At 74.5% G+C, this 55,426-nt stretch carries 53 protein-coding genes (2 of these 53 only partly in view); 26 read left to right on the top strand and 27 right to left on the bottom strand.

Annotated features, from left to right (window positions below):
- The 4 genes in view from ACIRD3_RS21175 to ACIRD3_RS21160 are tightly spaced (at most 51 nt apart) and all read right to left on the bottom strand, a layout consistent with a single transcriptional unit that may run on beyond the window.
- On the bottom strand, positions 1-855 hold the 5' portion of the coding sequence (locus tag ACIRD3_RS21175) for a hypothetical protein (protein WP_402218730.1). The gene continues 96 nt to the left of window position 1, outside the view; only the first 855 of its 951 coding nucleotides appear in the window; it begins with the start codon at positions 853-855; the stop codon falls past the left edge of the window.
- Positions 856-906: 51 nt separating this feature from the next.
- A complete protein-coding gene (locus tag ACIRD3_RS21170; RefSeq protein WP_402218867.1) occupies positions 907-1,932 on the bottom strand; it encodes a TolB family protein in 1,026 nt (341 codons plus the stop codon).
- A 2-nt stretch (positions 1,933-1,934) separates the two neighbouring features.
- Positions 1,935-3,281 (bottom strand): MFS transporter, encoded by a 1,347-nt coding sequence (locus tag ACIRD3_RS21165; RefSeq protein WP_402218728.1) that lies wholly within the window; start codon positions 3,279-3,281, stop codon positions 1,935-1,937.
- Positions 3,282-3,286: 5 nt separating this feature from the next.
- Complete coding sequence (locus tag ACIRD3_RS21160) at positions 3,287-4,117, bottom strand: alkaline phosphatase family protein (protein WP_402218865.1); 831 nt, start codon at positions 4,115-4,117, stop codon at positions 3,287-3,289.
- Positions 4,118-4,509: 392 nt separating this feature from the next.
- Here ACIRD3_RS21160 and ACIRD3_RS21155 point away from each other — a divergent pair, with 392 nt between their 5' ends.
- Positions 4,510-5,883 carry a cobalamin biosynthesis protein gene (locus ACIRD3_RS21155; protein ID WP_402218726.1) on the top strand — a complete coding sequence of 458 codons (1,374 nt, stop codon included), beginning with the start codon at positions 4,510-4,512 and terminating at the stop codon, positions 5,881-5,883.
- Positions 5,880-6,926 (top strand): Rv2231c family pyridoxal phosphate-dependent protein CobC, encoded by a 1,047-nt coding sequence (gene cobC / locus ACIRD3_RS21150; protein ID WP_402218723.1) that lies wholly within the window; start codon positions 5,880-5,882, stop codon positions 6,924-6,926. Before ACIRD3_RS21155 ends, cobC begins: the two co-directional genes overlap by 4 nt.
- Here cobC and ACIRD3_RS21145 read toward each other — a convergent pair.
- The 7 genes from ACIRD3_RS21145 to ACIRD3_RS21115 form a co-directional block, all read right to left on the bottom strand.
- A complete protein-coding gene (locus ACIRD3_RS21145) occupies positions 6,918-7,766 on the bottom strand; it encodes an MOSC domain-containing protein (RefSeq protein WP_402218720.1) in 849 nt (282 codons plus the stop codon). The genes cobC and ACIRD3_RS21145 overlap by 9 nt on opposite strands.
- Positions 7,763-8,299, bottom strand: coding sequence for a hypothetical protein (locus tag ACIRD3_RS21140; protein ID WP_402218718.1), 537 nt, complete (start codon positions 8,297-8,299; stop codon positions 7,763-7,765). The genes ACIRD3_RS21145 and ACIRD3_RS21140 overlap by 4 nt, the downstream gene beginning before the upstream one ends.
- The gene (locus ACIRD3_RS21135; RefSeq protein WP_402218716.1) at positions 8,296-8,874 is read right to left on the bottom strand and encodes a hypothetical protein; all 579 of its coding nucleotides are present in this window, start codon (positions 8,872-8,874) and stop codon (positions 8,296-8,298) included. Before ACIRD3_RS21135 ends, ACIRD3_RS21140 begins: the two co-directional genes overlap by 4 nt.
- A 148-nt stretch (positions 8,875-9,022) precedes the next feature.
- Positions 9,023-10,045, bottom strand: coding sequence for a glutamine synthetase (glnII, locus tag ACIRD3_RS21130; protein ID WP_270143183.1), 1,023 nt, complete (start codon positions 10,043-10,045; stop codon positions 9,023-9,025).
- Positions 10,046-10,280: 235 nt separating this feature from the next.
- The gene (locus ACIRD3_RS21125; protein ID WP_402218714.1) at positions 10,281-11,273 is read right to left on the bottom strand and encodes an SCO1860 family LAETG-anchored protein; all 993 of its coding nucleotides are present in this window, start codon (positions 11,271-11,273) and stop codon (positions 10,281-10,283) included.
- Positions 11,274-11,436: 163 nt separating this feature from the next.
- The gene (locus ACIRD3_RS21120; RefSeq protein ID WP_402218711.1) at positions 11,437-12,114 is read right to left on the bottom strand and encodes a uracil-DNA glycosylase; all 678 of its coding nucleotides are present in this window, start codon (positions 12,112-12,114) and stop codon (positions 11,437-11,439) included.
- A gap of 171 nt (positions 12,115-12,285) precedes the next feature.
- Positions 12,286-13,377 carry an amidohydrolase family protein gene (locus tag ACIRD3_RS21115; protein WP_402218709.1) on the bottom strand — a complete coding sequence of 364 codons (1,092 nt, stop codon included), beginning with the start codon at positions 13,375-13,377 and terminating at the stop codon, positions 12,286-12,288.
- Between the two features lie 43 nt (positions 13,378-13,420).
- Between ACIRD3_RS21115 and ACIRD3_RS21110 the strand changes: the two genes are divergently transcribed.
- A complete protein-coding gene (locus tag ACIRD3_RS21110) occupies positions 13,421-14,563 on the top strand; it encodes a pyridoxal-phosphate-dependent aminotransferase family protein (protein ID WP_402218706.1) in 1,143 nt (380 codons plus the stop codon).
- Positions 14,564-14,619: 56 nt separating this feature from the next.
- Here the strand turns inward: ACIRD3_RS21110 and ACIRD3_RS21105 are convergent, their stop codons facing one another.
- Entirely contained in the window at positions 14,620-16,263 is a 1,644-nt protein-coding gene (locus ACIRD3_RS21105; RefSeq protein WP_402218703.1) for an APC family permease, read from the bottom strand.
- A gap of 209 nt (positions 16,264-16,472) precedes the next feature.
- Positions 16,473-17,063 (bottom strand): hypothetical protein, encoded by a 591-nt coding sequence (locus ACIRD3_RS21100; RefSeq protein ID WP_402218700.1) that lies wholly within the window; start codon positions 17,061-17,063, stop codon positions 16,473-16,475.
- Positions 17,064-17,245: 182 nt separating this feature from the next.
- Here ACIRD3_RS21100 and ACIRD3_RS21095 point away from each other — a divergent pair, with 182 nt between their 5' ends.
- The gene (locus tag ACIRD3_RS21095; protein WP_402218698.1) at positions 17,246-18,835 is read left to right on the top strand and encodes a phosphonate degradation HD-domain oxygenase; all 1,590 of its coding nucleotides are present in this window, start codon (positions 17,246-17,248) and stop codon (positions 18,833-18,835) included.
- Between the two features lie 37 nt (positions 18,836-18,872).
- On the opposite strand, the gene ACIRD3_RS21090 is transcribed toward ACIRD3_RS21095, so the two are convergent.
- Positions 18,873-19,607, bottom strand: a complete 735-nt coding sequence (locus ACIRD3_RS21090; protein ID WP_402218862.1) for a GntR family transcriptional regulator — start codon at positions 19,605-19,607, stop codon at positions 18,873-18,875.
- A gap of 419 nt (positions 19,608-20,026) precedes the next feature.
- On the opposite strand from ACIRD3_RS21090, the gene ACIRD3_RS21085 reads away from it, so the two are divergent.
- From ACIRD3_RS21085 to ACIRD3_RS21035, 11 genes are all read left to right on the top strand, one after another.
- Positions 20,027-21,190: an ABC transporter substrate-binding protein gene (locus ACIRD3_RS21085; RefSeq protein ID WP_402218696.1), complete on the top strand. Its 1,164-nt coding sequence runs from the start codon at positions 20,027-20,029 to the stop codon at positions 21,188-21,190.
- A gap of 6 nt (positions 21,191-21,196) precedes the next feature.
- On the top strand, positions 21,197-22,174 hold the full coding sequence (locus ACIRD3_RS21080; protein ID WP_402218693.1) for an ABC transporter permease: 978 nt from the start codon (positions 21,197-21,199) through the stop codon (positions 22,172-22,174).
- The gene (locus tag ACIRD3_RS21075) at positions 22,174-22,983 is read left to right on the top strand and encodes an ABC transporter permease (RefSeq protein WP_402218860.1); all 810 of its coding nucleotides are present in this window, start codon (positions 22,174-22,176) and stop codon (positions 22,981-22,983) included. The genes ACIRD3_RS21080 and ACIRD3_RS21075 overlap by 1 nt, the downstream gene beginning before the upstream one ends.
- Positions 22,984-23,017: 34 nt before the next feature.
- A complete protein-coding gene (locus ACIRD3_RS21070; RefSeq protein ID WP_402218691.1) occupies positions 23,018-24,106 on the top strand; it encodes an ABC transporter ATP-binding protein in 1,089 nt (362 codons plus the stop codon).
- Positions 24,107-24,155: 49 nt separating this feature from the next.
- The gene (locus ACIRD3_RS21065; protein WP_402218688.1) at positions 24,156-24,896 is read left to right on the top strand and encodes an HAD family hydrolase; all 741 of its coding nucleotides are present in this window, start codon (positions 24,156-24,158) and stop codon (positions 24,894-24,896) included.
- A gap of 7 nt (positions 24,897-24,903) precedes the next feature.
- Entirely contained in the window at positions 24,904-25,224 is a 321-nt protein-coding gene (locus ACIRD3_RS21060) for a DMT family transporter (RefSeq protein ID WP_402218686.1), read from the top strand.
- Between the two features lie 113 nt (positions 25,225-25,337).
- Positions 25,338-25,829, top strand: coding sequence for a hypothetical protein (locus tag ACIRD3_RS21055; protein ID WP_402218683.1), 492 nt, complete (start codon positions 25,338-25,340; stop codon positions 25,827-25,829).
- Between the two features lie 286 nt (positions 25,830-26,115).
- A complete protein-coding gene (locus ACIRD3_RS21050) occupies positions 26,116-26,415 on the top strand; it encodes a hypothetical protein (protein WP_402218681.1) in 300 nt (99 codons plus the stop codon).
- Positions 26,412-27,734 (top strand): putative T7SS-secreted protein, encoded by a 1,323-nt coding sequence (locus ACIRD3_RS21045; RefSeq protein ID WP_402218679.1) that lies wholly within the window; start codon positions 26,412-26,414, stop codon positions 27,732-27,734. The genes ACIRD3_RS21050 and ACIRD3_RS21045 overlap by 4 nt, the downstream gene beginning before the upstream one ends.
- Positions 27,724-28,434: a hypothetical protein gene (locus tag ACIRD3_RS21040; RefSeq protein WP_402218676.1), complete on the top strand. Its 711-nt coding sequence runs from the start codon at positions 27,724-27,726 to the stop codon at positions 28,432-28,434. Before ACIRD3_RS21045 ends, ACIRD3_RS21040 begins: the two co-directional genes overlap by 11 nt.
- Positions 28,431-29,030, top strand: a complete 600-nt coding sequence (locus tag ACIRD3_RS21035; RefSeq protein ID WP_402218674.1) for a hypothetical protein — start codon at positions 28,431-28,433, stop codon at positions 29,028-29,030. Before ACIRD3_RS21040 ends, ACIRD3_RS21035 begins: the two co-directional genes overlap by 4 nt.
- A gap of 240 nt (positions 29,031-29,270) precedes the next feature.
- Here ACIRD3_RS21035 and ACIRD3_RS21030 read toward each other — a convergent pair whose 3' ends face one another.
- The gene (locus tag ACIRD3_RS21030) at positions 29,271-29,786 is read right to left on the bottom strand and encodes a pyridoxamine 5'-phosphate oxidase family protein (RefSeq protein WP_402218671.1); all 516 of its coding nucleotides are present in this window, start codon (positions 29,784-29,786) and stop codon (positions 29,271-29,273) included.
- A gap of 191 nt (positions 29,787-29,977) precedes the next feature.
- Entirely contained in the window at positions 29,978-30,646 is a 669-nt protein-coding gene (locus ACIRD3_RS21025) for a phosphatase PAP2 family protein (RefSeq protein ID WP_402218668.1), read from the bottom strand.
- 319 nt (positions 30,647-30,965) lie between these two features.
- Between ACIRD3_RS21025 and ACIRD3_RS21020 the strand changes: the two genes are divergently transcribed.
- The 3 genes from ACIRD3_RS21020 to ACIRD3_RS21010 all read left to right on the top strand — a co-directional run bounded on the left by ACIRD3_RS21020 (position 30,966) and on the right by ACIRD3_RS21010 (position 34,227).
- Positions 30,966-31,412: a BlaI/MecI/CopY family transcriptional regulator gene (locus tag ACIRD3_RS21020; RefSeq protein WP_402218665.1), complete on the top strand. Its 447-nt coding sequence runs from the start codon at positions 30,966-30,968 to the stop codon at positions 31,410-31,412.
- Positions 31,409-32,620 (top strand): M56 family metallopeptidase, encoded by a 1,212-nt coding sequence (locus ACIRD3_RS21015; RefSeq protein ID WP_402218662.1) that lies wholly within the window; start codon positions 31,409-31,411, stop codon positions 32,618-32,620. Before ACIRD3_RS21020 ends, ACIRD3_RS21015 begins: the two co-directional genes overlap by 4 nt.
- 170 nt (positions 32,621-32,790) lie before the next feature.
- Positions 32,791-34,227, top strand: coding sequence for a GAF domain-containing protein (locus ACIRD3_RS21010; RefSeq protein WP_402218659.1), 1,437 nt, complete (start codon positions 32,791-32,793; stop codon positions 34,225-34,227).
- A gap of 72 nt (positions 34,228-34,299) precedes the next feature.
- On the opposite strand, the gene ACIRD3_RS21005 is transcribed toward ACIRD3_RS21010, so the two are convergent.
- Entirely contained in the window at positions 34,300-34,797 is a 498-nt protein-coding gene (locus ACIRD3_RS21005) for an SsgA family sporulation/cell division regulator (protein WP_402218656.1), read from the bottom strand.
- 329 nt (positions 34,798-35,126) lie between these two features.
- Here ACIRD3_RS21005 and ACIRD3_RS21000 point away from each other — a divergent pair, with 329 nt between their 5' ends.
- The 4 genes from ACIRD3_RS21000 to ACIRD3_RS20985 all read left to right on the top strand — a co-directional run bounded on the left by ACIRD3_RS21000 (position 35,127) and on the right by ACIRD3_RS20985 (position 39,631).
- Positions 35,127-36,374, top strand: a complete 1,248-nt coding sequence (locus ACIRD3_RS21000) for a hypothetical protein (protein WP_402218654.1) — start codon at positions 35,127-35,129, stop codon at positions 36,372-36,374.
- 283 nt (positions 36,375-36,657) lie between these two features.
- On the top strand, positions 36,658-37,986 hold the full coding sequence (locus ACIRD3_RS20995; RefSeq protein WP_402218857.1) for a TerD family protein: 1,329 nt from the start codon (positions 36,658-36,660) through the stop codon (positions 37,984-37,986).
- Positions 37,987-38,128: 142 nt separating this feature from the next.
- On the top strand, positions 38,129-39,094 hold the full coding sequence (locus ACIRD3_RS20990; protein WP_402218651.1) for an SGNH/GDSL hydrolase family protein: 966 nt from the start codon (positions 38,129-38,131) through the stop codon (positions 39,092-39,094).
- Positions 39,095-39,142: 48 nt separating this feature from the next.
- Positions 39,143-39,631, top strand: a complete 489-nt coding sequence (locus tag ACIRD3_RS20985) for a GNAT family N-acetyltransferase (protein ID WP_402218649.1) — start codon at positions 39,143-39,145, stop codon at positions 39,629-39,631.
- A gap of 12 nt (positions 39,632-39,643) precedes the next feature.
- On the opposite strand, the gene ACIRD3_RS20980 is transcribed toward ACIRD3_RS20985, so the two are convergent.
- Entirely contained in the window at positions 39,644-40,336 is a 693-nt protein-coding gene (locus tag ACIRD3_RS20980) for an RraA family protein (RefSeq protein WP_402218647.1), read from the bottom strand.
- Between the two features lie 147 nt (positions 40,337-40,483).
- Between ACIRD3_RS20980 and ACIRD3_RS20975 the strand changes: the two genes are divergently transcribed.
- Positions 40,484-41,077 carry a Uma2 family endonuclease gene (locus ACIRD3_RS20975; RefSeq protein ID WP_402218644.1) on the top strand — a complete coding sequence of 198 codons (594 nt, stop codon included), beginning with the start codon at positions 40,484-40,486 and terminating at the stop codon, positions 41,075-41,077.
- A gap of 66 nt (positions 41,078-41,143) precedes the next feature.
- Here the strand turns inward: ACIRD3_RS20975 and ACIRD3_RS20970 are convergent, their stop codons facing one another.
- The 4 genes from ACIRD3_RS20970 to ACIRD3_RS20955 all read right to left on the bottom strand — a co-directional run bounded on the left by ACIRD3_RS20970 (position 41,144) and on the right by ACIRD3_RS20955 (position 45,962).
- Complete coding sequence (locus ACIRD3_RS20970; protein WP_402218641.1) at positions 41,144-42,073, bottom strand: proline dehydrogenase family protein; 930 nt, start codon at positions 42,071-42,073, stop codon at positions 41,144-41,146.
- A gap of 160 nt (positions 42,074-42,233) precedes the next feature.
- On the bottom strand, positions 42,234-43,862 hold the full coding sequence (gene pruA / locus ACIRD3_RS20965) for an L-glutamate gamma-semialdehyde dehydrogenase (RefSeq protein ID WP_402218639.1): 1,629 nt from the start codon (positions 43,860-43,862) through the stop codon (positions 42,234-42,236).
- A 232-nt stretch (positions 43,863-44,094) separates the two neighbouring features.
- Entirely contained in the window at positions 44,095-45,369 is a 1,275-nt protein-coding gene (locus ACIRD3_RS20960; RefSeq protein WP_402218637.1) for an FAD-dependent oxidoreductase, read from the bottom strand.
- The gene (locus tag ACIRD3_RS20955) at positions 45,366-45,962 is read right to left on the bottom strand and encodes a PadR family transcriptional regulator (RefSeq protein WP_402218634.1); all 597 of its coding nucleotides are present in this window, start codon (positions 45,960-45,962) and stop codon (positions 45,366-45,368) included. Before ACIRD3_RS20955 ends, ACIRD3_RS20960 begins: the two co-directional genes overlap by 4 nt.
- A gap of 154 nt (positions 45,963-46,116) precedes the next feature.
- Here ACIRD3_RS20955 and ACIRD3_RS20950 point away from each other — a divergent pair, with 154 nt between their 5' ends.
- Positions 46,117-47,769: a PucR family transcriptional regulator gene (locus ACIRD3_RS20950; RefSeq protein ID WP_402218632.1), complete on the top strand. Its 1,653-nt coding sequence runs from the start codon at positions 46,117-46,119 to the stop codon at positions 47,767-47,769.
- 20 nt (positions 47,770-47,789) lie between these two features.
- On the opposite strand, the gene ACIRD3_RS20945 is transcribed toward ACIRD3_RS20950, so the two are convergent.
- Entirely contained in the window at positions 47,790-49,280 is a 1,491-nt protein-coding gene (locus ACIRD3_RS20945; protein WP_402218629.1) for an alkaline phosphatase PhoX, read from the bottom strand.
- A gap of 230 nt (positions 49,281-49,510) precedes the next feature.
- Positions 49,511-50,794 (bottom strand): hypothetical protein, encoded by a 1,284-nt coding sequence (locus ACIRD3_RS20940; RefSeq protein ID WP_402218627.1) that lies wholly within the window; start codon positions 50,792-50,794, stop codon positions 49,511-49,513.
- A gap of 136 nt (positions 50,795-50,930) precedes the next feature.
- Between ACIRD3_RS20940 and ACIRD3_RS20935 the strand changes: the two genes are divergently transcribed.
- Entirely contained in the window at positions 50,931-51,410 is a 480-nt protein-coding gene (locus ACIRD3_RS20935; protein WP_402218624.1) for a VOC family protein, read from the top strand.
- A gap of 83 nt (positions 51,411-51,493) precedes the next feature.
- Here the strand turns inward: ACIRD3_RS20935 and ACIRD3_RS20930 are convergent, their stop codons facing one another.
- The gene (locus ACIRD3_RS20930; protein ID WP_402218621.1) at positions 51,494-53,107 is read right to left on the bottom strand and encodes a hypothetical protein; all 1,614 of its coding nucleotides are present in this window, start codon (positions 53,105-53,107) and stop codon (positions 51,494-51,496) included.
- 327 nt (positions 53,108-53,434) lie between these two features.
- Between ACIRD3_RS20930 and ACIRD3_RS20925 the strand changes: the two genes are divergently transcribed.
- On the top strand, positions 53,435-54,766 hold the full coding sequence (locus ACIRD3_RS20925; RefSeq protein ID WP_402218618.1) for an MFS transporter: 1,332 nt from the start codon (positions 53,435-53,437) through the stop codon (positions 54,764-54,766).
- A gap of 246 nt (positions 54,767-55,012) precedes the next feature.
- Here ACIRD3_RS20925 and ACIRD3_RS20920 read toward each other — a convergent pair whose 3' ends face one another.
- Both ACIRD3_RS20920 and ACIRD3_RS20915 read right to left on the bottom strand, forming a co-directional pair.
- Positions 55,013-55,177, bottom strand: a complete 165-nt coding sequence (locus ACIRD3_RS20920; RefSeq protein WP_402218616.1) for a hypothetical protein — start codon at positions 55,175-55,177, stop codon at positions 55,013-55,015.
- On the bottom strand, positions 55,174-55,426 hold the 3' portion of the coding sequence (locus ACIRD3_RS20915) for a hypothetical protein (RefSeq protein WP_402218614.1). The gene runs 44 nt beyond the window's last position; 253 of the gene's 297 nt are visible here — the last part of the coding sequence; its start codon lies off the right edge, out of view; it ends in the stop codon at positions 55,174-55,176. Before ACIRD3_RS20915 ends, ACIRD3_RS20920 begins: the two co-directional genes overlap by 4 nt.

Raw genomic sequence — 55,426 nt, 5'->3', positions numbered from 1 at the left:
CACAGGCGTCGCGGTCGGGGTCAGGGTGGGGGCGGGAGTGGGAACGGGCGGTTCCTCGACGACCGCCGGGGCGGGGACCACGCCGGGGCCGGGGCCGGGGCCGGGGCCGAGCGCGGGGGCGGCGTCCTCGTCCGCGTCCGCATCGGCGTCGGGGTCCGCTGCGGGGGCGGGGGCGCGGCCTTCCTCGGTGGGTGAGGCGCAGGCCCTGGGTGAGGCCGAGGCCGTGGGCGAGGCCGTCGCAGCGGCGGAGGGCAGCGGCGCCGGGGTGGTGGGCACCGAGCCGGTGGGCATGGCGGTGGTGGGCACGGCGGTGGTGGGCACGGCGGTGGTGGGCACGGCGGACGGCGCGCCGAACGGCCCCTCCCGGAGCTCCGGGGCCTCGGCGGGCTCGTCGCCGCCGAGGGCGGCCACGAGGTCCGCCGGGAGGGGGGCGGCGGGACCGGGGTCGGGGAGGTCGTAGGCGCTGAGGAAGTCGCCGACGCCCGGGGCCTTGCCGCCGCCGAGGCGGTAGTGCAGGTACGCGACGGGGGCGCCGTCGGAGGTGTGGGTGTAGACGGCGCCGACCGGGACGTAGTAGCGGCCGACGCCGGGGTGCTGGGAGGGGTGCAGGCCGGCCAGGCGTTCGGCGCGGTCGCGGTCGGTCTCGTGGCCGGGCCCGCCGATGGTGAGCGCGTTGACGCCGCGCACCACCAGGGCGGCGGCCACGGACACGAAGAGCACCAGACCGACGGCGACGGTGCGCCGCAGCACCGGGCGGCCGTGCAGGGCGGGCCAGGAGTCGGTCACCACGCGCTCGGGTGGGATGCCGTCCACGGTTGCTCGCTCCCCCTCGATCAGGACGTTCGATCCGGACATTCGATCAGGACGTCACAGTGTGCTCGACGTGGGACCGTAGCCGAGAGTTCCTCAGCCCGGGTAGGCGGGGGCCACGGCGGCCCTGGTGACCGCCTGCGGGCTGCCGGAGCCGTCCGCCGGGACGGTCCACAGGTCGGCGCCGTAGTCACCGGGCAGGGCGTAGACCAGGGTGCCGTCGCCGGACCAGAGGGCCTGGTCGTCGATGTTGCGCTGTTCGGCCGTGGCGGTCTCGGTCATGGTGGCCAGGTCGAGGACGTACAGCCGCCAGGGGGCGTCCTCGGGGAGGCCGGGGACGCGCTTCTTGTAGGCGACCCGGGTGCCGTCCGGCGAGAGCGAGGGGCATTCGACGTTGTCGTGCAGCCCGGTGAGGGTGCGGGCGGCGAGGTCGCCGCGGACGAGGTGGGTCTGCCCGGCACTGGCGACGGTGGCGTAGAAGGTGTTGTCGTCGGCGAAGGTGACGCCCCAGACGTTGGTGTCGTGCGCCTGGTACGGGTGGCCGTCCAGGATGATCGCGAAGTCCTCCAGGTTCTCCCGCAGGTTCCAGTCCCGGACGTCCACGATCGAGGTGCGGGTGGAGAAGTCGCTGCCCGCGTACGAGTCGCCGCTGACGAAGACGGTCCAGGCGGCGAGGTGCCCGGACGGCGAGACCCGGGAGCGGGTGGGGATGCCGGCGGCCGGGAAGGAGCGCCGTTCGCGCAGGTGGTCGTCGAGGACGACGGCCCGGTAGGTGTCCTCCAGTGCCCCGTGCTGGGCCTGCAGGCAGATCCCGGTGCCGGCGGCGGCGTGGAAGCGCAGGCACTGGACGCCGGAGGCGGTGCGCGGCCCGTCGGGGCGGTCGGCCGGGACGGCGGTGATCTCGTCCCGGTGCGGCCCCCAGGCCATGTTGCGGAACAGCAGCTGCCGTCCGCCCCCCGGGGCTCCGAGCGACACCGGGCCGGAGACGACGGACGGTCCGCCGGGCTGGACCCGGTCCCGGCGGGCGGTGCGGTCGGCCGCGTACAGGACGGCTCCGGTGCCGACCGCGCCGAGCAGGACGACGGCGACCAGCAGCACGATCACTCTGGTCCGGTTCTGCAGGTTCACGAACGCTCCTCAGCGGCGGTGGTACCGGGTCCGGCGGTCGGCCCCTCGGGTCCTGCGGCCGGCCCGGACGGGCGCAGCACCGCCGCCGCGCCGACCACGCACAGCGCCAGCGCCCCCGTCGACCAGCCCAGCGCCGACGGGCCGCCGATCGCGCCCCACAGCGCGCCGAACAGCAGCGAGCAGGTGAACCGGGCCAGCGCCTGCCCGGTTCCGACCAGGGCGAGTCCGGCGCCGCGCTGCTCGGCGGGGACGGCGTCCGCCGCCGCGGCGGCGAGCACGCCGTCGGTGGCCGCGTAGAACGCGCCGTGCAGCACCAGTACGCAGATCGCCGCCGGCAGCCCGCGCAGCGGCGACAGCAGCACCCCGTACGCGAGCAGCAGCACCCCGTGCCCGGCGAGGAAGAGCCGGTGGCGGCCGATCCGGTCGGCGAGCGCGCCGAGCGGGACGGCGAGCAGCAGGAAGGCGGCCGCGGTGCCCAGCGGCAGCAGCGGGAAGAGGCTGACGGACAGGCCGAGCCGGCGCTGGACGAGCAGGTAGAGGAAGGAGTCGCTGACGGTGGTGAGCCCGAGCAGGACGGCGCAGAGCGTCAGTCGGCGCAGACCGGGCAGGCGCAGCAGGGTGAGACCGTCCCGCAGTGTGGGGGCGGAGGTTGACGGGTCGTCACCCTCCTGCCGGCTGGGCACGAACAGCAGCAGGATCAGCACGCCCAGCGCGGCGACGCACGCGCTGACCGTGAACACCGCGTCGTAGCCGTGCCGTTCGCCGCCGTCGGCGAGCAGCGGGCCGCCGGCCAGGCGCAGCACCAGGAAGGCGGTGAGCGGGCCGAGCAGGGCGCCGGCCGTGTCCATCGCCCGGTGCACGCCGAACGCCCGTCCGCGGTGGGCGGGTTCGGTGGCGAGCGAGATCATCGCGTCGCGGGGCGCGGTGCGCAGGCCCTTGCCGGTGCGGTCGACGGCGATCACCGCACCGATCAGCGGCACGGTGTGGACGAGCAGCAGCAGGGGCCGGCAGAGCGCGGACAGTCCGTACCCGACGGTGGCGACGGCCTTGTGCCGGGTGGCGCCGTCGCGGCCGCGCCGGTCGGCGAGGTGGCCTCCGGCCAGGCGGACGAGGGCGCTGAAGCCGTTCTGGACGCCGTCCAGCAGGCCGAAGCCGAGCGGGGACAGGCCGAGCCCGGTGAGCAGGTAGAGGGGCAGGACGGCGGTGACCATCTCGGAGGAGATGTCGGTGACCATGCTGACGGCGCCGAGGGCGAGCACCGTCCCGGGGACGGCGCCCCGTCGCACCGGGCCGGTGGCCGGTGCGACGGGCGCCGTGGAGCTGCGGGAGTCCGCGACGTACACGGGCGTCAGTTCCAGATGCCGGTGATGTCGGTGGCGTTCGCCGAGTTGCCCGCGTGGGCCTGGACCCCGGCCAGGTCCTCCAGGGTGTGCAGCACGTCGTAGTGGTTGTACCGGGTGGCGGTGCTGCTGCCCGGGGCGACGTGGGCGCCGTAGACCAGGGTCGGGATGCGGTTGCCGGACAGTCTGTTGTCCTCGTCGAAGGTGACGACGAGCAGGCTGTTGTGGCTCTTCGCCCACTGCGCGTACCCGTCGAGGTGGTCCCGCAGCCAGGAGTCGCCGGTGCCGACGGAGCAGTCGTGCATGTCGTCGCAGAGGTCCGGGACGACGAAGGAGACCTTGGGCAGGGTGCTGTAGTCGCTCGGGAACGCGTCCATGCCGTAGGCGGTGTCGGTGGGCACGTTGCCGAAGCCGAACCACGGGTTGTGCTTCTGCGCGTAGTCGTCGACGCGGCAGTCGGTGGCACCCGGGCCGGGCAGGCCCTCGTTGTAGCTGGCCCAGGTCTGGCCGGAGGCGAGCAGTTCGGAGGCCAGGTTGGGCTCCTGCAGCGCGCCGACGTCCACGCAGTTGTCGTCGACGATGCCCTGCGAGCTGCCGGAGAACAGCATGTAGTAGTTGGGCTGGCTCGGGTGGGTGAGCCCGTAGGACTGGGTCAGCCGGGCACCGCCGGCCGCCAGGGTGCCGTTGACGTACGGGGCCTTGGAGCTGCCGACGACCTGCGAGTAGGCGTGGTTCTCCAGGACGACGACGACCACGTGGTCCGGCGAGGGCAGGCCCGCGGCGGTGTCGGCGGACGCGCTGCCGCCCGCGGCCCACAGGCCGAGCGAACCGGCCACCATGCCGAGGCCGGCGGCGAGGGCGGTCAGCGGGCGGCGCCCGCGGCGACGGGCGGGGGCGGGGGCGGGGGTGGCGGGGTCGGGGGTGGCGGGGTCGCCGGGGGTGCGCGATCGGGTGGTGGCCATGGGGTCCTCCGGAGGTCGGGGCTGCCGGGGCGGGAGCGCCGAAAACAGTAGGATCGCCGCGGTGTCGTGTACCGCACAAGACAAGTGAAGAACAGACGAACAGCTGCCGCGCGCCGACCGTCCGGTTCGTGGACGGACGCCACCGCGGTCCGCGCACTCCCCGCGGCGGACGTCACACGCGGCGCGATTGACCCCCTCCGGCCGCCCGTGGTGGGATCGCGGGGGCCCGCTCCCGGAGGGCGGGCCGGGGACGGCAAGGAGTGCGGTACGTGATCGGACTGGTCGCCGTCGACGGGCCGGGCCGTCCGCTCGCCGACGAGTTGCACGCCCGCTGGCCGGAGGGCAGCCACGTCCACCGAGCCTCGCGCGGCACCTGCTCCCAGCCGCCCGACGTCCTGCACGTCGCCCTCCGCCGCTACCGGCACGTGGTGGCGATCGCCCCGCTGCCGGCCGTCGTCTCCCTGCTGACCGGCGGCCTCGTCGACCTGCCGCGCGACACCGCCCTGGTCTGCGTGGACCCGGGGCGGCGCTGGGTGGTCCCGATGGCCGGGGGCGACGCCGCCGAGGAGCTGTCCGTCGAGGTGGCGGCCGCCCTCGGCGTCACGCCCGTCCCCACCGGCCACCGGCCGGACCGGGCACCGGGCAAGGCAGCGGGCCACGTCCCGACCGTGCCGACCGGCCCGCCCGGGGAGGCGCCGGTCCTGCGGATCACCGACCGGGAGGCCCCGGGCGAGGGCGACCTGCTGGTCCTCCCGCGCACCCTCGTCGTCGGGATCGGCGCCGGCAGCGCTGCCGGGGAGACCGAGGCGATGCGGCTGCTGACGGCCGCGCTCGACCAGGCCGGCCTGCCCCGCGCCGCGGTGGCCCGGCTGGCCACGGTGACCGGCAAGGCGGACCACCCGGCGGTGCGCTGGGCCGCGTTCTGCCTCGGCGGGGTGCCGGTGGACGAGCACCCCGCGGAGTCCCTGGCGGGCGTCCCGGTGCCGAACCCGTCCACACGGGTCGGGACGGCCGTCGGCACGGCGAGCGTCGCCGAGGCGGCGGCGCTGGCGAGCGCGCCGGGCGGTCGGCTCGTCGTCGCCAAGCGGACGTCGGCGAGGGCGACGGTGGCGATCGCGCGGGCGGCGCTGCCGGGGCGGCTCACGCTGGTCGACCTCGGCTCCGCCGGGCCCGGCCGGCTCGTGCGGCGCGCGCCGGCCGAACCGCCGACCGGACCGACCGGACCGACGGAACCGGCCGAACCGGCCGCGCTACGAGCCGTCCTGCGCGCGGCCTCGGCCGTCGTGGGCACGCCCGAGGCGGTCGAGGCCGCCGAGGCCCTGGCCGGACCGCTCCGGCCCACCACCCGCCGGATCGCGGTGGACGTCCCGACCGTCCCGGCGCCGGACCGCCCCGACGCCGCGACGCCCGCCCCCGGCACCGCGACGGACGGCACCGGAGCACCGCTCGACCCCGCCGGAGCCGCCGCACACCTGGCCGCCCACGGGCACGACGTCGCACTGGTCACCGTCGGCGACAACGACCGCGACACCAATGCCGGCGACAGCGCCGGCGCCGGGCCCGCCGTACCGCCCGGCCCGTCCCGGCTCCACCGCACCACGCCTCCCACCGCCCCCACCCACCACCGAGGAGACCCCGCGTGACCGCCCCCGAACCCGACCTGCGCCACCACGGCGACGCCGAGGTCCGCGCCGACGGGCTCGGCCTGGTCGACCTCGCCGTCAACGTCCGCACCGGCACGCCCCCGACCTGGCTGCGCGAGCGCCTCGCCGCCACCCTCGGCGACCTCGCCGCCTACCCCGACCAGCGCACCGCCCGCGCCGCGGTCGCCGCCCGGCACGCCCGCCCGGTCGAGGAGGTGCTGCTCACCTCGGGTGCCGCGGAGGCTTTCGTCCTGCTGGCGCGCGTGGTGACGGCTCGTCACATCACGGTGGTGCACCCTCAGTTCACCGAGCCGGAGGCGGCGCTCCGGGACGCCGGGCACCGGGTGCACCGGGTGCTGCTCTCCCCCGGGGACGGGTTCCGACTGGGCACCGTCCCCGAGGAGGCGGACCTGGTCGTCCTCGGCAACCCGACCAATCCGACCTCCGTCCTGCACCCCGCCGAGGCCGTGGCCGCACTGGCCCGCCCGGGGCGCACCCTGGTGGTGGACGAGGCGTTCATGGACACCGTGCCGGGCGAGCGGGAGTCGCTCGCCTCCGTACGGGACCTGCCCGGCCGGGTGGTCGTCCTGCGCAGCCTCACCAAGACCTGGGGGCTGGCCGGCCTGCGGATCGGCTACGTCCTGGGCCCCGCGCCGCTGATCTCCGAGCTCGGCGCCGCCCAGCCGCTCTGGCCGGTCTCCACTCCGGCGCTGGCCGCCGCCGAGGCCTGCAGCGGCCCCGCGGCGCTCGCCGAGGCGGACCGCGCGGCCGCCGAACTCGCGCTCTGGCGCGAACACTTGGTGAAGGGCCTGGCCGCCTTCCCGACGGTACGGCTGTACGGCGAGCCGGCCGCCTCCTTCGTGCTGGTCCGGCTGCCGGGCGCGGCGGCCGTCCGCGAGCGGCTGCGCGAGCGCGGCTTCGCCGTCCGGCGCGGGGACACCTTCCCGGGGCTGGGCGAGGAGTGGCTGCGGATCGCCGTCCGGGACGAGGAGACCACCGACCGCTTCCTCAACGCCCTGGAGGCGGTGCTCGGTTCAGTCTGAGATCGTCACCGCGTCACCCGTCCGGATCCGCCCCGGCACCACCACCCGCGCGTACACCCCCGCGCAGGGCAGCGCCGGCAGGCCGGCCAGCGGGACCACCCGGTTCCGCTCGGCCGGGATGCGCAGGGCCTCCGTGCGCCGGGGCAGCGGGCCGTGCCGCAGGGTGGGGACGGCGCAGCGCGGGGTGGGCACCAGGACGTGCAGGCGCAGCGTCGGCCCGATGGCCAACTCCCGCCCCGCCCAGGCGTTCTCGATGAATCCCTCGCCCTCGGTGCGGATCACCAGGTTCGGCCGGTAGCGCTCGGCCTCCGAGCCGGTGGCGTCCAGGGTCGCGGTGGTGATCAGGTGCAGCGGCGCGTAGTCGAAGAATCCCCCGTGCGGCGCTTCGCGACCCAACTCACTGGTCGTGAGGCCGACTTCGGCCGCTATGCCGTGGGCCAGCACTTCCTCCGGCACGGCCCGCTCGATCGTCGCGCCGGGCGGGCGCTCGGCTATCAGCGCGACCTCGCGGCCGAGCGCCTCGGACAGCTCCGCCTCGTCCACGTCGCGCCCGTCCGGTCCGGTGACCGCCACCCCGCCGTCCGCCGTGACGGCCGCCGCGTAGCCGAGCAGGCCGGACCAGAGCCGGGGGTTCTTGGCACTGGCCACCCGGCCGCCGGCCAGGTCGAGCAGGGCCCGCTCCCGGTCCCCGGCCAGGCCGCGCCCGGTCACCTCGGCCCCGTCCAGCTCCTCCCCCAGCAGGGACTTCACCGGATAGCGCCGCAGCCGCTCGACGGTGCCGACGGGGGCGCCGGGGACGCCGGGAGCGCCGGCGGCGGTGCCGTCGGGGGAGGCGGTCACCGCTCCTCCTCCGCCCACTCCCGGAGGGCGTCGAAGTGCAGGTCCCGCAGCCCGTACCGGGGGTCGACCCAGAGCGCCACGGCGGGCCCCGGATGGTTCGCCTCGATCCACGCGGCGTCCTGCGGGCCGAGCTCGTCGTCCACCCAGACGAACGGCCGCCCGTCCGCCCAGGCGACCACGTCCCGGGTCTTCCAGTGCAGCCCGTCCGGATCCGTCCCGAACACCTCCGTCCAGCGGATGTAGGGGAGTTCGGGCAGTCCGATGTTCGGTGCGATGAAGGTGTTCGCCTCCTCCATCCAGGTGGTCGCCCACACCAACTCGTATGGCAGCGAGAGCAGTTCCGGACCGTGCGCGGGGTTCAGCCACACCCGCAGCGGCTTCACCCGGTGGCGCGGCGTGGGCGCGTGGCGGGCCACCCACCCCTCGGGGAGCATCCGGTGGGTCCGGTAGCCCTCCGGACGGCGGGTGCCGGGCGCGGCGAAGGGGTTGAGCGGTCCGTCCACGTCGAGCAGGAGCAGGGGCTTTCCGGTCATGCGGCGGCCGCCCATTCCCGCAGGGTCGCGAAGTCGTCGGCCAGCAGGCCTGTGCGGGGGTTGACGTGCAGGGTGAGCGCCGGCCCGGGGTGGTTCGCCCCGATCCACTCGGCGTCCTGCGGGCCGAGCTCGTCGTCCACCCAGACGAACGGCCGCCCGTCCGCCCAGGCGACCACGTCCCGGGTCTTCCAGTGCAGCCCGTCCGGATCCTCCCCGAACATCTCCGTCCACCGGATGTACGGGAGTTCGGGGAGTCCGATGTTCGGGCCGATGTGGGTGTTCGCCTCGCCCATCCACCCGGTGGCCCAGACGAGTTCGTACGGGAGGGCCAGCAACTCCGGCCCGTGCGCCGGGTTCAGCCGCACCCGCAGCGGCTTGACCCGGCCGACCGGGCGCTTGGCGTGCCTGGCCCGGGTGGCCGACCTGGCCTGCGCCGCCGCCAGCCGCTCCTGCTTCGCGACCCACCAGGTGGGCGACAGGCGGTAGGTGCCGTAGCCGTCCGGGCGCCGCTTCGGCGCGGCATAGGGGTTGAGCGGTCCGTCCACGTCGAGGAGGAGCAGGGGCTGCTGGGTCATGCCCTGAATTCTCGGGCCGGCGGGGGACGTTGACCAGCGAATTGCGGACCGCGCCACCGGCCGGGGCTCCGACGCCGCAACGCCCGTGGGCCCCTCCCCGGCGGGGGGAGGGGCCCACGGGCGTTGCACGCACCGGGAGGGAGGTGGATCAGACCTGGCCGGCCTTCTCCAGGGCCTCGCAGCAGGTGTTGATCAGCAGGCGGGTGACGACGTAGGGGTCGACGTTCGCGTTCGGGCGGCGGTCCTCGATGTAGCCCTTCTGCTCCACCTCGACCTGCCACGGGATGCGCACGGACGCGCCGCGGTTGGAGACGCCGTAGCTGTAGACGTTCCACGGGGCGGTCTCGTGCTTGCCGGTCAGGCGGGACTGGATGTCGTCACCGTACTGGTTGACGTGCTCCAGGACCTTCTCCTGGGAGGCGCCGAGCGACTCGCAGGCGGTGATGATGGCGTCGTAGCCCTCACGCATCGCCTTGGTGGAGAAGTTGGTGTGGGCACCCGCGCCGTTCCAGTCGCCCCGGGCCGGCTTGGCGTCCAGGGTGGCGTCGATGCCGAACTCCTCGGCGGTGCGGTAGAGCAGGTAGCGGGCGATCCACAGGTCGTCCGAGACGGTCAGCGCGTCGACCGGGCCGATCTGGAACTCCCACTGGCCGGGCATGACCTCGGCGTTGATGCCGCAGATGGCCAGGCCGGCGTCGAGGCAGCGGTCCAGGTGCAGCTCGACGATCTCGCGGCCGAAGACCTCCTCGGCGCCGACGCCGCAGTAGTAGCCGCCCTGCGGGGCCGGGTAGCCGCCCTCCGGGAAGCCGAGCGGGCGGGAGCCCTTGAAGAAGGTGTACTCCTGCTCGATGCCGAAGATCGACTCCTGCGCGGCGTACTTCTCGTCGACCTCACGCAGCAGGGCGCGGGTGTTGGACTCGTGCGGGGTGCCGTCCGTCTCCAGGACCTCGCAGAGGACCAGGATGTGGTCGCCGCCGCGGATCGGGTCCTTGACGACCTTCACCGGCTCCAGCACGCGGTCCGAGGCGTGGCCCTCGGCCTGGTTGGTCGAGGAACCGTCGAAGCCCCAGGTCGGGATCTTGTCGGCGTTCGGCAGGACGCGAGTCTTGGAACGGAGCTTCGCGGTCGGCTTGGTGCCGTCGATCCAGATGTACTCGGCCTTGATTGCCACGGCGTGTCCCTCGCATTGCTGGGTGGTGGGTGCCCGCGTAGCGTCGCAAGCCGCCGTTTCCCGGTTGTTCCTCTCATGTAACGCGCATGTGAACCAACCGTCCGCGTCGGCACGGTCACGGTGCGGGAGTGCCGGGAGTGGCACTCCCGCAGCGTCGCGTGCCACGGCCGGGCCGCGGGATCGGTGCCGACGGCCGACGCCGCCGACGGTCGGCACCGACGGCCGGCGTCGGCGGTCAGTGCCGACGGGCGTGCGCGGCCCGGCGGCGCCGGGTGGCCCACAGCGCGACGGCCCCGCCCGCGACCAGGGCGGCGGCGCCGGCGGCCAGCGGGCCGGTGGCACCGCTGCCGCCGGTGGTGGCCAGCCGCTCCGGCTGCGCGCTCCGCTCCGTCCCCGCCCGCGGCGCGGCGGCGCGCGAGGTGGTGGTGTCTGCCACCGGCTGGGCGGCGGGCGGCGCGGTGGTGGGCGCCGTGGCCGGGACGGACGGGGTGGCCGACGGCCCGGCGGGCTTCTCGCAGCCCACCGAGGCGACGGTGACCTTGCCGCTGACCTTGGCGACGTTCAGGTTCAGCGGGTTCACCTCCACCTGCACCTCCAGGGCCGAGGCGGCGGCGGTGGTCGTGGTCGTGGTCTTCTTGGAGAACTCCACCGACACGCTGCCGATCAGCGGCACGTCGACCTTGGTCGGCCCGTACAGGCCGACGGTGACCGGCTTGCCGAGCACGGTCAGCTTGGCGGGCGCCACCACGTTGGCGGTCGGCGGGCCGTCCACCGGGCAGGTCACCTCGGCGCTCATCGCCTCCAGGCCGAGCAGCGCGGTCGCGGGCAGGCCGGGGGCGTGCACATCGGCGTTGACCAGCTTGACGGAGGCGGCGGCGCCCTGGGCGTCGACGCGGGTCACGGACTTGCCGACGTCCGCCTTGACCAGCTCGACCGGGCCCTGCTGGTCGACGCCGTCCACCTTGGCGGTGAGCACCGAACCGTCCCGCTGCGCGGGCGACTCCACCTTGTTCAGCGCGATGTTCACCGGGACGTCCACCGCGTTGTTCAGCAGCTTGACGTCCAGGGCGAGTTCGGCGGTGACCGCCCGCGCCTTGCCCGGCGCGGAGGCCGGCGCCGACGCGGCCGAGGGCGCGGGCGCGGCCGGAGCCGCCTGGACGGGCCCGGCGGTGAGCGCGGTGCTCACCACCACGACGGCGGCTGCGGAAACGATTCGGCGAGAAGACATGGCGGTACCCCCACACGAGCCCGGACGGACCCATCCAGATGAAACGATGAGCCGCCAGTCTTCTCGAACAATCCGTCACATGAGTAACACGGAACGTCATTTCACTCGTTGGAGTGAGATTGACGTTCCGCACTGACTCGACTCTGCTACAGCGGCAACTCCGTTACGGCAGGCGCCAGTCCACCGGCTGCGCCCCCTGCCGCACCAGCAGCTCGTTGGCCCGGCTGAACGGCCGCGAGCCGAAGAAACCGCCGTTCGCCGAGTACGGGCTCGGGTGCGCCGACTCGATCGCCGGGATGTCCCCGAGCAACGGCCGCAAGTTACGGGCGTCGCGCCCCCAGAGGATCGCCACCAGCGGCCCGCCGCGCGCCGCCAGCGCCCGGATCGCCTGCTCGGTGACCTCCTCCCAGCCCTTCCCCCGGTGGGCGGCCGGCTTGCGCGGCGCGGTGGTCAGCGCGCGGTTGAGCAGCAGCACGCCCTGCTGCGTCCACGGGGTGAGGTCCCCGTTGGACGGCTGCGGCAGGCCGAGGTCGTTGCCGTACTCCTGGAAGATGTTGATCAGGCTGGCCGGGATCGGCCGCACCTCCGGCCCCACCGAGAAGCTGAGCCCCACGGCGTGCCCGGGGGTCGGGTACGGGTCCTGCCCGACGATCAGCACCCGCACGTCCGCGAAGGGCTGCTGGAAGGCCCGCAGCACGTTCGGGCCGGAGGGCAGGTAGGTACGGCCTGCGGCCAGTTCGGCGCGCAGGAAGTCGCCCATCGCGGCGACCCGTCCGGTGACGGGTTCCAGGGCGGTGGCCCAGCCGGGCTCGACGATCTCGTTCAGTGGACGCGGTGCCATGGTCGCCACCCTATCGGCCTACACCGACAGGGCGTTCAGCGGATGATCATGTGATCGAGGGCCCTGCGGAGGCCGGGCGACGGCCGTCCGGAGGCGGCCCGGAGGCCCCGGCGAGCACCCACCGGGCAGCCGCCCGGAGGCGGCCCGGAGGCGGCCCGGAGGCGGCCCGGCTCACCCCACCGGCCGCCCCCGCAGCACCACCAGCCGAGGAGCCGCGAGCACCCGGACGTCCGCCCTCGGGTCCTCCCCGTACACCACGAAGTCCGCCGGCGCGCCCTCCTCCAGGCCCGGCCGCCCCAGCCACTCCCGCGCCGCCCAGCTCGCCGCCGAGAGCGCCTCGGCCGGGCTCAGCCCCGCCTTCACCAGCTCCGCCACCTCGTCCGCGACCAGCCCGTGCGCCAGCGAACCGCCCGCGTCGGTGCCGACGAACACCGGGATGCCCGCGTCGTGCGCGGCGCCCACGGTGTCGTACCGGCGCTCGTGCAGCCGTCGCATGTGCGCCGACCAGGCCGGGAACTTGGCCTCGCCGCCGGCCGCGAGGTCCGGGAAGGTGGCGATGTTGACCAGGGTCGGGACGATCGCGACGCCGCGCTCGGCGAAGGCCGGGACCAGCTCCTCGGTCAGTCCGGTGGCGTGCTCGACGCAGTCGATCCCGGCCGCCAGCAGGTCCGGCAGCGACTCGGCGGAGAAGCAGTGCGCGGTGACCCGCGCGCCCTCCTCGTGCGCCGCCGCGATCGCCTCGGCCAGCGCGTCGCCGGGCCAGCAGGCGGCCAGGTCGCCGCGCTCGCGGTCGATCCAGTCGCCGACCAGCTTCACCCAGCCGTCCCCGCGCCGGGCCTCGGCCCGGACGTAGGCGGCCAGGTCGCCGGGCTCGATCTCGTGCGCGTAGTTGCGGATGTAGCGGCGGGTGCGGGCGATGTGCCGGCCGGCCCGGATGATCCGGGGCAGGTCCTCGCGCTCGTCGATCCACCGGGTGTCGGCGGCCGAGCCGGCGTCACGGATCAGCAGGGTGCCGGCGTCGCGGTCGGTGAGCGCCTGCTTCTCGCTGGTCTCCGCGTCCACGGCGCCGTGCGCGTCCAGCCCCACGTGGCAGTGCGCGTCCACCAGGCCGGGCAGCACCCAGCCGGTCACCGTCCGGACGTCCGCGGCGGTCGGCGGGCGGGTGAAGCTCACCCGGCCGTCCACCACCCAGAGTTCGTCCCGGACGTCCTCCGGGCCGACCAGCACCCGACCCCGCACGTGCAGCACCGCAGCATCGCTCATGGCCGCACTCTACCGACGGGGGCGTTCCGTGGAAGCGGCGAGGATGCGGCAGACTCGTTCCCGCACCCACGACCCCTGCCAGTCCCGCGAAAGGTCACCCGTGAGCCCCTTCCTCGACCTCCCCCCGCTCAGCGCCGCCGAGTTCGCGAAGATCGAGGACCGGGTGGCCGCGCTGCTGCACACCGAGGCCGACGTGATCGTCACCCAGGGCGAGGCGCTCCTCCCCCTGGAGGCCGCGATCCGCGGCGCCGCGCACCCGGGCTCCACCGCGCTCAACATCGTCACCGGTCCGTACGGGCAGACCTTCGGCGCCTGGCTGCGCTCCTGCGGTGCGACCGTCGTCGACCTCGCCGTCCCCTTCGACGGCGCGGTCAGCGCGGAGCAGGTCGCCGAGGCCCTCCGGGCCGAGCCCGCGATCGACTTCGTCTCGCTCGTCCACGCCGAGGCCGCCACCGGCAACACCAACCCGGTCGCCGCGATCGGCGCCGTGGTCCGCGAGCACGGCGCCCTGCTGATGCTCGACGCGGTCGCCTCCGTCGCGGCCGAGCCGCTGCTCACCGACGAGTGGGGCGTCGACCTGTGCGTGATCGGCGGCCAGAAGGCGATGGGCGGCCCGGCCGGGGTCTCCGCCGTCTCGGTCTCCGAACGCGCCTGGCAGCGGATCGCCGCCAACCCGGCCGCCCCGCGCCGCTCCTACCTGTCGCTGCTGGACTGGAAGGAGCGCTGGACCGACGCGGGCCGGACCGTCCTCCCGCACGCCCCGGCCCAGTTGGAGATGCTGGCGCTCGGCGCCTGCCTGGACCGGATCGCCGCCGACGGCCTGCCCGCCGTCATCGCCCGCCACCGCGCCGCCGCGGCCGCCACCCGGGCCGGGGTCCGCGCGCTCGGCACCCTCTCCCCCTTCGTCACCGAGGACGCCCACGCGGCCCCGGTCGCCACCACCCTGCGCACCCCGGCCGGCCTGGACGCGGCGGAACTCGCCGCCCGCCTCGACCCGGCCCTGCCCGTCCAGCCGGGCGGCGGCGCGCTGGCCGCCTCGATGCTCCGGGTCAACCACTACGGCACCGCCGCCGCGCTGGACACCGTCCGGGCCTGCCTCACCGGCCTCGCGACGGCCACCGGCGCCGAGGCCGGGCCGGCCCTGGCCGCCGCCGAGGCCGCCTGGGAGGCGACCGCCGTGGCCTGAGCACACGGAGGCGGCCCCGGTGGAAGCCCACCGGGGCCGCCTCCGCGCGTCCGGCGTCAGTGCCCGCCCGCGTCCACCACCTCGACCCCGCGGATGTTCCGCTCGATCTCGGCCGGCGGCAGCGCGACCGCCAGCGCCCAGTAGTAGACGGCCAGCGAGAACACCACCACCACGCCGATGTCCCACCACAGCGGCAGGTTCCCCTGCGAGCCCTCGCCGAAGCTGCCCTGCCAGGAGATGATCCCCATCCCGACCAGGTACGGCGGCAGCCACTGCCCGGCCTTGAAGTCCATCCGCGGCGCGTTCGGCACCCCCTTGGACGCCGCGTACGCGGAGTAGCCGCCGAGCAGCACGTACCCGATGACGATCGCCAGGCCCAGGCGCCACAGGGTGTCCCAGCCGGACCAGTAGATGATCAGGCTCGCCACCGCGAAGGCCAGCGGCGAGATGATCGTGCCGCCGGGCAGGTGGTAGGACCGCTCCAGCCCGGGCAGCCGCTTGCGCAGCACCCCGAAGGCCAGCGGAGCGCCCGCGTACATCAGCACCACGGCCGAGGTGATGAACCCGACCAGCCGCTGCCAGCTGGGGAAGGGCAGGAAGCAGATCACGCCGGCGACCCAGGCGATGACCAGGCCGAGCCAGGGCACCGAGTTGCGGTCGGTGTACTGCAGGGCCTGGGGCGCGTAGCCGTTGCGGCTCAGGCCGTAGGTGACCCGCGAGCTGGAGGTGATGTAGACCAGCCCGGTGCCGGCCGGGGAGATGATCGCGTCGATGAACAGGATGGTGGCCAGCCAGCCGAGGCCGATCAGGGTGGCGAGGCCCGCGAACGGCCCGCTGATGCCGGGGTAGGTCAGCGTGCCCCACCCCCCGGCGAAGGTCTCCGGCGGCAGGGCGCCGATGAACACCACCTGGAGCATCACGTAGACGATCGTGCCGATCACCACCGACCCCAGCACCGCCCGGGGGATGTCCCGCCGGGGGTTGCGGCTCTCGCCCGCCCACTGGATGGCCTGCTCGAAGCCGAGCAGCGCGAAGATCACCCCGCTGGTGCTGATCGCGGCGAGCACGCCCTTGGCGCCGTCCGGCGCGAAGCCGTGGACGGTGAAGTTGGAGCCGTGGAACTCGGTGATCCCGAGGGCGAAGATGGCCAGGATCGGGACGGCGACCTTCCAGACGGTGGCCACGCTGTTGGTGTGCGCCAGGAGCCTGACGCCGAGGAAGTTGATCGCGACGAAGACGGCCATCAGCACGGCCGCGACCGCGAAGCCGGCGGCGGTGAGCGTCAGGTCCTTGTTCAGCAGGCCGTCCGCCCAGGACCAGTGCTGGGCGTAGTTGATCATCGCCTGCACCTCGATCGGCGCGATGGTCGCGGCCTGCAGCCAGGTGAACCAGCCGAAGGACATCCCCGCGAACCCGCCGAACGCGTAGTGCGGGTACCGCGCCGTTCCGCCCGCCACCGGGAACAGACCGCCCAGTTCGGCGTGGATCAGCGCCAGCAGGATGATCGCCACCGCGCCGATCCCCCAGGACAGCAGCGCGGCCGGCCCCGCCGCCACCGCCGCCTTCTGCGCCCCGAACAGCCAGCCGGACCCGATGATCGCCCCGACCGAGGCCCACAGCAGCCCGATGACCCCGACCTCGCGCTTGAGCCCGGTGTGCCCCGAGGCTCCCGTACTCGAATTCGTATCGGCATGAGCCATGCCCGGCCGCCTCTCGTCAGGGAAAAATCCACCCCGACAGTGCCGTAGCCCCGCCGCCTCCCCCGCCCCGAAACGCGCTGCACCCCGGCGCCGTCAGCCAGACGGACGAAGCGGCCGCCGATGCCGGCCGCTCCCCTTGCGCGCCGACGCCACCGGCGCATCCCCCGGCGCCCTGACCGGTTCCCCCTCCCGCCGCGGTCGCCGACGGCTCAGGAGGGGACTTCGGCCAGGCCGCGGAAGGCGCGGGCGTGGTCGGCGGCCTGGTCGATGCCCAGGTCCGCGCCCCGGACGTACTCGCCGTAGATGCCCACCATGCTGCCGTCGCTCCAGAAGCAGAGGACGTTCACCGTACCGTCATCGTCACGGATCGAGCCGCAGCGCATCGCGCCGCCGCGCTCGCCGGGGTCGGCGTCCGCGTAGTGGGTCCGCATGTCGTCGTTGGGGAGTTCCTTCCGCAGCAGGACGTCCAGGGCTCCGGCCGGATCGGTGTTGTGCTGCGGCACCGCGCGGATGGAGATCTGCCGGGTCTGGTCGGCGCTGAGGTAGCTGGTGCCCACGGCGGTGGCGGGCAGGTCTCCCTTGGCGACGCCGCTGCGGATGAGCTTCACGAAGGCGGAGTCCGGGACGGACGGAAGGCTGTCGAACTCCTGGGGCGGGCGGTACTGCCAGTCCGCGGCGGTCCGAACGGCGGCCGAGGTGACGGCCGGGGTGGCGACCGGGGCGGCGGCGTTGCCGGTGCAGGAGACGGCCAGTGCGGCCAGCGCCGCCAGGGCGACGGCTCTCGGGAGTCGATCATTCACCGGCACATCCGAGCAGGCCTGGGCCACCCGTCGCAACCGCCGGCTCCGGAGACCACCCCTCGCACAGTTCGCGCAGCGTTCACCTGCCGGGCACCGGGATCTCACCGCCGGCCGTCAGGCTCCAGCAGAGGGCAGAGTTGGCTATACAACTTGCCCCGGAATCCTGCCTAGGAGGAGACCCCATGACCGAGCCGACCGGGCTGCCGCCGTACTGGCTGCGCGACAACTGCCCCTGCGCCGAGTGCCGGGATCCGCGGAACGGGCAGAAGCTGTTCCAGATCGACGACCTGCCGCAGGACCTGGCGATCGCGGCGAGCACCGAGATCGACGGGCGGCTGGAGGTGCTCTGGTCGGACGGCCACCGCTCCCGTTACCCCCTCCCCTGGCTGACCGAGGAGGACGAGGGCGACGGGCGGACGGAGCAGGGCAAGCGGCTCTGGGTGGCGGCGGACTTCGCGCGCGGCATCCCGGAAGCGCGGTGGGAGGCCTACCTGGCCGACCCGGCCGAGCAGGCCGCGGTCCTCGCCGCCGTCCGGCGCAGCGGGTTCGCGGCGCTGCGCGGGGTGCCGGCCGTGGAGCGGCAGGTGCTGCGGGTCGCGGAGAGCTTCGGGTACGTGCGGGTCACCAACTACGGGGAGCTGTTCGACGTCCGGGTCGAGCCGGATCCGAACAACCTCGCCTTCACCAGCGTCGCGATCGCCCCGCACACCGACAACCCCTACCGCGACCCGGTGCCGACCCTGCAGCTGCTGCACTGCCTGGAGAACTCGGCGACCGGCGGGGACTCCGGACTGGTGGACGGGTTCACGGCGGCGGCGCTGCTGCGCGAGGAGTCACCGGCGGACTTCGAGACCCTCGCCCGCACACCCGTGCCGTTCGTCTTCCGCGACCGCCGCACCGAGCTGCGCGCCGACCGTCCGCTGATCGACGTGGACCCGCGGGGCCGGATCCGCGAGGTCCGGTTCAACAACCGCTCGATCGGCACCCTGCGCGGCAGCGCGGCCGAGCGCGACGCCTTCTACACCGCGTACCGCCGCTTCGCCGCGATCACGCTCCGCCCCGAGCTCCAGCTCACCTTCCGGCTCGGCCCCGGCGACTGCCTGGTCTTCGACAACACCCGCCTCCTGCACGCCCGTACGGCCTTCCGGCAGGACGGCCACCGGCACCTCCAGGGCTGCTACGCCGACCTGGACTCGCTGTCCTCCACCCTGGCCGTGCTGCACCACCGCACCGCCGCCCTGGACGCGATCGCCGGGCTGTTCGCGGGCGAGGGCGCCGGGGAGTACCTCGGCGAGGAGGTCACCGTGGCCGAGCACATGCTGCAGGCCGCCGCTGCCGCCGAGGCCGCCGGAGCGCCGGACCACCTGGTCGCCGCCGCCCTGCTGCACGACGTGGGCCACTTCCAGGGCGCCCTGCACGGACGGGACCTGATGCAGGGCCGGGACAACCGGCACAGCGACTCCGGCGCGGACTGGCTGGCCCGCTGGTTCGGCCCGGAGGTCACCGAGCCGGTGCGGCTGCACGTGGCGGCCAAGCGCTACCTGTGCGCGGTCGAGCCCGGGTACCGGGAGCAGCTCTCCGCGGCCTCCGAGTACACGCTGACCGTCCAGGGCGGTCCGATGTCCGAACGGCAGGCCGAGGCGTTCGCCGAACTCCCGGGCGCGGCCGACGCGGTGGCCGTCCGGCGCTGGGACGAGCAGGCCAAGGTGGGCGGCGCGCCGACCCCCGGCTTCGACCACTACCGCCCGCTGCTCGCCGCCCTCATGCGGTAGCGCGGCGGCATGCCGCCGGCCCGCGCGGGGGCACCCCTCACTCCATCTCCCGCGCGTGCCGGGAGAGCGCCGAGGTGGCGAGGGAGTTGTGCACGCTGAACGCCACCGTCCCCGGCAGGTAGCGGTCCTGGGACCACTCCACCGGTGTGCCGGTCGGGTCGGTGGTGCGGCGCCGTTCGCGCAGCAGCGGGCCGCCGCGGCGGCAGCCGAGCAGCCGGGCGTCCTCGGCGTTGGCGGCGACGATGTCGATGGTGTGGTCGGCGTCGGTGAACAGGATGCCGTGCTCACGGAGCACTTCGGTGTGCGAGACGACGTCCGGCGGCAGTTCGGCGACGATCTCGCCGACCCGCGGCGGGTAGACGGTGCGCTCGACCATGACCGGCGTGCCGGACAGCGTGCGCAGCCGGACCGTCACGTACACCTCGGCGCCCGGCTCCAGGCGCAGTTGCTCGCGTTCGGCGGCGTCGGCGGGGCGGCGCACCAGCGAGTCCAGGATGCCGCCGGGCTCCTCGCCCATCGAGTACGCCCAGTGCGTGAAGCTGAGCAGTTCGGAGAAGCTCTGGACCCGGGCGCCGCCGAGCACCACCCGGCGGGTTCCGCGGCGGGAGGTGACCAGTCCGTCGGAGCGCAGCACGGCGAGGGCCTGGCGGACGGTGCCGCGGGAGACCCCGTACTGCTCGGCCAGCGAGCCCTCGGCGGGCAGCCGCCCGGCCTCGCCGTACGCACCGGTGGTGATGGCCTCGCGCAGATCGGCGGCGACCTTCCGGTACAGCGCTCCGGAGGCACGCTCCCCGGTCGCGGCGGGGCGCTCTCCGGCCGCCGGGCCCTCGGCCTCGGGCCGCTGGGGCTCAGTTGCCACGTCAGTCAATGTCCCTCCTGGGGCGGTGTCCTGCGCAGCGGTACGGGCGCGGACAGCCCGACCCTATCCCGCTGCGCCTTCGAAGCATCGCACCGAACGGATCACGCTCCGATGGCCGGATTCCACCGTTCCCGCAGCCGACCCCGGCTCTGGGCCGTCCGTTCACCTTCCCGTCACCGGACTCCGGCGTACTTACCCCCGTCAGCGAAGTTGGCTAGTCAACTCGGACGGCTCCGAACAGCCCGCGGGCCCGGACGGCTCCGGACCGCCACTCGCCAGATCCCCCGATCGAGACGTCCACTCGCAGTTCCCCCTTCTCAGGAGACTGACCCGTGTCCGTGCACCGCGCCCGTACCGCCGCCTTCGCGGCCGTCCTGACCGCCGCCGCGCTCTCCCTCACCGCTTGCGGCTCCGCCGGCTCCTCCGCGAAGTCCGGCGACGCCGCGGGCGGCAAGAACGCCAAGACCGCCACCTCGGTCGCCGACTTCGGCGGCATGGACGGCCTGGTCGCCGCCGCCAAGAAGGAGGGCAAGCTGCACGTCATCACGCTGCCGCGCGACTGGGCGAACTACGGCAAGCTGATGGACGACTTCAAGGCCAAGTACGGCATCGAGATCGAGGACGAGAACCCGGACGGTTCCAGCCAGGACGAGATCAACGCCGTCACCTCCCGCAAGGGCCAGGACCGCGCCCCCGACGTCGTCGACCTCGGCTCGGCGTTCGCGATCAGCGCCGCCAAGCAGGGCCTGCTGGCCCCGTACAAGGTGACCGACTTCGACAAGATCCCGGACACCATGAAGGACCCGGCGGGCCTGCGCTACAACGACTACGGCGGCTACATGTCGATCGGCTGCGACGCCAAGAAGGTGTCCGCCTGCCCGAAGACCTTCGCCGACCTGCTGAAGCCCGACTACAAGGGCATGGTCGCCCTGAACGGCAACCCGACCAAGGCCGGTGCCGCCTTCGGCGCCGTCTACGCGGCCGCGCTCTCCAACGGCGGCTCGCTGGACAACATCCAGCCCGGCATCGACTTCTTCGGCAAGGTCAAGCAGGCGGGCAACTTCAACCCGGTCGAGGTCACCCCGGCGACCATCGAGAAGGGCGAGACCCCGATCTCGATCGACTGGTCGTACCTGAACGCCGGCTACGCCGAGAAGTTCAAGGACAAGGGCATCGACTGGCAGGTGGCCATCCCCGCGGACGGCTCCTACGCCCAGTACTACAACCAGGCCATCAACAAGGACGCCCCGCACCCGGCCGCCGCGCGCCTGTGGGAGGAGTACCTCTACAGCGCCCAGGGCCAGAACGGCTTCCTCGGCGGCTACGCCACCCCGGCCCTGTTCGACGCCATGAAGGCCGCCGGCACCCTGGACGCGGCCGCCGCGGCCAAGCTCCCGACGGTCGAGAAGCCCTTCACCACCTTCCCGACCCAGGACCAGACGGACGCGGCCAAGAAGACCGTGACCGAGAACTGGGCCAAGGCGATCGCGGGCTGACCTGAGATGACCACGGCTCCCACCCCGGTGCCGGCCTCCGCCTCCGCCGCCCAGAGCGGCGGGGGCGCGCCCGGCCCCGCCTCCCCCACCCCGGCCTCGGCCCGCACGGCCAAGGCCCCCCGTCCCGGCAGGCGCCGGGCCGGCGGCGGCCGGGCCTGGCTCGCCGCCCTCCCGCTGCTGCTGTTCTTCGTGATCGGCTTCGGCCTGCCGGCCGTCGCGATCGCCGTCGGCGCGTTCACCACCTCCTCGGACGCCCCGGACGGCGGTGGCACCTTCACCACCGACAACCTCACCGGCTCCCTCCAGGGCGCCTACTGGACGGCCCTGTGGGGCAGCGTGAAGCTCTCGCTGCTGACCGCGCTGATCGCCACCGTGGTCGGCCTGCCGCTGGCCCAGGCCGTGGCGACCTCCCGGTTCCGGGTGTTCCGGGAGGCGGTGATGTCGGCCTCCGGCGTGCTGGCCAACTTCGGCGGCGTGCCGCTGGCCTTCATGTTCGTCGCCACCCTCGGCAACTCCGGCGAGGTCACCGAGAAGCTCGGCCTGACCGCGCACGGCTGGAGCCTGTACACCTTCTCCGGCCTCTCGGTGGTCTACCTCTACTTCCTGGTCCCGCTGATGGTCATCACCATCACCCCGGCCCTGGAGGGCCTGCGCGTCCAGTGGCGCGAGGCGGCCTCCAACAACGGCGCCACCTCGCTGCAGTACTGGCGGCACGTCGCGCTGCCGGTGCTGCTGCCCTCGCTGCTCGGCGGCTTCGTGCTGCTGTTCGGCGCCTCCTTCGCCGCGTACGCCACCGCCGAGGCCATGGTGGGCAGTTCGGTGCCGCTGATCTCGATGCAGATCGGCGACGCGCTGTCCGGCAACGTCCTGGTCGGCCAGGGCAACCTCGCCCTCGCCCTCGGCCTCGACATGATCGTGGTCGCCTGCCTGGTGATGGCCGTGTACCTGCCCCTTCAGCGCCGGAGTGCCAAGTGGCTCGCCTGATCAATCGCATCCGTTTCGGCCGCGGCCTGGTCCTGCTGCTCTGCGGCGTCTACTTCGCCGTGCCGATGGCCGCCTCGCTGTGGTTCAGCGTCGACGACAACAAGGGCGGCACCACCTTCCGCGCCTACACCGAGCTGCTGAACGCCCCCGGCTTCACCGACAGCCTGGTGCTCAGCCTCGAACTGGCCGGCGTCACCGTCGCGGTGCTGCTGCTCCTGCTCGTCCCGGCGATGCTCGCCGCCCGGCTCGGGGCGCCCAGGCTGCGCCCGGTGATCGAGGTGATGTGCTCGATGCCGCTGGTCGTCCCGGTGGTCGCGCTCACCACCGGCATCATCGGCGTGCTGCGCTGGGGCCCGGACTACCTCCAGGACACCCCGCTGTTCCAGACCATCGTGGCGATCCAGGACCCGGCCTTCCCGATCGTCCTGGTCATCGCGTACGTGCTGATGGCGCTGCCCTTCGCCTACCGGGCGATCGACGCCGGCCTGCGCGGCGTGGACGTCGCCACCCTGGTCGAGGCCGCCCGCAACTGCGGCGCCGGCTGGCTGCGCGCGGTGTTCACCGTCGTCCTGCCGAACCTGCGCAGCGCGCTGCTGAACGCGGCCGTGCTCACCGTCGCCCTGGTGCTCGGCGAGTTCACCACCGCCTCCATCCTCGGCTTCGCCCCCTTCTCGGTGTGGATCAACTCCAACGGCAAGAGCGACGGCCAGATGTCCGTCGCGGTCTCCATGCTCAGCCTGTTGATCGTCTGGCTCGTCCTGCTGCTGATGTCCGCCGCCGGCCGCGGCCGCAAGGCCGCCCGGTCCTGAACCACACCCCCGCCGCTTCCAGGAGTCACCTGCCATGACCACGGTCCCCGCCCCCGTCACGGGAGTCGCGCTCGCCCCCGGCAGCGCCACCGTCGAGTTCCGCTCGCTGCGCCGCTCGTTCGGCGCCACCACCGCCCTCGACGGCCTGGACCTCACCGTCCACCCCGGCGAACTGCTCGCCCTGCTCGGCCCGTCCGGCTGCGGCAAGACCACCGCGCTGCGCATCCTGGCCGGCTTCGAGCAGCACGACTCCGGCGAGGTCCTGGTCGACGGCCGGGACATCACCGCGATCCCGGCGCACAAGCGCGACGCGGGCATGGTGTTCCAGTCGTACAGCCTCTTCCCGCACCTGACGGCGCTGGACAACGTCGCCTTCGGACTGCGGATGCGCGGCACCGGCAAGGCCGACCGCCGCAAGCGCGCCCAGGAGCTGCTGGAGCTGGTCGGCCTGCCGCACCGCGCCGAGCACTACCCGCACCAGATGTCCGGCGGCCAGCAGCAGCGCATCGCGCTCGCCCGCGCGCTGGCCCTGCAGCCGCGCGTGCTGCTGCTGGACGAGCCGCTGTCCGCGCTGGACGCCAAGGTCCGCCTGCAGCTGCGCGAGGAGATCCGGCGCCTGCAGCAGGAGCTGGGCATCACCACCCTGTTCGTCACCCACGACCAGGAGGAGGCGCTGTCCATGGCCGACCGGGTCGCGGTGCTGCGCGCGGGCAGGCTGGAGCAGTGCGCCACCCCGTCCGAGCTGTACGGCCGGCCGGCCACCGCGTTCGTCGCCGAGTTCGTCGGCACCATGAGCCGCATCCCGTGCACCCGCACCTCGGAGGGCGTCGAGGTGCTCGGCCGCCGCCACGCGGTGGACGGCGAGGTCCCGGCCGACGGCGAGCTGCAGGTGCTGGTCCGCCCGGAGGACGTCACCCTCACGCCCGCCGAGGACGGCCCCGCGCTGGTGGTCAACGCGTCCTTCCTGGGCGCCGTCACCCGGCTCACCGTCCGTCTCGACGACGGCACCGAGGTCAAGGCTGACCTGCCCACCGAGGCCACCGCGGCCCTGCCGGCCGGTTCACGCGCCGAGCTCACGCTGCCGCGGCGACCGGTCCTGGTGGACCGCCGCCCGGCGGCCTGAGAGCCTCGTACCTCCCCGCACGTCCCGATGAAGCACCGAAGGTACCGCCATGCCTGAATCCGTCCTGCCCGAATCCGCCCTCCCCGGCGCCCTGCCGGACACCTCGCCGGGCACCCTGCCCGAATCCGCCCTGCCCGCCGCCGTCCTCTTCGACATGGACGGCACCCTGGTCGACACCGAGCAGCTGTGGTGGCGGACCGCCGTCGAGATCGCCGAGGAGCTCGGCCACCCGCTCACCGAGCGGGACGCCCCCGAGGTGCTCGGCCAGGCCGTCGAGCACACCGCCGCCCACCTGCACCGGGTCAGCGGCACCGCCCTCGGCGAGGCCGAGCTCGCCGTCCGGCTGGGCGGGTCCTTCGCCGCCAAGGTCGCCGCCGAGACGGTGCCGCGCCCCGGCGCGCTCGCCCTGCTGGCCTCGCTGCGGGACTCCCGGGTGCCCACCGCGCTGGTCTCCGCCTCCCCGCGCGAGGTGGTGGACCTGGTGCTGGCCGCCATCGGACGGGACTGGTTCGCCGTCACCCTGGCCGCCGAGGACACCGAGCGCACCAAGCCCGCCCCGGACCCGTACCTCGCCGCCGCCGAGCGGCTGGGCCTGGACCCGGCGGTCTGCCTCGCCGTCGAGGACACCCCGACCGGGGTGGCCTCCGCCACCGCGGCCGGCTGCGCCGTGCTCGCCGTGCCGTCCACTCCGACGCCGATGCCGGAGGGCGACCGGATCACGCTGCTCGCCAGCCTGGAGCAGGCCGACCTCGCGCTGCTCGGGAAGCTCGCCGCCACCCCGGCGGTTTGACACCGACATGCCCTACGTCCTGCTCACCCTCGCCATCCTGAGCGAGGTCTGTGCCACCAGCTGCCTCAAACTCACCGAGGGGTTCACCCGCCTCTGGCCGAGCCTCGGGGTCGGCATCGGCTACGCGCTGTCCTTCTTCCTGCTCGGCAAGGCGCTCAAGCACATCCCGGTCTCGGTCGCCTACGCGGTCTGGTCCGGGGCCGGCACGGCGGCGGTCGCCGGGATCGGCGTGGTCGCCTTCGGCGAGTCGCTCGGGCGGCTGCAGTGGCTGGGGCTCGCGCTGGTCATCGTCGGGGTGGTCGTGCTCAACCTCAAGGGCAGCCACTGACCCACGATCCCTGACGGTACGTCAATTCACGGAACAGCTGGTCAACTCACCTACCGGAGCGGGAAGTCGGACGGGCCGACTTCCCGCTCCGGGGCGTTCGCTACGGTGTCCCCATGACGGACGCCCGGCCCCACCACTACCGCTTCGCCCACCGCGAGCTCGCCCGCCAGGTCCTGGAGTTCGGCCCGCGGGTGGCCACCCCGACCCCGGACGGCGGCAGCCTGCTGCCCGTCGTCACCCAGATCTGGGACGACCTCGGCCGGACCCTCCCGCCGGAGGAGCGCCTGCCCGACCACGGCCTCGACTGCCGCCACCTGTCGGTCGACGGCCACCGCATGCTGCTGGTCACCCTGCCCACCCCGGTCGGCGCCACCGAGGCCCACTTCGTCGCCGCCGTCCAGCCCCAGGGCGGCAAGGGCGTGCGCTACGTGACCCTGGAACACGCGTTCAGCCCCTTCGACGGCAGCCCCGGCACCGTCCTCGGCGAGTGGACCGCCGAGAGCCACCTCAACCACGGGCCCGGACCCTCCCCCGTCGCCGAGCTCTTCGTCGCGTCGGTCGTCCGGCTCGTCACTCCGAAGAAGCGCGGCTTCTGGCGCCGTTGACGCCCGGCGGTGACACCCCTCCGGTGCCGCCCGGCCGGTGACATCCCTCCGGTGACATCCCTCCGGTGCCGTCCGGCCGGTGCCACCGGGCCCTCGGCGCCGTGGCGTTGCCGCCGCCACACCCGTCCGAGCGCGGGCCGTCGGCGCCAGGACCGCTGTCAAGACGGCGTCGACGGCCCGTCAAGATCTCGCGTGGAACGGCCCCGCCGTGACGGAACGGATCGCCCCCGCCCGTACCGGGGTTATGCTCGCCCGGTCCGACAGATCAGCGCATCGGGGGGCAAAAGTGGCCGACTTCACGGTCAGCACCGAATTCCTCGCCAAGTTGGCCCAGGACCTCAAAGGCTGCGGCGACGAACTCGACCAGGGGCTCAAGGCCTTGCAGGAGGCGAGCCGCACCGGAACGGGCTTCGACTTCCTGGACGACGCCTGCGAGCACTTCCACGGCAAGTGGGAGTACGGCCTGAAGAAGGTCCGCGAGTGCGTCAAGGTCCTCGACGACGGCCTGAGCAAGGTGCAGCAGAGCTATGACGGCACCGAGCAGAGCATCACCAAGGCCCTCACCCCCGCGGGTGGGCAGTCGTGACCACCCCCGCCCCGCCGGACTGGTCCGGCCTCGGCTTCAACCCCACCCCCGGCGACCCCGGCGCCGTCTCCGGCCTCAGCGGGAGCCTGCGCCGGGTGGGCCAGCACCTGACCGACGTCCACACCACGCTCGCCCAGATCTCCGCCAACCAGGGCCAGTGGACCGGCGACGCGGCCAAGGCCTTCGCCGGCCAGTTCGGCAAGCTCCCCGGCTACCTGCAGGACGCCGCCGACTCCATCACCGCCGCGTACCAGGCCCTGGACGTCTGGTACCGGGCGCTGACCGAACACCAGCCCAAGGCCGCCGCGTTGGCGCGCGCCGCGGTCACCGCCAAGCAGAACAAGGAGAAGGCCGAGCAGGCCCACACGGCCGCGGCCGCCGCCCCCGACCTCGCACTGGCCGGCCGGACCTTCCCGGACGACGCCTCCCTCGCCGCCGCCGAGCAGCGCTACACCAAGGCGAAGACCCACCTGGACGCGGCCGCCGCGCTGGTCGACAGCGCCACCACCGAACTCACCGGCCTGCGGAGCCAGGCCCACGAGCTCGCCGAGACCCACAAGTCGGACGCCCACAAGACCGCCGACGCCGTCCGCAAGGCCGCCGACAGCAAGGCCCCGCCGGAGCCCGGCTGGCTCAGCAAGGTCGGCAACTGGCTGAAGAACCACGGCGCGGACATGCTGACGGTGGCGGCCGGCGTCTGCGGCGTCGCGGCGATCTTCTTCCCCGCCCTCGCCCTGCCCGCCATCCTGCTGAGCGCCGCCGCCGCGGGCGCGCACGCCGGCCAGTACGCCGCCAAGGGCCAGCTGTGGCCGCCGCAGAAGAACATCGGCAACTGGCTGGCGCTGGGCGGCGACGTCCTCGGCGCGATCCCCGGCGTGGGGGTCGCCGCCAAGGGCGTGACCGCCGCCCGGGAGGCGGCCGCCGCCGGCAAGGGCGTGCGCGCCACGGTCACCGCCGGGACGACGGAGGTCCGCTCGGCCGCCCGCGCCGTCGACCCGGCCAACCCGCTCTTCACCACGGCGATCGAGAAGCCGGCCGTCAAGCTCGGGCTCTCCAAGGCCGCCGCGATGAACGTCTCCGACGGCGTCCAGGCCGTCACCACCGCCGGGCTCAACGCGCCGACCGCGTATGCCCTCACCCAGGACAGCCCGAGCGACGGCCTGACCAGCGCGGTCAACTACACCACCGGCGCCAACAACCTGTTCGGCTCGGGCGGCCTCGCCGCGGGCGGCGGCAAGGCCAACGCCGTCGCCGGCACCGTGTCCACCGTCGGCAACCTGCTCGGCGTCGGCGGATGGGCGGCCGGCTATGGCCGTTGAGGCCACCGGGGCTCCCGCCGGAGCCCCGGCCGAGGAGCCGCTCCCGCCGCTCTGGCTCACCCTCCCCGAGGGCTTCACCGCCCTCGACCTGGACGAGGACCTCGGCGACCGGATGGCCCGCGCGGCCGAGGACCTCGACGCGCTCTACCCCGACACCCTCCCCGAGCAGAAGCTCAGCGCCGTGATCGCCGCCGAGACCGCCCTGCAGGCGCAGCTGCGCGACGGCGTCGTCCACGTCTCCAGCTGCCTGGTCCGCGCCTCGGACGGCGAACCCGTCCACGGGATGTTCACCGTCTTCGTCCGGCCGCAGGAGCTCGGCGTGCCGGGTGGCTACCCCGCCCGGACCGCCGAGGAGCTGGCCGAGGCCTGGCCGGACGCCGACGTCGGCGTGGTCGAGCTCCCCGCCGGCCGCGCCGCCCTCGCCGCCCGCGACCTGGCCGTCCCGGTGCCCGGCGCGGTGTGGGGCGTGCCCGAGTCCACGGTCGGCAGGGTGCGCCAGCTCGAACTGCTGCTCCCGCACCCGTGGAGCCCCCACGTGGTCGCCGCCGTCTTCACCACCGAGGACCTCGACCACTGGGACGAGTGGCTCCCGCTGCTCGCCACCGCCCTCCGCGGCATCTCCTTCCACCCGCCGCGCGACGCGTCCTCGGACACCCTGCCGCCCGAGCAGTGGGACAAGGTCCGGAAGGCCTTCGGGTGACGGCGCCCTTCGGCCGGGCCGCCGCCCTCGCCGCCGTCCTGACCTGCCTGTTCGCCACGATCGTCCTCGCCGACGCCTACGTCGGGACCGCCCTCGTCGTCGCCCTGGTGCTCCTGTACCTCGTGGTGGCGGGGGTGGGGCTGGCCAAGCTCCGCGGGCCCGGCAGCGACCCGGGCTACAAGGACACCGGCGGCGGCCTGGCCCTGGTGGCCCTGGCCGTCGTCATGGCCACCGCCGCCGGCGGCGACGCCTGGCAGAACCTGGTGCTGTCCGCCGGGCGCGAGGTCAACGCCGTGGTGGTGTCCGAGAAGGCCGACAGGTCGTCCCGCGGCTCGACGACCTGGAGCTACACCCTCACCTCGGCGGACGGCGCCACCGTGCCCGGCGGGCCGCTGACCCAGGGCTCCGAGCGCTTCAGACCCGGCGACAGCGTCACCGTCCGGACGGACCCGGACGGCCGGGTCGCTCCCAAACTCCCGGGTGAGGCAGCGTCGTCGGCCTCGCTGTGGTCCGTCATCGGGCTCAACGCCGCCATCGCCGCCCTCCTCCTCTGCGTCGCCCACTCCGGCAACCGCCCCCGCGGAACCCGGGGATGACCGCCGACCACCCCCGAGGCCGGGTCAAGGGTCCTCTTGCGGACCATGACCCGGGGCGAGTACTGCGAGAACACCTGGGTCGATTCGAGACGGACGAGGACCCGCACGCCTATCCGGAGAGGATCCACGCGTACCTCTTCCTCGACGCCGCGGAACTCCCGCTCCCGCCCGACTGACTCCGCCGCGCGGCGGGCGTCGGCATGACGCCCCTCACGCACGGGGACCGGGCGGGGCGTTCGCCTACTCCCGCACCACCCGCGCCCGCAGGTAGTTGCGCCGGCCGAAGTTCGGCTCGTCCACCGCCGTCAGCTCCTCCACCTGGAACCGGTACAGCGCCGCCGCCCCGCCCCCGGTGAGGAACTGCCGCCGGACGTCCTCGTCCTGCGCGAAGGTCGGGTACCTGCCCTGGTAGGCGGCCAGCGCCGCCTCCGCCTGCCGCCCCCAGGCCTCGCTCGCGCTGCCGGTCAGCTGCAGGCCGCGCAGCTGCTCGCCGAAGGCCGGCGGCGGCAGGAAGACGGTGGCGGCGGCCCGGGCCTCCTCGGCGAGGTGGTGGCTGTGTCTGGTGGAGCGCTCGCTCACGAAGGACAGCACCAGGTCGTCGTCGTACGCGAAGAAGGCCAGGTTGGCGTGCGGTCCGTGTTCGTGGCCGGCGGTGGCGAGGGTGAGCACCATGGCCTCCGCGAGCAGGCCCTCGACGCCCTTGTGCAGCAGGTCGCCCGGCCAGTCCCCCTGCGTGATGTCGAGTCTGTACGGCATTCGGCACTCCCTCCGCTGGCACGCCCGGCGCCTTCGCGCCCCGAGCACGACTGAGCCGGGCGGGCGCCCCCTGCGGAGGCCCCACGCCCGGCTCACATGCTCTACCCGCCGCCGCGGACGGACAAGGGTGGCGGAACGGGTGGGATCGGCGGACCGGCCGGGGCCCGCCGCCCCTCAGTGCCCGCCGGGCCTCAGTGCCGCTGCGCCTCGTACGCCGAGTACCCGCGGCTGACCACCGGCAGCGCCCCCGGCCCGAGCAGCGGCCGCAGCGCGCCGGCCCGCATCCGGTCCACCAGCGGCCCGCAGCGCGCGGCGACCGGCGCCAGCACCACCGCGACCAGCAGGCCGACCAGGGCGCCCACCGCCACGTCGTGCGGGTAGTGCACACCGACCCAGACCCGGGAGGCCGCCATCAGCACCGCGAACAGGCCGGCCACCCAGCCGAGCCGCCGGTTGACGAACCAGAGCGAGGCCGCCGCCGCGAGGGCGATCACCGAGTGGTTGCTCGGGAAGGACCAGTCCCCGGTGCCCGGACAGGCTTCCAGCGAGAGGCTGCCGGGGATCTGCGCGCAGGGCCGGATCTCCTCGACCATCCCCTTGAACACCGAGTTGACGGCGTACGCGACGACCACGATCACCGGCGAGGCCAGCACCTTCGCCATCACCGCGGAGTCCTCGCCGCGCGCCCGCCACCACGCCCAGAGCATGAAGAGCGCGAACAGTCCCAGGCCGAACGCCGACCAGGCCTTGATCAGCTCGTCCAGCCAGTGCGGGGCCGACTGCGCCCACCCGTTGACCCGGGTGTAGAGGCTGCCGTCGATGCCGCTGCCGTCGTAGACGGCCAGGGCCCGTGAGGACATCACGCGTCACCTCCGTGACGTGGCGCCTTACGGGCGCGGAACGGTTCGAGAACATCGGGGAACACGGAGACAACTTCTACCAGACCGGTGGTGGGCGGCCGATATCGGTCGATGCCGGGTGTCGAGGCCCGGACCCGCTGCCCGGCCCCGCACTCGGGGAGCCGCGCGGGGCGATCGGCCGGAACGCCGGGGAACTGGAGCAAGGCTGGCGGACCTCCCGTACGTTGGGGGGGCGGTTCACGGCAGGAGCCGACCCGACCGTCTACAGTCTCGTAGACGGTCTACAGGACTGTAGACGAAACTTGGAGGAACCGCCGCCATGTCCGACGCACCGCCCGCCCGCCGGCCCGCCGGGGAGCTGGAGGCCGAGGTGCTGGCCGCCCTCTGGTCGGCCCGGCAGCCGATGACGCCGCAGGACGTCCAGGCGGCGCTCGGCGGGGACCTCGCCCGCACCACGATCGCGACGATCCTGGCCCGGCTGCACGACAAGGGGACGGTCGAGCGCACCCGGGCCGGCCGCGCGTACGCCTACACCCCGACCGTCCAGGACCCCGCCGGCCTGGCCGCCCGCCGAATGCACACCGAGCTGGGCCGCGAGGCCGACCGCTCGACCGTGCTGGCCCGCTTCGTCTCCGACCTCTCCGCCGAGGACGAGCAACTGCTGCGCGACCTGCTCGGCGAGGCCCCCGGCAGCCCCGACGCCCCCACCCCTCCCGGCACCGGAGCCGAGGGCGACGACGGCCGCTCGGGGGCGTCCGGCCGATGATGATCGCCGTCTGGGCCCCGCTGCTGCTGCCGTTCCTGGCCGCCCCGCTGGCCCGCCGCCTCGCCGAGGCGCTGTCGCCGCGGGCCGCCGCCTGGATGCTGGCCGGCAGCACCGCCGTCCTGGCCGGCGGCACGCTCTGCTCGCTCGGACTGCTGGCCGCCGCCGGGCTGCTCCAGCTGCCGCCGGTCGCCGCGTACGGCCACCTCTCGCTGCCGTGGCTCACCGCGGCCGCGCCGGACGCCCCGCTCGCCGCCGCCGCGGCCGCCCTGGCGCTCCTCGCGCTCACCGCGCTGGCGGTGCGCACCGCCCGACGCCGACGACTGGAACTGCGCACCGCCCGGGCCGCCGTCCCGCCCGACGGCCGGCCTCCGGACACGCGCCCCCGGCGCGCCACCGTGCGCCCGGAGCGCACCCCGGGGCACCGCACCGCCCCGCACCGGCCCACCGGAACCGCGCCCACCACGACCGCGCCCACCACGCCCACCACAGCCGCGTCCGCCGCAACGACGCCCACCGGAACCGCCCCGAACCGGCTCGCGGGATCCGGGTCCGCCGCCCTCCTGCGGCCCGTCCGGTCCGCGCTCACCGCCCTGCTCCGCCCCGCCGAGCCCCCGCTCACCGTCCTGGACGACGAGCGCGCCGACGCCTTCGCCCTGCCCGGCCGCCTGCGCCGCCCCGGCCGGCCGGGCGAGCCCGGCCGGATCGTGGTCACCTCCGGCATGCTGCGCGCCCTCAGTGGCCCCGAACGCTCCGCCCTGCTCGCCCACGAGCGCGCCCACCTGGCCGCCCGCCACCACGTCTTCCTGGCGCTGGCCGAGCACGCCGCCGGCATCCACCCGGCGCTCCGCCCGCTGCGCGCGCCCCTCGGGTACCACCTGGAGCGCTGGGCCGACGAGGTGGCGGCGGCCCGGGTCGGCGACCGCACCGTGACCGCCCGGGCGGTCGGCCGGGCCGCCCTCGCCGCGAGCCGCTCCCCCTGGCCGGACCGGCCCCGACTGGTCCCCGCCGCCCACTCCGGGCCGGTCCCGCGCCGGGTCGCCGCCCTGCTCCAGCCCCGCCCGGCCGCCACCCCCGGGACCCGGCTGCGGGCCGTCGCCCTGGCCCTGGTCGCCTGCCTGGCGCTGAGCACCGGCGCCACCCTGGAGGCCACCGCGGACCTGCACCACACCGTCGAGGCGGCCCAGCAGGGCGTGGGCGCACCGCACTAGCACCGCCTTGGCACCGCGCCGTCCGCGCCGTCCGCGCCCGGCGACGCCGTTGCGTACCGTCCGGTATGCCGAGTTGGCAGACCCCGTCCCCACGGGCGCGGCTCACCCGTACGCTTTCGTCAGCGCGTCGACCCCGGCGCGACCTCGAACGGCGGCGAGGAGCGGACCGAGTGCGGCAGACCGGACGGCAGTCCCGACGACCCGAGCGCCGCACCCCGCCGACCGCGGCGGAGCTGGCCAAGGTCCACGAGCGCACCCTCGCCGAGGCCGCCGCCCGGGAGCTGACCGGCCCCGCTGTCCCCGAGGAGGGCGGCGCCCCCGGCCTGCTCCAACCCCGCCCCGAGATCGGCGATTCCTGGGCCCGGCTGCGCCGGCTCGGCCTCGACCCCGACGCCGGCGCCGCCGCCGCCCTGCTGGGCCCGGCCGAAATCGAACAGCGCCGCCGCTCCAGTGGACTTGACACAGTCATGCCAATACTCCGCCAGACCCTGCTGGAGCCCACCGACGCCGCCCCGCTGATCCTCGCCATCGCCGACGCCGAGGGCCACGTGCTCTGGCAGGAGGGTGAACGCGGCCTGCGCCGAAGCGCCGACCGGATCGGCTTCATCACCGGCGCCCGCTGGGTCGAGGAGAACGTCGGCACCAACGGCATCGCCGTCGCGCTGCGCGCCCGGCGCCCGATGCACGTCCACTCCGCCGAGCACTACCTGCGCAGCCACCACTCCTGGACCTGCGTGGCCGCCCCCGTGCACGACCCCGGCACCGGACAACTGGTCGGCGCCGTCAACCTCAGCGGCCCCGCCCACACCGTCCGCCCGTACCTGCTCCAGCTCACCGCCACCGCCGCCCGGCTCGCCGAGACCGAGCTGCGCGCCCACCGGCTGGAGGCGCTGCACCACCTGCGCACCCTGGCCGCCCCGCTGCTCGCCCGGGTCGGCGGCCCGGCCCTGGTGGTGGACTCGGCGGGCTGGACCGCCGCCGCGGCCGGGCTGCCGCCGCCCAACCGGCTGCGGGTGCCCAGCGAGGGCTGGGCCCCGGCCGCCGTGCACTGGGTCCCCGGCCTGGGCGAGTGCGCCCTGGAACCGCTCGCCGACGGCTGGCTGGTCCGCCCGGTCCGCCCGCCCGAGGACGGCTCCGGCCCGGTGGACGCCGAACAGACCCAGGGCGCCCGGCTCCGGCTCGACCTGCGCCGGGCGGACCGCCCCGAGCTCTCCGTCCGCGGCGCGGCCGGCAGCTGGTCCCACCCGCTCAGCCCCCGCCACGCCGAACTGCTGCTCCTGCTCGCCACCGGACGCGAGGGCAGCACCGCCGCCCAGCTCGCCGAGGCGCTGTTCGGCGACGCGGGCCGGACGGTGACGGTCCGCGCCGAACTGTCCCGGCTGCGCCGCTACCTGGGCGGGCTGCTGGCCCACCGGCCGTACCGGATCGCCGAGTCGGTGCTGGTCACCGTGGACGGGCCGGACGATCCGTACGACCTGCTGCCGGCCTCCTCGGCCCCGGCCGTCCGACGGCTGCGGGCCGCGCTGGCGGCCGGGGCGGTGCGCCTGCCCGGCCCGCCCCCCGTGCCGCCGCCGCGCGCGCCCGGGGACACCCCGCTCCGCCGCTGAGGCCGCCGGCCCGGGGCGTCGACGGACCCGCCGGACCCGTCGCACCCGCCCCCTCCGCCGAACCCGGGCCGGTCAGCCGGCGAGCAGCGCGGCCAGGTCGGCGTCGGTGGGGCCGCAGTCGCGCTCCTGCTCCTCCGAGACCAGGGCGTACGTCCGGTCCAGCCAGGCCCGCACCCGGGGCTTGGAGACCTCCAACAGGGCGCTGCCGTGCGGGGATTCGAGCGCCAGGTGCAAGGTCGAGCCGTGGCACGGGCAGTAGGCCGGCCACAGCTTGACGTCGCCCTGACCGCTCAACGTGCCCAGGCCGTCGCGCAGCAGCTCGCGCGAGAACACCCAGTCGGCCTCGTCCGGACGCCCCACGTGGAACGTCAGCAGCACCTCGTAGGGGCGGGCGGCGTCGAAGCGGAACCGGGTGCGCACCTCGCCGACCACCTCCTCGCCCAGCGAGATCCGCAGCACCAGCACCTCCTCCACCGCCGCCGGAGCGGCGGTGGAGCCGTCCCCATCGCCGCCCGTGGGGGTGGCGGCGAGGGGTGCACTGGAGGCTGCGGACAGCGGGTCGGGCGGCATGACGGTCTCTCCGGGACGGCGGGGGATGCACTCAGCCTGCGCCCACCCGGGCCGGGTGGGCAAGGGTTGCAAGGGGGTTGCAACCGCCCCCGTCCGGGACGCGCCACCCCTCGACTCCGCTATCAGACGATCCGTCAATTCCGTTGTCTCGAACGGATGTCCACGAAATGGATGGAACCCGTCCACGGTACGACCGCCCGCTGGTACGCTCTCCCCCTCCCCGGCGCGGGCCCGCGGCGGACCGGCCCGCGGCGACCGGAGCCGGGCCCGGCGCGGACGCGTGGGAGAATACGGCGACGCGACGGCGGCTTCGGGGAGGGAGGGGTCCGGTGGCTGTGCGCGAGGACACCGCGCGGGACGTACGGCACGAGCCCGAACGGCACGGCCGGCACGGTCGGCCGCGCCCGTTCGGCGGCCGGTTCCGAATGCCCACCCTCCGCGTCTCCGGCGCCGCGATGGCGATGTCCACCGTCGTCGGCATCAGCATCGCCACCACCCTGCTGCTCAACGAGCAGCAGGGGATCGGCCGTCGGGCCGGCGTGGCCCGGGTCGGCGACACCCCGCCGCCCACCCCGGGCGCCACCGACCGCACCGAGGCGGTCTCCGCGCAGAGCCCGTCCGCCACCCCGGACCCGGGCGGACCGTCCGCCGCCCGCCGCCCCGCGCGCCCCTCGGGCCACCCCTCCGGCGCCGCGCCGGTCGCGGCCACCCCGCCGGCCGGCGGCCGGACCGCCACCGGGCAGGACGCGCAGTCCTCCGGCACCCGGCTCGCGGGCGCCGAGCCCGGCGTACCGGCCCCGGCCGGCCCCTCGCCCAGCGCGCCGACCCCGCCGGACGGTCGGCCCGACGGACAGCCCGACGGTCAGCCCGGCACCGGCCAGTCCCCGCACTCCCCCGGCCTCAAGCCGCCCACCTGCCCCGTGCCGCCGCCCACCGCGACCTCCCCGGGCGGCGACACCGGCGACACCGGCGCCCCCACGGGACACCCCGGCCCGGTCGGGCCCGCCCCCACGGCACCCGGCCCCACCGCACCCGATCCCACCGCACCCGACCCCACCGCACCGGACCCGGCCACCGACCACGCGCTGACCGGCGTCCCGCTGGTCGCCCCGCTGGGCCGCGACGGCCTGCGGCACGAGCTCGCCCTCACCGTGACCGAGCCGGTGACGGCGCTGCAGACCGAATTCCGGCTCGTCCCGGGCGAGTCGGCGGCCACCCCCGGCAGCGCCTGGACCGATCTGCCCGGCGCCCTGGTCACGGTCCTGCAGGAGCGCGGCACCCTGGTCTACCGCTTCACCACGCCGCCCGGAACCGACGTCCGGCCCGGCCACTACACCTTCGGCGTGCGCGGCGCCCGCCCGGCCGCCGCCGACCCGTCCGCGGCCCGCAAGGCGGCTCCGGCCGAGAGCTGGAGCGCCTCCGCCTTCGCCCTCCGCCACCCGCGCGCGGTCGCCACGCTCGGCGCCTTCGGCCCCGTCCCGCCACTGCTGCCCGCCGCACCGCCGCCACTGGTGCCCCGGGGCCCCGGCGTCCCGACCGCCCCGCCCGCCGCTCCACCGGCCACCCCGCCCCGCTGACCTCCGGGCCGACCGTCCGGGCCGACCGCTCCGACGGGGCCCGCGCGACCGGGCCCGCGCGACCGGGCCATCCGGACCGGCCGGGCGACCGGCGCCGCCGCCCTTCCGTACGGCCCGCTGTGACAAGGTTCCAATCGTCCGACGATCCGACAGCTGACCTGCTCGGACGGGCGCATCCCCGCACCCTCGTTCGTTACTGTGGGCAGCACCCGGCCGGGCGCACCCCACGGCCGCTGACCGGGGCCGTCGTTCCGCACCCGAGGAGGAGTCCGTGTCCACCGTCCTGACCCAAGGCGGCAACGCACCGCTGACCGCCGCGCGAGTGACCGTCGAGGTCACCGCGCCCAAGGCGCTGGACGTCTCCGGCCTGTTGCTGACCGACGCCGGAAAGGTCCGCTCGGACGACGACTTCGTCTTCTTCAACGCCCCGAACGGCCCGGGCGTCAGCCACCGCCCGGCGGCCGCCGGAGCCCCCGACGCGATCACCGTCGACACCCGGGCCGTCCCGGCCGGCATCACCAAGATCGTGGTCACCGCCAGCCCCGCCGACCAGGTCTCCACCTTCGCCGGGACGGAGCCCACCGCCACCGTCCGCGACGCCGACACCGGCGAGGTCCTGGTCACCTTCACCCCGCCCCGGCTGGGCCTGGAGACCGCGCTCATCGTGGTCGAGGTCTACCTGCGCAACGGCGCCTGGAAGGTGCGCGCGGTCGGCCAGGGCTACGCCAACGGGCTCGCGGGCATCGCCACCGACTTCGGCGTCAGCGTCGACGACGGCCCGGCACCGGCCGCCCAGGCCGCCCCGGCCCCCGCCCCGAGCGCCCCGTCGGCGCCGCCCGCGCCCCCGGCCCCGGCCGCCACCCCGGCCGACCCGACCCTCCAGCTCCCCACCCCGCCCGCGAACCCGTTCGACACCCCGCCCCCTCCGCCGGCCGCCCCGGTCGACCCGCGGATCGCCCTCGCCACCGGCTCCCACCCGCTGCCCCCGGTCCCGCCCGCGCCGCCCGCCGCGCCCCCGGCCCCGGCCGCACCCGCGAAGGTCACCCTGGACAAGGGCAAGGTCAGCCTGGTCAAGGGCAGCTCCGTCTCCCTGGTCAAGAACGGCCGCCCCTTCCTCTCCTCCGTCACGATGGCCCTCGGCTGGGAGCCCGCCGCCCGCGGCCGCAGCGTCGACCTGGATGCCTCCTGCCTCGCCTTCGACGCCCGCCACAAGCGGCTGGAGACGGCCTGGTTCATGAAGCTGAACATCTTCAACGGCGCGATCGCCCACTCCGGCGACAACCTCACCGGCGGCGGCGACGGTGACGACGAGCTGATCACCGTCCACCTGGAGGGCCTGCCGGCCGAGGTCCACGGGCTGGTCTTCGTCGTCAACTCCTTCTCCGGCCAGAAGTTCACGGACGTGAAGAACGCCTACTGCCGACTGCTGGACGCCGGGACGAACGAGGAACTGGTCCGCTTCGACCTCACCCACTCCGAGCCGCGCACCGGCGTGGTGATGTGCAAGCTGGTCCGCCGCCCGGGCGGCGAGTGGGAGATGACGGCGCTCGGCGAGTACGTCGACGGCAAGACCGCCCGGGCGATGATCGAGCCCGCCGCCGCACTGCTGTAGGGCCCGTCTTCCAACCCCCCGCCCGCGTCACGCCGACGCCCGCGAATTCACCCCCCTGAGGCATCAAGTCGTCCACGGACCGGCTCGATTGACTCTCAGGGGGGTGAATCGCGCTCTCCCTCGCACTCGCTGAGGAGAGACCGTGCCACGCTTCCTGTCCCGCCTCGCCGTCGCCGGCACCGCCGTCGTCCTCGCCGCCGGGCTGACCACCCCCACCACCGCCCGGGCCGCCGCCAAGCCGGCCGAGCGCACCCCCGCGCTGACCTGGGTGGCCATGGGCGACTCCTTCACCGCCGGCGTCATCGAGGCCACCGGCCCCGAGACCGAGCCCCGCGACGGCTGCGCCCGGACCGTCCGGTCCTACCCCGAGATCATCCGCCGCGACCTCGGCTCCCTGGTCGAGCTGAGCAACGTCAGCTGCAGCGGCGCCACCAGCCTGGACGTCCACGCGAACAAGCAGAGCCCGCTCGGCCGCCCGCTCCCGCCGCTCGGCACCGACCCCGACGCCCCCTACCCGCCCGTCCCGCCGCAGACCGACGCCGTCGACCCGGACACCCGCGTGATCACCGTCGGCGTCGGCGGCAACGACCTCGGCTTCGGCCGGATCCTCAAGGACTGCATCGAGCTCGGCGCCACCCACCTCGGCCAGGGCACCCCGTGCAAGGACAAGTACGCCGCGCAACTGCCCGGCCGGCTCGACCGACTGCGCACCGACTACGGCACCATGCTGCTCGCGCTCCACCGGAGGGCCCCGTCCGCCAAGGTCATCACCGTCGGCTACCCGCACCTGATCCCCGAGGACGCCGGCCGCTGCCAGTACGGCGACCTTCTGCAGTTCGCCACCTTCACCACCGGTGACCTCGCCTGGGCGCGCACCAGCGTCCTGGAACCGCTCAACGCGGTCATCGCGCAGGAGTCCGGGGCCCAGCAGGACACCTTCGTGGACCTCTACCCCGCCTCCGCCGGGCACAGCGCCTGCGACCCCGAGCACTGGGTCGACGGGGTGCTGACCAGCGTCGTCCCGCTCACCTACGCCCTGGTGCACCCGAACGCCCTGGGCCAGGCCTTCGCCGCCGCCCGGATCGAGGACGTCGTCCTCGGCGGCTGAGCGGAAAACCGGTGGTCGTGCCGCCCGTGCCCGGGGCATCCTGACCGGATGATCATCCGCGAAGCCACCCCCGAGGACTGGCCGGCCATCTGGCCGTTCTTCCAGACCATCGTCGCCGCCGGCGAGACCTTCCCCTACCCCCTCGACATGGCCCCCGAGTTGGGCCGGGAGTGGTGGATGAAGACCGCCCCCGACCGCACGGTCGTGGCCGTGGACGACGACGGACGGATCACCGGCACCGCCACCATGAACAGCAACCGCCCGGGCAACGGCTCGCACGTCGCCAGCGCCAGCTACATGGTCGACCCGGCCCACCACGGCAGGGGCACCGGGCGGGCCCTGGTCGAGTACAGCCTCGACTGGGCCCGCCGGGCGGGATTCCGCGCCATGCAGTTCAACGCGGTGGTCGCCAACAACCACCACGCCGTGAAGCTCTACCGGTCGCTCGGCTTCGAGATCGTCGGCACCGTCCCCGAGGCCTTCCACCACCCGGTGGACGGCTACGTCGGCCTGCACGTCATGCACCGGCCGCTGTAGGGCCGCAGGCGGTCACTCCTCGATCGCCCCGCCGACCCGCCGCAGGTGCTGCCGGAAGCTGTACGACGGGTCGGCGGCGCGGCGCTCCAGGAACTCCTCGAACCCGGTCTGCTTCCGCAGCGTGTCCCCGGCGGCGATCCGCCCGGCCTGCGCCCGCTCGGTCCGGGCGATCGCCCCGGCCGCCGCCAGCACCTCCCCGACCCGGTCGGCGGGGACGAACAGCACCCCGTCCGCGTCGGCGAACACCACGTCCTCGGCGGTCACCAGGTGCGGCCCGACCCGCGCGGACAGCACGGCCTCCGGCTCCCGGTCGTCCAGCCGCAGGGGCCCGAGCGGCAGCGCGCCGTAGCTGAACACCGGCAGCCCGATCTCCAGCAGCTCGGGGGTGTCCCGGTGCAGCCCCCACACCACGATCCCGGCCACCCCGGCGGCCCGCGCCTCCAGCACCGCGAGGTCCCCGATGCAGGCCTCGTCCGTCCGCCCGCCGTTGTCGATCACCAGCACGTCCCCGTCCCGGGCGCCCCCGTACGCCTCCAGGAACACGTCCACGCTCCCGTAGTGCCGCACCGGCAGCACCCGCCCCGCCACCCGGCTCCCCGGCACCACCCCGGAAACCCCCGCCGGCGCCACCCGCACCCCCACCCCGACCCGCACGCACGCATCCGCCACCAACGGCGTCGACAGCCCCGCGAACTCCTTCAGCATCCCCAACTCCTCCCACCGAAAGCCCAGTTCACCAGCCCGGAATCCTACGCCCGGCCCCAAACTCACACCATCGAGTGAAACTCCGCCGTGTACTGCAGAACCCTGCCTCGCGGTGAATAGCGGACGCCCATCTGAAGGAGGGGCATCATGAGTGCTGTGGCGCATGAGCAACCGATCACGGACTCCCCATCGCAGGCCGACATCCTGCTGGAGAGCTTCCTGAGCCTGCACTCCCCCGAAGGCTTCCGAGCCGAGCTCATCGGGGGAGAGATCATCGTGGCACCACCGCCGGACGGCGATCACGAGGACCACATCAACCACCTGCTCAAGCAGGTGATCCGGCGTTCCAAGACCGACATGAGCGTTTCCGGCGGCAAGGGCCTGCGCCTCGTGAGCGGTGGGCTCTGCCCGAAGAACCACGTCATCCCCGACGCCACGTTCGCCCCCGAGGAACTCCGCCTCTTCCGGGGAGCGCCCTCCTGGATGGAGCCGGACGGCGTCGCCATGGTCGCTGGGGTGACCTCCGCCAAGCCCGATCAGGACCGCATCGCCAAGCGGCACTGCTACGCCCGGGCCGGCATCCCGCTCTACCTTCTGATCGACCGCGAGAGGTCACAGGTCAGCCTGTTCGGCAAGCCGCACCGCGAGGAGTACACCGAGGTCCACCTGGCCGCCTTCGGTGAACCCCTCGCCCTCCCCGCGCCGTTCGACTTCGAACTCGACACCAAGCCCTTCCTCTAGGAAAAGCGGAACGGCTCGTACCCCCTCCCACACAGGGGGTACGAGCCGTTCGGCGTGCGGAGCGCGTCAGCTACGGGTGGCCATGGCGCGCAGGAAGAAGGTCAGGTTGGCCGGGCGCTCGGCGAGGCGGCGCATGAAGTAGCCGTACCACTCCTGACCGTACGGGAGGTACACGCGCATCGTGTTGCCCTCGCCGGCGAGGCGCAGCTGCTCCTCGGGGCGGATGCCGAACAGCATCTGGTACTCGAAGGAGTCCCGCTTGCGGCCGTTCCACTGGGCCAGCTGGCCGGCGATCTTGATCATGTTGGGGTCGTGCGAGGCGATCATCGGGTAGCCCTCGCCCGCCATCAGGATCTTCAGCGCGCGGACGTACGCGAGGTCGACCTCGTGCTTGCCCTGGAAGGCGACCGACTCGGGCTCCTTGTAGGCGCCCTTGCACAGGCGCACGCGGGAGCCGGCGCCGGAGAACTCGCGGCAGTCGGCCTCGGTGCGGCGCAGGTAGGCCTGCAGCACGACGCCGAGCCAGGGGAAGTCCGCCCGCAGCTCGCGCGCGATGGCGAGGGTGGAGTCGGTGGTGGTGTGGTCCTCCATGTCGAGGGTCACCGTGGTGCCCGCGTCCGCGGCGGCCTCGCAGATGCGGCGGGCGTTCTCCAGCGCGATCTTCTCGCCGTCCACCGGGAGGAACTGGCCGACGGCCGACAGCTTGACCGACACCTCGGCGCCGGCCGCCAGGCCGGTCTCCTTGAGGGCCTTGAGCAGGTGCTCGTAGGCCTCGGCGGTGTCGGCGGCCTGGGACGCGTCCTGGGTGTCCTCGCCGAGGTGGTCCAGGGTGACCTTGCGGCCGGTGGCGACCAGGTCGTCGCAGGCGGTGACGGCGTCGTCGAGGGCCTCGCCCGCGACGAAGCGCTCGACTATCGCGTGGGTCGGGGGGAACTTCTCGACCACGGTGCGGACCTGCGGGGACCGGGATGCCGCGAGAAGGGCGGAACGGAGCATCGTGACTCCTGGAGCTGGTGCTTCTAAGGGTGGCAGAAAGGGGGACCGGGGCGGCGGGCACGGGGGTGGGGCCGCCGCCCCGGCGGGGCGGCGCCCGGCTGCGGGGCCGGGCGTCGCGGGTGACCGGTGGCTACGGGAGCGCTTCGGTCGGAGGCGCTGGTCAGCCCATGTGCGGGTAGCGGTAGTCCGTCGGCGGGACGAAGGTCTCCTTGACCGAGCGGGTCGAGGTCCAGCGCGCCAGGTTCTGCTTGGCGCCGGCCTTGTCGTTGGTGCCGGAGGCCCGGCCGCCGCCGAAGGGCTGCTGGCCGACGACGGCGCCGGTCGGCTTGTCGTTGATGTAGAAGTTGCCGGCCGCGAAGCGCAGCTTCTCCATCGCGTGCTCGACGGCCGCGCGGTCCTGGGAGATGATCGAGCCGGTCAGGCCGTACGCCGACACCGACTCCATCTGCGCCAGCATCTCGTCGTACTTCTCGTCCTCGTAGACGTACACGGCGAGGATCGGGCCGAAGTACTCGTCACGGAAGTACTCCGCGGCCGGGTCCTGGCAGACCAGCACGGTCGGGCGGACGAAGTAGCCGACCGAGTCGTCGTAGGTGCCGCCGGCGAGGACCTCGACCTGCGGGTCCGCCTGGGCGCGGTCGATGGCGGCCTTGTTCTTGGCGAACGAGCGCTCGTCGATGACGGCCGACATGAAGTTGGACAGGTCGCTGACGTCGCCCATGCTGAGGCCGTCGACCTCGGCGGCGAACTCGTCCTTGAGGCCGGCCCACAGCGAGGCGGGGACGTAGGCGCGGGAGAGCGCCGAGCACTTCTGGCCCTGGAACTCGAAGGCACCGCGGGTCATCGCGGTCTTCAGGACCTTCGGGTCGGCGGACGGGTGGGCGACCAGGAAGTCCTTGCCGCCGGTCTCGCCGACGATCCGCGGGTAGGTGCGGTACTGCGAGATGTTGTTGCCGACCTCGCGCCACAGGTGCTGGAAGGTGGCGGTGGAGCCGGTGAAGTGGATGCCGGCCAGCGCCGGGTGCTTCAGCGCGACGTCGGAGACGGCCAGGCCGTCACCGGTCACCATGTTGATGACGCCCTTGGGGAGGCCGGCCTCCTCCAGCAGCTGCATCAGCAGGTGCGCGGAGAACTGCTGGGTCGGGGACGGCTTCCACAGCACCACGTTGCCCATCAGCGCGGGCGCGGTCGGCAGGTTGCCGGCGATCGCGGTGAAGTTGAACGGGGTGATCGCGTAGACGAAGCCCTCCAGCGGGCGGTGGTCGCTGCGGTTCCACACGCCGTCCGAGGAGATCGGCTGCTCGGCCATGATCTGGCGGGCGAAGTGCACGTTGAAGCGCAGGAAGTCGACCAGCTCGCAGGGGGTGTCGATCTCGGCCTGCTGGGCGGTCTTGGACTGGCCGAGCATGGTGGCGGCGGCCAGGGTCTCGCGCCAGGGGCCGGCCAGCAGGTCGGCGGCCTTGAGGAAGATCGCGGCGCGGGAGTCGAAGGAGAGCGCCTGCCAGGCCGGAGCAGCGGCCAGGGCAGCGTCGATGGCGTCCTGCGCGTCGGCCTGGGTGGCGTTGCGCAGGGTGCCGAGCCGAGCCGCGTGGTTGTGCGGCTGGACGACGTGGATCTCGGTGCCGCCGCCCATCCGGCGCTCACCGTTGATCGTCATGGTCAGCTGGACCGGCTCCTGGCCGCCCAGCTCCTTCAGCTTGGCCTCCAGACGGGCCCGTTCCGGGCTCCCGGGGGCGTAGCTGTGGACCGGCTCGTTCACCGGCGCGGGGACCTGGGTCACAGCGTCCATAGAGCGCACGCTCTCCTTCGTTCCATGCGGGGGGATTGCCGGCGCGGGTCGCACGCCGGCCACAGCACGAACGCTATTCCTGGGCACCGGGCCACTTGATTGGCCGGGCGGCTAAATTCCCCCGTACGGCGTTGTCCGCCCCGACGAAGGGGGTCACGCCGCGATCACGGCCTCCCCACAGGACCTTCCCCGCACGACTCCCCTCCCGGCCGCCTCCCGGCCCGCCGGAGCGTCAGGCCGCCCGCCCGGGACGGCCCGTCGTCCCGGTCGCGCCCGGGCCGACCGGGGCCACCCGGCGGTCCCAGTCGATCCGGTAGCCGTGCACCGGCCGCAGCATCCGCTCGGGGCTCAGGAAGGTCCGCATCGCGATCGGCGCGACCAGCCGGAACACCATCCGCCCGACCGGCCCGGAGGACTTCTGGCTGTTGGTGCGCGCCGCGTCGGCGGCGATCTTCTCGACCCGGGGCCGGCGCAGCGCCTCGTACGCGGCGAAGGCGGCGGTGTGGTCGGGCAGGTCGCGCAGGCAGCGGGCGAGTTCGACGGCGCTCTCGACGGCCAGCGACGCGCCCTGGCCGGAGCTGTTGGACGGGGCGTGCACCGAGTCGCCGACCAGCACCATCCGGCCGCGGTACCAACGCGGCACGGACGGCATGATCTCCAGTCGCGGGAACACCTCCATGGTCTCGACGTCCGCCATCCGCAGCACCTCCCGGGCCGGCAGGTCGGCGGAGTGCAGCTCGCGGCAGCGGCGCAGCCACTCCGCCGCGCCGACCGCGCGGACCTCCTCCGGGGCCATCGGCTCGGGCTGCGGGATGTTGCTGAACCAGGCGGTGCCGCTGCCGCCGGGCAGGCCCCAGTAGCCGAAGAAGGCGCGGGCGCCGTTGGCGAAGTGCACGGACTCGCCGCGGCCGGCCCGGCCGGGCAGCCGGTAGGAGCTGTAGCCGCCGACGCCGAGCAGTCCGGTGTACTGGGCGGCGGGCGCGGCCGGGTCGATCAGGGTGCGGACGGTGGATCCGGTGCCGTCGGCTCCGATCAGCAGGTCCCCGGTGGCGCTGCTGCCGTCGGCGAACCGGGCGGTGATCCCGTCGGCGCCCTCCTCGACGCCGACCAGCCGCTTGCCCCAGTGCACCTCGACGCCGGTCTCCCGCAGCCGCCGCTGGAGCACCTCGTACAGCTCGGCGCGGCGCATCAGCCGACCGCGCGGCAGGTCGGCGAGGCCGCTGAACTCGGCGAGCACGCCGCCCTTGCCGTCCTCGATCACCATCGGCCCGACCGGTTGCCCGATCCGGCCGACCTCGGCCTCCAGCCCGACGACGGCCAGGGCGCCCAGCCCGTTGGGGGCGATCATGAAGGTCCCGCCGACGCCCTCGGCGGAGTCCCGGTAGGCCTCGAACACGACCGGTTCGAGGCCGGCCTTGCGCAGCGCCAGCGCCGTCACCGGCCCGGCGATGCCGCCGCCGATGACCAGGGCCTTCTTGGACGTACCAGGTGTACCAGGTGCACTCATTGCAGACTCCCGAACTGTTCCTGCCAGGTCCGGACGAAGTCCGGCTCCCGGAGTTGCGCGATGAGGCGCTCGACGAAGGCGACCTCGGCCTCCAGCCCGCCGACCCGGTACTCCTCCTCGATCAGGAAGATCCAGCCGACGCCGTCAGCCGTGGCCGTGCGCATCTCCTCCCGGATGGCCGCCACCTCGGCGACCAGGGCGGTCCGCCGCCGCTCCAGCAGCTCCGCGGCCTCGGCCGGCGGGAGCACCATGAGCAGCGACAGCGAGACCCCGAACGCGGGGTACTCGTGCTGCGGTTCGGCGACGAGTTCGCGCATCCAGTCGTGGAGCTCCGTCCGGCCCTCGGGCGTGAGGGCGTAGACGGTGCGCTCCGGCCGCTGGGTGTCGCGGACGGTCTCCTGCTCGGCGACGAAACCGGCCTTCCGCAGCTGCTCCACCACCATGTACAGCGAGCTGCGGTTGTACTTGATGTTGCGGTCCTTGGCGTGCTCCTTGAGCCGCCGCCCCATTTCGTAGGGGTGCATCGGCTCGGCCAGGAGTTCGGCCAGGACCGCCAACGCCAGCGGGTTCGACACCTTGCGTCGCTTCGCCACGAGACGTCCTCATCTCTTGGTCAGTACTGACTATCCATTCTCGGATAGTCAGGGTCAACTATTCAGGATCGACGAACTGGAACTCTGTCCGCCCGGCTAAAATCAACCACACGCCGTTGTCCGAACGGATGAGGGACGGAGGAAGGAGGTCCGGATGACCACCCCCGGCCTGCCGCTCCGTCACCTGCTGATGTCCCTCGGCGAGCCCCTGGTCGAACTGCAGGCCGCCCCGCAGGGCCTGGACGTCCCGGTCCGCGACGTCGCGATCCTCGACCCGGAGGACCCGCCGACCGCCGCCCCCGGCGAGCTGGTGCTCGCGATCGGCGCCCGCGGCCGGGCCGCGCTCCCCGCCCTGCGCGCGGCCGGCCGGGCCGGCGCGGCCGCCGTGGCGGTCAAGCTGGACGGCCCCGGCCAGGCCGACGCGCTGCGCGAGGCCGCCACCGACGCGGGCGTCGCGCTGCTCTCGGTGCGCCGGGAGACCCGCTGGGAGCACCTCGACTCGCTGGCCCGGGCGATCATCGCCGGACCGGACGCCCCGGACGCGCCCGGCGCCCCCGAGCCCAACGCGGGCGACCTCTTCTCCCTCGCCCAGACCGTCGCCGTGCTCACCAACGGCATCGTCTCGATCGAGGACACCTCCAGCCGGGTGCTGGCCTACTCCCGCTCCTCCGACTCCGACGAGGTCGACGACCTGCGCCGGCTCTCCATCCTCGGCTGGCAGGGCCCGGAGCCGTACCTGTCCAAGCTCCGCGAGTGGGGCATCTTCCAGCACCTGCGCAGTTCGGACGCCCCGATCGCGGTCGAGCCGCACCCCGAGCTCGGCCTGCGCCGCCGTCTGGCCGTCGGCATCCGGGCCGGGGCGCAGCCGCTCGGCACCATCTGGGTGCAGGAGGGCGCGCAGCCGCTGGCCCCGCTGGCCGAGCAGGCCCTGGTCGGCGCCGCCCGGGTCGCGGCCGCCCAACTGGTGCGCCGCCGCCGAGAGCTGTCCGCCGACGTCCGGCTCACCCGGACACTGCTCACCGGACTGCTGGAGGGCTCCACCGGCCCCCAGTCGCTCGCCACCCACATCGGCCTGGACCTGCGCCGCCCGGCCACCGTGCTGGCCTACGGCGCGCACACCACCGAGGTGCTGCACCGCTCCGACGTCACCGGCCTGATCTCGGTGCACACCGCCGCCCGGCACCGCGCCGCGCTGCTCGCCCCGATCGAGTCCCGGGTGTACGTGCTGCTGCCCGAGCTGCCGCCCGGCCTGCCGATGGCCACCGTGCGCGGCTGGGCCTCCGAGGTGGTGACGGCCGCCCGGGAGCACCTCGGCGTCCCGCTGCGCGCCGCGATCGGCTCGACCGTCGACGGCCTGGCCCAGGTGCCCGACTCCCGCGCGCAGGCGGACCGCATCCTGGACGCGATGGGCCGCGGCGGAGTGGACCTCGACGTCGCGGCGCTGATCGACGTCCAGGCGGAGGTGCTGGTCAGCGAGGTGGTCGCGCTGCTGCAGGAGCGCACCGGCCTGCGCGACCCGCGACTCACCGCGCTCACCGCGTACGACCGCCGGCACGGCACCCGGCTCGCCGAGTCGGTGCTCGCCTGGCTGGACGCGCTCGGCGAGGTCCGGGTGGCCGCGGACGCCCTGCACATCCACCCCAACACCCTGCGCTACCGGGTGCGCCGCGCCGAGCAGTTGACCGGCATCGACCTCGCCCAGCCGCAGCAGCGGCTGCTGGCGATGCTGCAACTGCGGCTGCCCGCGGACGACTGGTCCGCGGGCAGCCGGTCACGCTCCGAGGGCTCCGGGGGTCACTCGCCGTAGCCCTGGCCGCGCTCCGGGGGTCACTCGCCGTAGCCCTGGCCGCGCTTGTGCTCGTTCAGCCGGTGCCACGGGCCGGTGACGGCCAGCTGGATGCCCGGGGTCTGGATGTTGGCGAACAGGGTCCTGCCGTCGTCCGAGAAGGTCACCCCGGTGAACTCGCTGAACTCGGGCTTCTCGGCGGTGCCGATGTTCAGCTCGTTGCGGGCGATCGGGTACACCAGCCCGTCCTCGGTGGCGCCGAACAGGTGCGAGACGCCCTCGCCGTCCTCGCAGATCACGATGCCGCCGTACGGCGAGACGGTGATGTTGTCCGGGCCGTCGTAGTTGTCGTGGTCGCCCCAGACGTCGGTGTTGACGCCCAGCAGGACCTTCAGGGTGATGGTGCGGCGGGCCGGGTTGTAGAACCACACCTGGCCGTCGTGCTGCAGCGGGCTCTCCGAGCGGGCGTAGCTGGAGACGAAGTAGAAGCCGCCGTCACCCCACCACATGCCCTCCAGCTTGCGGGCGCGGCTGACCTCGCCGTCCTTGAACTGCTTGCGCACGGACACGGTCCTGGCGTCGCGGTCCTGGACCTTGACCCAGTCCACCCCGTAGGTGGTGCCGACCTTGGTGGCGCGGGAGAGGTCGTCGACGAACTTGCCCTGCGCGTCGAAGACCTTGAAGGCCTCCAGCACACCGGCGTCGGCGGCCAGCTTGCGCAGCTGGTAACGGCCGTGCCGGAAGCCGGCCGGCGGGGTCCAGCGGAACAGCAGGCCGTTGGGGTTCGAGGCGTCCTCGGTCAGGTAGACCTGGCCGCGCTTGGGGTCGACGACCACGGCCTCGTGCGCGTAGCGGCCGAAGGCCTTCACCGGCTGCGGGTCGCGGTTGTAGTCGTCGTCGAACGGGTCGACCTCGAAGACGTACCCGTGGTCCTTGGTGAAGCCGTTCTTGCCGGCCTTGTCCTCGGTCTCCTCGCCGGACAGCCAGGTGCCCCACGGGGTGATGCCGCCGGCGCAGTTGGTGGCGGTGCCGGCGATGCCGACCCACTGCTCGACCGAGCCGTCCCGCTTGGCGTGCACGATGGTGCAGCCGCCGGCCGCGCCCGGGTCGTAGACGTGGCCCTCGGTCAGCGGCACCGGGTGCGGCCACTTGTCGCGCGCGCCGGACAGCTCGTGGTTGACGACCATGTAGTTGCCGCCGTGCTCGTCCTCGAAGGCGGAGGTGCCGTCGTGGTTGCTCGGGGTGAACTCGCCGGTGCGCAGCCTGGTGACGCCGGCCCGGTTCAGGACCTTGTACGAGAAGCCCTTGGGCAGGGACAGCAGCCCGGCCGGGTCCTGCACCAGCGCGCCGTAGCCGACGGCGGTGCCACCGGCCGCGTTGGTCCCGGCGGCCGGAGCGGCCGGGGCCTCGCCGCCGGCCGGGGCGGCGATCGCACCGGGGGCGCTGGCCAGGGCCCCGGCGCTGCCGGCGATCAGCACACCGGCCCCGACGACGGTGGAACGGTTGACGAAGTCCCGGCGGGACAGCGACATGGCAGCAACTCCTGAAGGGATGGGCGCGGGCGTCGGGGTGGGATGCCGACGCCCAGCAGGCTCCGCCGGACGGGTGAACCCGGGATGACGCGCACCTCACATCCGGGCGGCCATTTGCCGACCGATGACCGACACATGACCTCCGCTTTGCCAAGTCAGCGTCAGCTTTGCCGCGTCACACCGTCAGCCCCGCCGCGGTTCCCGCACCGCGCGGGCGGCCCGCCGGCCCGTCAGCGCCGCGCCGACCGCCACTGCTCCCAGGCCGCCAGCCACAGCTGCTCGGCCAGCCGGTGCTCCTCCCACACCCCGGCCCCGCCGCCGCCCGGCCGCTCCCGCCACAGCTGCGCCCAGGCCCGCTGGGCCGGCAGGCTCGCCACCTCACTGGCGAACACCGTGTACCGGACGACCTCCTCGACGGCCGCCTCGCCCTCCGCCGTGCCGACCAGCCAATGCGTCTGCTGGGACAGCCGGTTGAGATGGTTGACCATCGCGGTCACCGCCGCCGCGGCCTCCTCCCGGGTCTCGGTGGCCAGCCGCATCTGCTGGCGCACCGCCGCCTCCCAGCGCACCGCGCAGGCGTCGCCGCGCAGCCCGCGCGGCAGCCGCGGCGTGCGCCCGGCCCGGACCTGCGCCTCGATCGCGGCGGTCTCGGCGATGCTCTGCGCGATCAGCGACCGGTGCGCCTCCAGCCCGACGACGGGCGGCAGTTCGCGCTCCTCCACCGGGACGTACCGGGCCTGCCGGGAGGCGAGGTCGCGCAGCAGGTCGGTGCGCCCGCGCAGGTACCGCTCGAAGTCGCCGATCCCGCCGAGCTCCACCCCGCCGGGGGCCACCCCCCGGCCGCAGACCGTCACGGTCAGCCCGCCGACCCGCAGCCGCCCGGCCCACACCGGCTCGGGCCCGTCCGTCGCCGCCCCGGGCGGCAGCTCCGGCCGGTCCTCGTGCACCTCCACCGCGCACGGCTCGCCGTCCACCGTGATCCACTCGCGCAGCGCCCGTACCCGGCCCGGGCCGTCGCCCTCGTCCAGGCCCAACTGCTCGTAGACCCGGTCCCGTTCGTCCTCGACCACGTCCTCCAGCTCGGGCAGCGGCTCGCACTGCTCGGCCCCCGGCCGGTAGGTGCGCACGGTCACGTACGGGCCCGCGGCGGAGCGCCAGTCGCCGCACTGCACCTCGACCCAGCGCAGCGCGCCGCCGGCGGTCTCGAAGGCGGCCAGCGCCTCACCGGTGCGGGCCGGCCCGTCGACCACGCCGTACACCGGGAAGTCGACCGCGGCCAGGGTCCGGCGGGAGAAGTCCTCCTGGTCGGCGAACTGGTCGGCGAACTGGTCGCCGACCGTGTCCGAGACCAGGCCCGCGGCCTGGCCGGTGACCTGGTCCGCGACCTGGTCCGGAAGATGACCGGCGAAACGATCCTCCTGGCCCGGCCGGTCGGGCACCGGGGCGGGGCCCCCGGGCCCGGTGTTCCACTCCTGGTGCCTGCCGCCGCTCTCCCGCATCATCCTGTGCCGCACCCCCGAGTCCTCGCGCCCGCACCGCTGACGCCACCTTACGTGCCCGCCGCTGCCGGGTCATCAGCTCGACTGCCGGCCGGGGGCGGTGGCCGTGTCAGGACCCCCGGTTGTCAGCCGCCCTCCCTAACCTGGCGGCATGACAGCACAGAGCAGCACCACCACCACGGACGGCACGGCGGCCCCGAACGGCTTCCCCGCCAGGATCAGCATCGTCACCCTCGGCGTCACCGACCTCGACCGCAGCGCCCGGTTCTACGAGGGCCTCGGCTGGCGGCGCTCCTCCGCCTCCAGCCCGGAGATCGTCTGGTTCCGCACCGCCGACTCGGTGCTCGGACTCTTCCCCAGCGACGAGCTGGCCGCCGACGCGGGCGTGCCGGCCACCGGCGAGCCGTCGTTCCGCGGCGTCACCCTCGCGGTGAACCTGGAGTCCCCCGCGCTGGTGGACGCCGCGATGACGACGGCCGTCGGGGCCGGCGCCGTGCTGGTCAAGCCGCCGGCCGCGACGAGCTGGGGCGGCTACTCCGGCTACTTCGAGGACCCGGACGGCCACCTCTGGGAGCTGGCCCACAACCCCTTCGTCCCCTTCACCGAGGACGGCTCCCTGGACCTCCCCTGACCCGACCCGGTCCACCCCGCCCCGGCCGACCCGACCCACCCCGGCCGACCCACCCCGGCCGACCGGCCGCCCGGGTGCTCGGCCTAGTTCTTCGACCGCGCCTTGAAGGCCGCCTTGCGCGCCTCCTTGGCCACCGCCCGGTCCAGGTGCAGTTCCCCGATCGCCTCCAGGACGTCCGCCGTGTACGGGTGGTCGACCCGCCACAGCTCGCCGAACCAGGTCGCCGGGTCGCCCTTCACCGGCAGGTCGGTGACCAGGTCGCGCAGCAGCTCGGCGTCCCCTCCGTTGTCCAGCAGCTGGGCGGCGAAGGTGTCGACCACCGTCCACAGCGTCATCGCCCGCCCCGGCACCGGCACGTCCGTCGCACCCCGGGCGGTCAGCCAGGCCCGCGCCGCGCCGCCCAGCTCCGGGTCGTCCAGCACCTCCCGGACGGCCGGCTCGGCGTCCGGCCCCAGCATGTCGAGCCCCGAGACGCAGAGCATCCGCCGCAGCGGGCCGTACGCGTCGTCGCCGTGCGCCGCCGCGAGCAGCTCGCGCGCCGCCGCCACCGGCTCCCGGCCGGTCGTCCACACGCGCAGTTCCTCGTCCGGCAGGACGTTGGCCGACTCGCACAGCCCGCGCAGCAGCTCGACCGCGTCGCCCTGGGCCAGCTCGCCGACCAGCGGCGCGTCGTAGCCGTCCTCCAGCAGCCACTGCCGGATGCCGTACTGGCCGAGCGGGGTGAGCCGGACCAGGCCGAAGCGGGCCGACTCCTCCTCGTCCAGCGGCTCCTCGCCGACGACGGCGGGCTCGTCGCCCTCCTCCTCGTCGAACAGCTCCGGGTCGATCGGGCGGTAGTCCAGCAGGCCCAGCTCGGCGAGGTCGCCCAGCATCGGGTCCAGCGCGACCATCACGTCGGTGATGTCGCCGAGCAGCTCCTCGCTCGGCTCCTCGCCCTCCGGCACCACCAGCAGCGCGGCCAGCACGCCCAGCGGGACGGTCTCGTTGCCCGGCTCGGCGAAGGCGGTGGTCTCGTAGAGCACCTGCAGCGCCTCGTCCAGCAGCTCGGCGGCCTCGTCCCGGGCCTCCTCGACCTCGTTCAGGCCGTCCTCGTCCTCCTCGTCCGCTCCGGCCGCCGCCTCGCCGTCCTCCTCGGGCAGCGAGTCGGCCTCCACGGCCAGCTCCCGGACGATCCCGGCGGCGGTCAGCCACAGCTCCAGGACGGTCTCCGGGTCGCCCTGCTCGGCGGGCTCCAGGTCCGGGCCCGGGACGGCGACGTGCTCGCCCTCCGCGGTCGTGCCGAGCTCCACCAGGTCGAGGTCGCAGGCCAGCGACCAGGCCCGCAGCGCCTCCACCTCGGTCTCCTCGGGCACCTCGCCCTCGGCCGGGGCCAGGCCCAGCAGGCGCGCCGCGGGGGCCCGGTCCTCCTCCACCAGGTCGCCGAACTCGTCCACCGCCCGGTGCGGGGCGGCCCAGCGGGCCAGCGTCAGCGCGTACCCGAACATCGGGACGGCCTTCGCCTGCTCGGCCAGCTCCTCCTCGGAGGGCAGCTTGACCGGCGGGACGAGCACGGCCGCGTCGTCCAGGTCCTCGTCGTCCAGACCGTGCGCGGCGAACGCCCCGTAGAGGTCCTGCAGCTCCAGGTCGGCGGGCAGCACCGCCTCGGCCGCACCCTCTCCCCCCGAAGCCCCGGCGTTCTTCCGACGTCGTCCGGCCATCGTTTGCGCTCTCCCTCAGCCAGCGGTCAGCCCAAACAGCTCCGCGTACCGATCTACCACCTCAGCGTATAGGTCGGGCACCCGCGATGCCCGGCCTCCGGGGGCGCTCACAGGGGCGCGCGCCGTATCCGTGCGCCCACCGTTTATCCTTCGCTCTGGCACCCGCGCACACCCCGCGCGGGCCACCGGGCAACGAAGCCCACCTCTCACAGCTCATCCGCTCCACCAGGGAGCCCCGCACCGCGGCCACCACCACAGCGCCTCAGGACGGGCGCGCCGGCACACCCCGCCGACCCCGGTGGCGCCCTGCCACAGGAGACCCCTCACATGGCGGACCTCTCCCCCGCCGGCTCCGGCCTGCGCACCGCGCAGCTCGACGGACGCCGACTGTCGGAGGCCCTGCTCCCCCTGGAGCTCGCGCCGCGCGCCCAGCTCCAGCTCTCCGCGATCAGCCGCTGGAACGCCCTGCGCGGAGTCCGCGTCGGCCTGGTGGCCGCCGCCCTGCTGCTGATGCTGATCGGTGCCAACCTGGCGACGCCGATCTACCCGCTCCTCCAGCAGCGCCTCGGGCTCGGCCCGCTCGACACCACGATCCTCTTCACGGTCTACGTCTTCGCGCTGGTCCCGGTGCTGGCCATCGTCGGCCACTGGTCCGACCACCTCGGCCGCCGCGCCCTGATCCTGCCCGCCGTCGCCCTGGCCGCCGCCGGCGACGTCGTCTTCGCCACCTCCGGCAGCTTCTGGCAGCTCGCCGCCGGCCGGGCGATCCAGGGCATAGCCGTCGGCCTGTCCACCGGCGCCGCCGGGGCCGCCCTCGGCGACCTGCTGCCCGACCACCCGACCCTGGCCGCCAAGCTCACCCTGGCCTGCTCGGCGGGCGGCGTCGCCCTCGGCCCGATCGTCGGCGCCCTGCTGTCCGGCGGCTCCGACCCACTGCTGACGCCCTTCCTGCTGCACGCCATCGCGCTCCTCGCGCTCTGCGTGCCGCTCGCCCTGGTCCACCCCCGGATGCCCGGCCGCAACCGCCCGCCGGCCTCCCCGCCCCGGATCACCACCCCGGCCCACCTGCGCCCGCAGCGCCTGCGGCTGCCCCGCACCGGCCGCCGCGAGTTCCTGCTCGCCGCCTCGGCCGGCTTCATCTCCTACGCGGTCTTCGGCGTCTACCTCAGCCTGGCCCCGGCCTTCGCCGCCAAGCTGCTGAACAGCCCCTCGCACCTGACCGGCGCTGTGGTCGCGGCCCTGCTGCTCGGCTCCTCGGCCGCCGCCCAGCTCGTCGTCCCGCCGACCGCCGACCGCAAGGTCATCGCCCTCGGCATGACCGGACTGGCCGCCGGCCTGGGCCTCGTCGTCGCCGCCGGCTACACCGGCACCCCGGCACTGCTCTTCATCGGCAGCGTCCTCGGCGGCATCTGCCAGGGCGTGGCCTTCCGCTCCCTCTTCACCACCGCCGTCGCCGCACTGAACCCCGAACGCCGGGGCTCCGAGCTCTCCGCCCTCTGGGTCATCGTCTACCTCGGCAGCTCCCTCCCCATCGTCGCCGTCGGCGCCCTGGTCAGGAGCTACGGCCTCCTCCCCGCCGTCAGCGGCTTCGCCGCCCTCGCCGCCGTCCTCTGCGCGGCCCTGGCCGTCGCCGTGGCCCGCAAGCCGAAGGCCGCCTGACCGCGCACCCACCCGCAAACGCCGCTGCCCGGGACTTCCGAAGGGGAAGTCCCGGGCAGCGGCGTTTCCGCCACCGGATGAACACCCGCGCGTCATCCGCTCCGCTGAGCAGCGTCCCCCGCCGTTCCCCACCATCCACCCCCCACCCCGCCTCCCGGCGGGTGCCCGCCCCCGCCGCCCAGCCGGGCGGCGCGCGGCGGGGGCGGGGGCGGAGCAGGACCACGTAGCTGCCGGAGAGGGGCCCCTCTACAGGAACACCCGGAGGCCGCCCAGGTAGTCGTCGGGGTTGCGGCGCAGGAGCAGGACCCGCCCGTCATGGTTGATCAGGGCTGCGGCGACGAAGCGGGTGATGCCGGCGGCTTCGGCGTCGGCCGCCAAGCCGGCCACGAACTCGGGGGAGGTGACGGTCACAGCAGCTCCTCGTGATGGTCGCTGATCTTCATGGCCGCGCGGACGTACTGCTCGGCCAGCTGCAGATCCCGCCCACGATGCCAGACCGGAAGCTTGATCATGTGAGCGTGGGCCTGCTCGGCGACCGGGAAGTCGCCCGGCTCGTACCGGCGGTGGGAGTGCCGATGGCTGGGGAGCAGCGCCGTCTGGTGCCGGTACGGCGGCAGCTGGTTCACCGGGCAGGTGGAGCCGGGCCGGTCGAACTCGGTG

The sequence above is a fragment of the Kitasatospora sp. NPDC093550 genome, assembly GCF_044764985.1.
In the GTDB taxonomy this organism is placed as follows: Bacteria; Actinomycetota; Actinomycetes; order Streptomycetales; family Streptomycetaceae; genus Kitasatospora.
This window is presented reverse-complemented; position numbering and strand designations above follow the sequence as displayed.

What these genes read in the sequence shown, in the direction of transcription:
- ACIRD3_RS21030 (WP_402218671.1), bottom strand. Translation starts at nt 29,786, where the DNA reads ATGCCGTACAGACTCGACATCACGCAGGGGGACTGGCCGGGCGACCTG.
- ACIRD3_RS20960 (WP_402218637.1), bottom strand. Translation starts at nt 45,369, where the DNA reads ATGAGTGCACCTGGTACACCTGGTACGTCCAAGAAGGCCCTGGTCATC.
- ACIRD3_RS21005 (WP_402218656.1), bottom strand. Translation starts at nt 34,797, where the DNA reads ATGCCGCCCGACCCGCTGTCCGCAGCCTCCAGTGCACCCCTCGCCGCC.
- ACIRD3_RS21110 (WP_402218706.1), top strand. Translation starts at nt 13,421, where the DNA reads ATGCGGCAGACTCGTTCCCGCACCCACGACCCCTGCCAGTCCCGCGAA.
- ACIRD3_RS21015 (WP_402218662.1), top strand. Translation starts at nt 31,409, where the DNA reads ATGATGATCGCCGTCTGGGCCCCGCTGCTGCTGCCGTTCCTGGCCGCC.
- ACIRD3_RS20950 (WP_402218632.1), top strand. Translation starts at nt 46,117, where the DNA reads ATGACCACCCCCGGCCTGCCGCTCCGTCACCTGCTGATGTCCCTCGGC.
- ACIRD3_RS20980 (WP_402218647.1), bottom strand. Translation starts at nt 40,336, where the DNA reads ATGCTGAAGGAGTTCGCGGGGCTGTCGACGCCGTTGGTGGCGGATGCG.
- ACIRD3_RS21080 (WP_402218693.1), top strand. Translation starts at nt 21,197, where the DNA reads ATGACCACGGCTCCCACCCCGGTGCCGGCCTCCGCCTCCGCCGCCCAG.
- ACIRD3_RS21060 (WP_402218686.1), top strand. Translation starts at nt 24,904, where the DNA reads ATGCCCTACGTCCTGCTCACCCTCGCCATCCTGAGCGAGGTCTGTGCC.
- ACIRD3_RS21025 (WP_402218668.1), bottom strand. Translation starts at nt 30,646, where the DNA reads ATGTCCTCACGGGCCCTGGCCGTCTACGACGGCAGCGGCATCGACGGC.
- ACIRD3_RS21040 (WP_402218676.1), top strand. Translation starts at nt 27,724, where the DNA reads ATGGCCGTTGAGGCCACCGGGGCTCCCGCCGGAGCCCCGGCCGAGGAG.
- ACIRD3_RS21120 (WP_402218711.1), bottom strand. Translation starts at nt 12,114, where the DNA reads ATGGCACCGCGTCCACTGAACGAGATCGTCGAGCCCGGCTGGGCCACC.
- ACIRD3_RS21065 (WP_402218688.1), top strand. Translation starts at nt 24,156, where the DNA reads ATGCCTGAATCCGTCCTGCCCGAATCCGCCCTCCCCGGCGCCCTGCCG.
- ACIRD3_RS21055 (WP_402218683.1), top strand. Translation starts at nt 25,338, where the DNA reads ATGACGGACGCCCGGCCCCACCACTACCGCTTCGCCCACCGCGAGCTC.
- ACIRD3_RS20975 (WP_402218644.1), top strand. Translation starts at nt 40,484, where the DNA reads ATGAGTGCTGTGGCGCATGAGCAACCGATCACGGACTCCCCATCGCAG.
- ACIRD3_RS21125 (WP_402218714.1), bottom strand. Translation starts at nt 11,273, where the DNA reads ATGTCTTCTCGCCGAATCGTTTCCGCAGCCGCCGTCGTGGTGGTGAGC.
- ACIRD3_RS21105 (WP_402218703.1), bottom strand. Translation starts at nt 16,263, where the DNA reads ATGGCTCATGCCGATACGAATTCGAGTACGGGAGCCTCGGGGCACACC.
- ACIRD3_RS20970 (WP_402218641.1), bottom strand. Translation starts at nt 42,073, where the DNA reads ATGCTCCGTTCCGCCCTTCTCGCGGCATCCCGGTCCCCGCAGGTCCGC.
- ACIRD3_RS21160 (WP_402218865.1), bottom strand. Translation starts at nt 4,117, where the DNA reads ATGGTGGCCGGTTCGCTCGGCCTGTGGGCCGCGGGCGGCAGCGCGTCC.
- ACIRD3_RS21140 (WP_402218718.1), bottom strand. Translation starts at nt 8,299, where the DNA reads ATGACCGGAAAGCCCCTGCTCCTGCTCGACGTGGACGGACCGCTCAAC.
- ACIRD3_RS21135 (WP_402218716.1), bottom strand. Translation starts at nt 8,874, where the DNA reads ATGACCCAGCAGCCCCTGCTCCTCCTCGACGTGGACGGACCGCTCAAC.
- ACIRD3_RS20935 (WP_402218624.1), top strand. Translation starts at nt 50,931, where the DNA reads ATGACAGCACAGAGCAGCACCACCACCACGGACGGCACGGCGGCCCCG.
- ACIRD3_RS20925 (WP_402218618.1), top strand. Translation starts at nt 53,435, where the DNA reads ATGGCGGACCTCTCCCCCGCCGGCTCCGGCCTGCGCACCGCGCAGCTC.
- ACIRD3_RS20985 (WP_402218649.1), top strand. Translation starts at nt 39,143, where the DNA reads ATGATCATCCGCGAAGCCACCCCCGAGGACTGGCCGGCCATCTGGCCG.
- pruA (WP_402218639.1), bottom strand. Translation starts at nt 43,862, where the DNA reads ATGGACGCTGTGACCCAGGTCCCCGCGCCGGTGAACGAGCCGGTCCAC.
- ACIRD3_RS21070 (WP_402218691.1), top strand. Translation starts at nt 23,018, where the DNA reads ATGACCACGGTCCCCGCCCCCGTCACGGGAGTCGCGCTCGCCCCCGGC.
- ACIRD3_RS21115 (WP_402218709.1), bottom strand. Translation starts at nt 13,377, where the DNA reads ATGAGCGATGCTGCGGTGCTGCACGTGCGGGGTCGGGTGCTGGTCGGC.
- ACIRD3_RS20945 (WP_402218629.1), bottom strand. Translation starts at nt 49,280, where the DNA reads ATGTCGCTGTCCCGCCGGGACTTCGTCAACCGTTCCACCGTCGTCGGG.
- ACIRD3_RS21095 (WP_402218698.1), top strand. Translation starts at nt 17,246, where the DNA reads ATGACCGAGCCGACCGGGCTGCCGCCGTACTGGCTGCGCGACAACTGC.
- ACIRD3_RS20930 (WP_402218621.1), bottom strand. Translation starts at nt 53,107, where the DNA reads ATGGCCGGACGACGTCGGAAGAACGCCGGGGCTTCGGGGGGAGAGGGT.
- ACIRD3_RS21020 (WP_402218665.1), top strand. Translation starts at nt 30,966, where the DNA reads ATGTCCGACGCACCGCCCGCCCGCCGGCCCGCCGGGGAGCTGGAGGCC.